The sequence below is a fragment of the Paraburkholderia sp. RL17-347-BIC-D genome, from assembly GCF_046027915.1.
Taxonomy (GTDB): Bacteria; Pseudomonadota; Gammaproteobacteria; order Burkholderiales; family Burkholderiaceae; genus Paraburkholderia.
Map to the genome: position 1 here is coordinate 1 of NZ_JARESS010000030.1, position 56,313 is coordinate 56,313.

The following is a 56,313-nucleotide window of genomic DNA, read 5'->3' on the forward strand; positions in this document are numbered from 1 at the left end:
TTTGATAGGCATGAATTGCGCCAGAAACGGCGCCAGGCCGACGACAAAATCGGCAGACCAGCAAGCGCGAGAAGCACCGAAAACCGCGCAACATTGAACAGCCCTCAAACAGCCGCGTGCTTAAGCATCACCCGTTCGACAACACCTAAATAGTGATCAAGATCCGGCGTCGCGCGATTCTCTTCCTTGGCGAGATCGTCCCACCTGCGCAGGCGCAATGCGTCTTCCGCATAGGGCTTTTGCAGAAACGCTTCAGCCTCCTCCTTGCTGAAAATGCCGCCCTGCAATTCCAGACTCCGCACCGAATCGGCGGAAAGCTGGCCGAAATACGTGTCGTCGATGGCGCATAGGCAGCGCTTGGCGTCGACGTGCAAACGAATCGGCTCCAACACCGCATTCGACAACACCGGCCGCAGAAACGGCAGCGCGAAATACTGATGCAGATCGTCGATGCCCCGCTCCGTCGGCGTCTCGCCTTGCAGATTGAGCAAGTGGCCGAGGTCATGCAGAAACGCCGCGGCAACCAGTTCCTCATCGGCACCAGCCTCTTCCGCCAATAAGCCGCTCTGCAACGCATGTTCAAGCTGCGTCACCGGCTCGCCGCTATAAGCCAGCTTGCCGTATTGCTCGAACAGCGAACGGATGTCCTTCACATTCAATGCCACGCTATTACTCCCACGGTAATGAAAAGGTCTTCAGATTGGTGAAGCTCTTCATGGCTTCCTGAACGCCTTCCTTATAGCCAAGCCCGGAGTCCTTGATGCCGCCGAACGGCGTCAACTCGATCCGGTAGCCCGGCACTTCCCACACGTTGACCGTGCCCACGCGCAATTCATTGATGAGGCGCGTGATCGCATCCTGCCGGTTCGTGCAGACGCCCGACGACAACCCGAACGGCGTGCCGTTGCTGATACGGATGGCGTCGTCGAGCGTGTCGAAGGTGATGATCGGCGACACCGGCCCGAAGGTTTCCTCGCGCACCAGCGTCATCGACGGATCGACGCCGTCCAGCACCGTCGGCGCATACAGTGCGCCCTTGCGCTGATTGCCCACAAGCAGACGCGCCCCGCTCGCCACCGCCTCATTCACGCGCGCCTCGAAAAGCTGCGCCGCGGCGACGTCGATCACGGTGCCCATCTGATTCGATGCATCGAACGGATCGCCGAAAGACCAGGCCCGCGTCTTCTCGACCACCAGATCGGCGAAATCCGCCGCCACGCTCTTTTGCACGAGCATCCGTTTGACCGCGGTGCAGCGCTGCCCGGAGTTCTTATACGAGCCCTGTACGGCAAGCGTCGCCGCGCGGTCCAGATCGGCGTCGTCGAGCACGATCAGCGGATCGTTGCCGCCCAGTTCCAGCACCACGCGCCGGTACGCCGCCTTGCCCGCAATGTATTTGCCGATCGCCACGCCGCCCGTGAACGTGACGAGTTCCGCCAACGGATGCGTGATCAGCTCATCGGCGATTTCGCGCGGATCGCCGGTCAGCACCTGCAGCATCGGCGCGGGCAAGCCGGCTTCGTACAGAACGTCGGCGAGATACAGCGCCGACAGCGGCACCTTCTCCGATGGCTTCAGCACCACCCGATTGTTCGTCGCAATGGCCGGCGCGATCTTGTGCGCGACCTGGTTCATCGGATGGTTGAACGGCGTAATCGCGACGATCACGCCCGCCAGCGGCTCGCGCTGCGAGAACACGCGCCGCTTCTTGCCGTGCGGCGTCAGATCGCAGGAGAAGCTCTGCCCGTCGTCACGCAACGCTTCGATCGACGCAAACTTGAACACATCGGCCACGCGGCCGATCTCATAGCGCGAGTCCTGCTTCGACAAACCCGACTCGAGCGAAATCAGGTCCGACGCCTCTTCGGTCCGCTCGCGCATGAGCGCCGCCGCGCGCTCGAGAATCTGCGAGCGTTCGTAACGCGTGAGTTGCGCCTGATAGGCCGCCGCGTATTCGAACGCAGCGCGCACGTCATCGACGCTCGCCAGCGGGACCGTGCCCACGCGCGTTCCCGTATACGGATCGAACACATCGAGCGTGCGCGAGCGCGTCACGCGCTCGCCTTTGAGCCGCAGCGCTTCCGCCCGAAAAGCCGGATGGTCCCGCAGCACGGCGTTCATGATGACGACACGCGATTCAAGGCGATGTCGAAGATATCGAAGTTGCGCAGCCTCTTGCCACCATCGCCGCCGCTGGACGGCAATGCTTCGACACGCCGGTTGAACAGCAGCGGCACTTCCTGTTCGGAAATCCCGCCATGCGAACGCAACGGCACGGTCAGTCCGGACAGATCATGTTCAGCGCGCCGCGTGCCGAGCACGACATGCTTCGTGCTGACCACGACGATATCGCCGACGCGGTCGTTCGGCAGCTCGAAGCGCTCGCACGCCGCCTGGTTGTCGAGCACGGTATCGATCCCCTGCAAGCCGCCGATCCGCTCGATCACCTGCGCAACGCTGACATCGCGCGGCAGATAGATGGTTGCGAACGAGCCGAGCGCGCCGTGATGCACCACATACGGATCCGTGATCGGCAGAATGACGCGCGCACGTCCGGCGCCGAGCCAGTCGTCGAGCACATCCTGCAGATAGATCACGTTCGGCTCGCCGGTCTGCGGATCGTGCTTGGCGTTCATGCCGTGGTCGGCGGTCAGGCCGATCACCCAGCCGAGCGCGTCGAGCTTCGCGAGGTAGCCGTCCATCATTGCGTAGAACGCGTTCGCGCCCTCGGTACCCGGCGCCCATTTGTGCTGGATGTAGTCGGTCGTCGACAGATACATGAGGTCGAGTTGCCGCGTCTGCGCGAGCCGCACGCCGGCGGCGAACACGAATTCGGACAGCCCGGCGCTATACACATCGGGCACCGGCAAGCCGACCAGATCGAGTACTTCGCCGATACCGTTTTCCTCGAGCGTCACCTTGTCGGCTTTTTCCGCCGAAAAACAGATGCCTTTCAACTGCCAGCCGAGCAGCCGGCGCAACTTGTCTTTCGCGGTGACCACGGCGACCGCGGCGCCGGCTTCGGCGGCAGCGGCGAGCAAGGTGCCCGCGCGCAGATACGCGGGGTCGTTCATCATCACTTCCGCGCCCTCGCCGCCGTTCGCGTCCGGATCCCAGAAGTAGTTGCCGCAGATGCCGTGCACCGAAGGCGGCACGCCGCACACGATCGACAGATTGTTCGGGTTGGTGAACGAAGGGATCACGCAGTCCCCCTTGAAGGCGCCACCGCCCTTGAGCATCTTGCCGATAAACGGCGCCACGCCCGCCGCGACCGCGGCTTCCAGATAATCGAATTCGCAGCCGTCGACGCACACCACCACCGTCGGTCGCGAGGGTAGCCGGTAGCTGCGACCGTTGACTTCGATCGTGCGTTCGCTGGTACTCGTGTCTGTATTCGCCATCGTTCCCTTCCATGCGTGCCGGGCACGCGCGTTGTAGTCAGTTCGTTGCAACCATCTCAATCGTTCGACGCCGTCGGCATGCGCACCACGCTCAACGGCCCCGCCGGTTCGCACGCCGCGTGAGCGCGCTGCATGCCGCCGTTCACGTGTGCATGCATCAGCGCCGCGGCATGCTCGGCGTCGCGCGAGGCCACCGCCGTCAGGATCGCGCGATGTTCGGCCAGCGAGCGCTCCATCGCATCGGCATGCACCACCAGCGCGGCACGTCGAAACAGGCTCAATTCGCACACCAGTCGGCGGTACGTCTCATACAGCTTCGAATTGCCCGATGCCGCCACCAGCGCGTCGTGAAACGCCACATTCGCGCGCGCATAGGCATCGTGATCCTGGGCGTCGAGCGCCGCGCGCATCGCGTCGAGCCAGTCGCGCAATCCCGCCAGCTTGCGGGCATCGATACTCGCCGCCAGCATCCGGCACGCCGCCTCTTCGAGCACCGCGCGCACCGCGTAGATCTCATCCGCTTCCGCCAGCGACACCGTCCGCACGAACACGCCGCGGTTCTTCTCGGTCCGCACCAGGCCGGCCTGCTCCAGCGCGCGAAACGCCTCGCGCACGGGCCCGCGCGACACCTGCAGACGCGTCGCCCAGTCGGCTTCGTTGAGCTTGTCGCCGGGCGCGAGCGCCCCCTCGACGATGTGCCGTTCGATTTCGTCGCGAACCAGCGTCGTCAGCGAATGCCTGCGCACAACCTCAATCGGATCGACAGAAGCAGTTTGCATATATTCGGTCATTTTGACAAATTTTGCCACATCGATATGTGCAGGCGCGCCGCCACGGCATGCCGGCACACGCATCAGAAGTTGCTCGTCAGTCCGTCCGGCGGCGCGGGACGCGCGCAGCGATCAGCAGAAGCGCAGCAAGCGAGACCAGCAGAAGAATCAGCGACAGCGCGGAGGCCGGCAGGTAATAGCCGCGTTCCACCTGACCGACGACCACGATCGGCACCGTCGCGAATCCCGGCGGATACACGGTCAGCGTGGCGCCGAGTTCGCCGAGCGAGAGCGCGAAGCCTAGCGCGAGACTCGCGCGGATCGCCGGCACCAGTTGCGGCAGCACGACACGGCGCAACACCATCGAAGGCGGCGCACCGAGGCTCGCCGCCGCTTCGCGCAGAATCGTCAGCTCCGGGCGCAACGCGGCGGCCGCGCAGCGGTAGCAGAACGGCAGCACTAGCGCCAGTTGCACGAACACGACGATCGCCGCCGAGCTCGACAGATCGAACGGCCGCTTGTGATACGCGATCAGCACCGCGAGCCCGAGCACCACGCTCGGCACGCCGTTCGGCATCATCGCGATGGTGTCGACGATGGCGCCGAGCCCGCGGCGGTCGCGCCCTTCGAGCGCCAGCGCGAGCCACAGGCCGAGGATCGTGCCGAGCACCGCGACGCCGATACCGATTTCGAGGCTCGTCGTAATGGCATCGAAGTCGCTCGAACCGAGACGCTCGAACCAGCGCGTGCTGAAGCCGTCGGGCAGGATCGTGCCGGACCAGTGCGCGGCCACGCTCGACAGTGCGACGACCACCACCGGCAACACGAACAGCCAGAAACACAGCAAGGCGGAAAAACCGAGAAACGCGCCGCCGAGCATGCGCACCACCAGACTGCGGCGCACCGGCCGCGCTTTCTTGTGCATGACCGGCAAAACGGTCGGGTCGAGTTCAACGGCCATGGCCCGCTCCTTTCACCTTGCGACGGTTGACCTGGCGGTACAACGCGTACAGCGACAAAGACATGATCAGCATCACGACCGCGCCGGCGGCGGCGGTCGGCAGATCGAGATCGACGGTAGCGGAACTGTAGATCGCCACCGGCAGCGTGATCAGATGCGCGCTGCCGAGCACGAGCAGAATGCCGAACTCGTTGAGCGTCAGCAGAAAGCACAGGATCGTGCCCGCGGCGATGCCCGGCCACGCGAGCGGCAGGATCACCTTGAACGCGACCATCCAGCCACTCGCGCCGAGACTGCGGGCGGCTTCGATCAGACGCATGTCGAGCGTGGCGAACGAGGCCAGCGTGGGACGCACGACAAACGGCGCGTAGAACACCACTTCCGCGAGAATCACACCGCCCACGCCGAACAGGAAATCGAGCGGCGGGTTCTGCAGATGAAAGAGCCGCTGCAAGCCGATGCTGACCGAGCCTTGCGAGCCGTACAGAAAGATCAGCGTGAAGGCGACCAGAAACGACGGGAACGCGACGAACAGTTCGAGAAACCGCGTGATCATCCGCGCGCCGGGAAACGGCTTGAAAAACAGGATCGACGCCAGCGCGACGCCGAGCAGCGACGCGAGCCCGGCACTGGCAAACAGGATCCACAGCGTCGTGCCGATCACGCCGCTCGTTTCCGGATTGCCGAAGAACGCAGAGTACGCATGCAGGCTCAAGCCGTGCGGTCCGGTCAGACTCAGCAGCACGAGGCGCACGAGCGGATAGATGACCAGCGGCCCGAGCACCACCACGGCGATGAACAGCAGATGCCATTGCGCGGCGCGTTCGCGGCGCTTCACCGCGGCCGCATGCGAGGCGGCGCTGGCGCTGCGGCGGGCGTCGGCAGCGGCGGCCGAGCCGAGCGGATTGGGCGTATCAGGGGTTGATAAGGACGACATCGTCAGCCTCGTAACGCAGGGAAATACGCGCGCCCTTCTCCGGCATCATGCCGTGGCCGCGCTGCATGGTGACGAGCACCGGCTCGTTGGGCATCGCGTCCAATACGACGGACACCGACAACACCGCGCCATACCATTCGACCGAAGCGATCGCGCCGTGCAACTGCCCTTCGCCGAGCGGCACGATCCGCAATGCCTCCGGACGCAGACAGGCCACGCGATCGCGCTCGTTGTGGCGTGCGTCGCCCATACTGAAGGCGACCTGCGGCGGCAGCAGATTGGCCGCGCCCAGATAACGCGCGACAAAGCCGTCGGCCGGCGTGTCGTACAACTGTTGCGGCGTGCCGAGTTGCGCGATGCGGCCTTCGCGCATCAGCAGCGTGCGGTCGGACAGCACCAGCGCGTCGTCCTGATCGTGCGTCACGCAGACGATCGTCAGATTCGGCAGGCGCTCATGCAGCGACTTGAGTTCGGAACGCACCGACGCGCGCAGATTGGCGTCGAGTGCGGAAAGCGGTTCGTCGAGCAGCAGCACATCGGGCTCGATCACGAGCGCGCGCGCAAGCGCCACGCGCTGCTGCATGCCGCCCGACAATTGCGCGGGCATCACGTGGCCGGCGTCGCCGAGTTGCACCAGCTTCAACGCGTCGGCGACGCGTCGCGCGACATCTTTGGACGGCGTGCGGCGCGCGCGCAACCCGAAGGCCACGTTCTCGAACACCGACAGATGGGGAAACAGCGCATAGCTCTGGAACAGCAGACCGAGATTGCGCTTGTGCGGCGGCACGTGAGTGAGATCGTGACCGGCCACGGTCAACGTGCCGGCCAGTCCGTCCGCTTCGATAAACCCGGCTATGAAACGCAACAACGTCGTCTTGCCGCAGCCGCTGCGGCCGAGCACGGTGAGCAATTCGCCGCGCTGGATGGTCAACGACAGATCGTCGAGCACTGTGCGCGAACCGAAGCGCACCGTCAGATGATCGATCTGCACGCCGCCCGGCGTAGTCGAATGCGCGGCATCGAGCGCGTCCGGTGAGGCGCCGGGCGCGCCTGGTTGAGCAAGACTGGCGGTATTCACCGGTTTCATCCTCCAACGGAATTAATGCTGACGCAGCGCCTCGGGGAGTCCCGCAGGCGCCGCCTGATTCTGCAACGTCACCCGGTTATATGACTGAGTGACGTCGATGATGCTACGAACGACGGCTTACTTCGGCTTGACCACTTCGAGCTGCTTGCCCGACGAACCGATCACGTCGTTCTTCCAACGCGCCGTCCAGTCGGCTTTCTTCGCCATCACCTGATTCCAGTCCACCGGAATCAGCTTCACGCCCGCGATAGCCTGCTTGACGGCTTCGCCGTTCTTGCCGGTGAGCGGCACGTCGGTGCGGCCCGGAATGCCGAAGATGTCCGGCACCTTCGCCTGCACTTCCTTCGACATCAGGTAGTCGATCAGCTTTTTGCCTTCAGCCTGGTTCGGGCCATTCTTGATCAGGCCGATTGCGTACGGCAGTTGGAACGTGGTCGGCTGGCCGCCTTCGTGTGCGAGGAAAATCGGCTTGAGCGACAGGCCGCCGTTGGCCGCGTCGTCCAGGTCCATTTGCAGGTCGCCGTTGGCGACCGCGATTTCGTTGCGCGAGAGCAGCACGTCGAGGTAGCCCGTGCCCTTGGTGTGGAACTTGGCGCTGTTTTCGAGCTTCTTCAGATAGTCGAACGCCTTGTCTTCACCCATCAGCGACGAGGTCAGAATGATCACGGCCATGCCGTCGCCCGCCGTGGCCGGGTTCGAGTAGGCGACCTTGCCGCTGAAGTCCGGGTGCAGCAGGTCGGCGAAGGTCTTCGGCTGGGTCTTGGTGACTTCCGGGTTGATCGCGAACGAGAAGTAGTTGTTCACGAAGGTCGCCCACGCGCCGTTCGACGCCTTGGCGATCGCCGGCACGTTCTTGTAGTTGGCGCTCTGATAAGCCTGCAGCAGGCCGCTCTGGTCAGCTTGCTGGATGAACGGCGGCAGCGTGACGAGCACGTCGGCCTTCGGCTGATCCTTTTCGATGGTGGCGCGGTTCACCACTTCGCCGCTACCCGCCGTGACGATGTTGACCTTCACGCCTTCCTTCTTTTCGAAGGCCGGCAGCACATCCTTATAGAGGTTCTCGAGGCCGTCGGCGGTGTACAGCACCACTGCGTCGGCCGCGTGCGCCTGCATGGCCGTGCCGCCGAATGCCGCCGCGGCGACCAGCGCCGGCAGCAGTTTGCGTACGAGGCCGGCCGTGGCGTGAAGGGAATTCGTCTTTGTCATGTCGCTTTCTCCGAAAGGCAAAAAACCAGACGGTCGGGAGATCCCGATACCTGTTGTGATTGAACGGCGGTAGCGCCGCGCCGCTTGCGTGTTGCCCGCATCAAGCTGTCGTGCAGCTTCATACGGATTGCAGATTGCCAACAACTTTGCTGCCCTCTTGTCGATTCTTTCCAGCCTGACTCACAGCCCAGCTACGACACCCGCGCTGCCGGCCATGCCTGAATGGGCACGGCAAGGATCACAGGTTTCCATGACAACGCCATGACGATTCTGCAGAGTTCCAAAAAATGACACAATTCGCCAATAATATCCAAATCAATCTTTTCGTCGCCCGGCCTGGGCGGCGTTCGTTCAGATGATGACGGAGGCTGGTGTGACCCCTGGTGTGATCCCTGATGTGATCCCTGATGTGATCCTTGGAAACGACCCAATCCTGTTGACCCCGGGGCCGCTCACCACCTCACCCCGGACGCGCGAAGCGATGCTGCGCGACTGGGGTTCGTGGGACGCCGCGTTCAACCGCATGACCCACAGCGTGTGCGCCGACCTCCTGAAGATCGTACATGGTGAAAATGACTATGTATGCGTACCGCTTCAAGGCAGTGGAACGTTCGCGGTCGAAGCGGCCCTCGGCACGCTGGTGCCGCGCCAGGGCTGTGTGCTCGTTCCGAACAACGGCGCGTATTGTGCCCGGCTGATCAAAATATTGCAGCGAATGGGCATCGCTTATATCGAATTGGCGTTGCGCGAGGACGAGCCGGTCGGCGCGGCCGCCATCGAAGACGCCTTCAATCTCGATTCGCGCATCAGCCACGTCGCGCAAGTGCATCTGGAAACGAGCGCCGGCCTGCTCAATCCGCTCGACGATATCGCCGCGGTATGTCAGCGGCACGGCAAGAGCCTGATCGTCGACGCCATGAGTTCGTTCGGCGCGTTGCCGATCGACCTGCGCCGTGGCGGCATCGACGCGCTGATCTCGGCGAGCGGCAAGTGCCTCGAAGGCGTGCCCGGCATGGGTTTCGTGATTGTGCGGCGCAGCGTGCTGGAGGACAGCGAAGGCCGTTCGCCCTCGCTTGCACTGGATCTGCACGATCAATATGTCTATATGCAGAAGACGACGCAGTGGCGCTTCACGCCGCCGACCCATGTGGTGGCCGCATTGCGCGAGGCACTCGACCAGTTCAACGCCGAAGGCGGCCAGCCCGCGCGCGGCGCGCGTTATACGCGCAACTGCGTGGCATTGGTCAGCGGAATGAAAGCGCTTGGCTTCGAGCCGTTTCTGAAGCCCGAGGTGCAGGCGCCGGTGATCGTCACCTTCCACGCGCCGCGCGATCCGGCGTGGCAATTCGCGGCGTTCTATGCCGCCGTGCGCGAAGCCGGCTACGTGCTGTATCCGGGCAAGCTGACGCAAGTGGAAACGTTTCGCGTGGGTTGCATCGGCGCGATCGATGCGAACGAACTTCACAACGCGGTAGCCGCGATCGGACGCACGCTCGAGCGGCTGGGCATCCGGGTGAAATAGTTGGGCAAGCCGGGGCGCGCTCAGGCGATCAGGATTTCCGGACCGTGCGCCGTGATCGCCTTGCCGAGCGCGCGCTCCGGAGCCAGCTCGGTCACCAGATAACGCGCCGACTCGATCCCGTTGATGCGCACCGGCGTCACGCGGCCGAACTTCGAATGATCGGCGACCACCACCACCATGTCCGCCGCGGCGATCATGCGGCTGCGTACCTCGGCGGCCATGCGGCTGTAGTCGGTCAGATAGCCGTCCGGCGAAATCCCACCCGCGCCGATGAAGGCGAAGTCCGCGTGGTACTGCGTCAGCTGATGGACGGTATCGAGCCCGAAGGTGGCGTCTTCGATATCGGACAGCTCGCCGCCCAGCAGCGTGATGCGGTTGTCGTTGCGGCGCCCGAGCAGCAGCGCGATCCGCCAGTCGTTCGTGTACACCGACAGACGATGCCGGTCGAGCAACGCCCGCGCCACCGCCTGCGTGGTGCTGCCCGAGTCGATGATCAGGGACGCGCCGTCCGGCACGAACTCGGCCGCGCGTTCGCCGATGGCGCGCTTGGCGCCGGCATTCGCGGCTTCGCGGGTATCGAGGTCGGGCTCGCGCCGGTCGCTCGACAGCGCGCCGCCGTGCGTCGTGACCAGCAGGCCGCGCCCGGCCAGCGCGTTCAGGTCACGACGAATGGTCTCGCGCGACACGTTCAGTTCGCGCACCAGCTCCGCGACCGAGAGCGCGCCGGTTTTGGCGACTTGCGCCAGGATGTATTGGTGACGTTGTTCTGCGAGCATCGATGAAAGGCCGGAAACCGGCACGCTTGGGTTTCGCCACGGTTGGAGAAGGCCGGCGTATTGTATTACGCATGGCGCGGCGATGCTCCTCCTGGCGCGCTTACCTGCTAATCTGAACGCCCTGGCCGTGCGCGAATATCCCTCGATAGAGGTGGACGCCGCGTGACCCGTCAACCGAACTGCCGATGCCGCCACTGTTTCGCCGTCTACTGTTGCTGTTCCACGCGCTGCGCTACGGCGCGCGCCTGATCTGGCTTGCCGCGCCCGCAGACCACAAACTGCACTGGATGATCGAGATGGTCGGTCGTTTGCATACGGCCGAACGTAGCAGCAAGAGCCTGAGCGGCGTGCTGCCGGCGCTCGGACCGTTGGCGGGCCGATTCGCGGAAACGCTCGTCGAACGGCCCGAACTTGCGACCGGCACCTTGCACGACGCCATCGACGCGATCGATCATATGGAAGCCCCACTGCCGCCGCACGAGTCCGAACAGGCACTTGCGCGCGCTTTCGGCAAGCCGCTCGCCACGCTCTTCAGCGCCGTGGATCTGGTGCCGGTGCGCGGCGGCTTCGCCGAACAGACGCATTTGGCACGGCTGCTCGCGCCGGTGAACGGCCATTACGAGGTAGCGATCAAGCTGGTGCGCGCCGACCAGTTGCAACAGATTGGCGACGAACTCGCGCTGCTGCGCTGGGTCGCGCGCTGGCTGGAGAAGTTCTCCGGCACCGCGCGCCGCCTGCAACTGCGCATGCTGGCGCAAACCTTCACCGACGACATCCTGCGCCGCTTCGACCTGCGCGCCGAAGCCGCCAATCTCAGCCAGACCGGCCATCATTTCGACGGCGACAAGCGCATCGTCGTGCCGGACGTGATCTGGGACCTGTGCAACCCCTACACGCTGACGACGCAGCGCGTCAGCACCTTGCCGGCGAGCGACTTGCCAGGCCTCCACGCGCATCACATCAAGCTCGCGCCGCTTGCCGCGCATATCGTCGAAGTCGTCACCGAGCAGGCGTTCGAGCACGGCTTCTTTCACGCCACGCTCGACGCCCGCCGCGTGCGCGTGAGTATCGAACCGGACACGCTGGGGCGCCTCGTGCTGGCGGAATTCTCGATCATGTCGAGTCTCTCGACCGACGAGCGCGAGTTCTTCGTGCACGGCGCGACCGCGCTGTTCGACCAGGACTACGGGCGGCTCGCCGAAATGCATCGCGATGCCGGGCACGTGCCGCACGACACGCGCGCCGAGGTGCTCGAAGCCGAACTGCGCACGCGCGCCGAAGCGCATTTCGCGGCCGAGCCGGAAGACCGTTCGGCGGGCTCGCTGTTTCATCATCTGCTGCACGCGGTGCATCCGTTCGAGGGCGCGGTGCCCGGACGGCTCGCGACCGCGCAGCGCTCGTTTCATCAAGCGGAAATGCTGGCGCGCGCGCTGCATCCGGGGGTCGACACATGGAGTATCACCCGCGGCGTGCTGGCGGATATCGCGCGGCGCGACATCGATCACCGCGGCTGGATCAAACGGATCGGGCGCGAGTTGCCGCATCTCGCGCACATGCTGCCGCGTGTGCCGCAACTGGCGGTTCGCTATCTGCAACACGAGCATGATCGCGCGCGCACGCCGCAGCAGAATGCGCAACTGATGGCGGAGATTGGCCGCGAATACCGGCGCACGCGTGTGCTGCTGTGGGCGTGTGCCGTGTGTGGCGGCGTGCTCGGCGCAGGAACGGTGCTGCTTATGTGGTGATGGCGTCGGCGCGCCCCGCAGACCGCAGTGCGGCGGAGCACTCCATCGATTGCAGCTTCGAACAAGACGCGCGTCGCGTATCCCGACAAGATGGCGTTTTTTCACGCAACCCTTTCCGATGCTCGCTTCTCTCATCGCCGCTGTTTTCGTCGTGTTGTGGTCGACCGGTTTCGTGGTCGCCCGCGCGATCACGCCGTACGCGGATCCCAACCTCTTCCTGCTCGCGCGCTTCGGCGGCACGGCGCTGATATTCGCGCTGGCGGCGCTGATTGCACGTGCCACGTGGCCGAGTGGCCGCGATTTGGGCAAACATCTGGTGGCGGGCGCGCTGCTGCAAGGCGTCTATCTCGGCGCCGGTTACTGGGCCGTTGCCCAGGGCCTGAGCGCCGGTGTAATGGCTTTGCTCGGCGCGCTGCAACCGCTTGCGACGGCCGCGGTCGCGGCGCCGCTGTTCGGCGAGCGGCTCTCGCGGCGCGGCTGGACCGGCATGGCGCTCGGCCTCGCCGGCGTCGTGCTGGTGCTCGAACCGAAGCTGACCGCGGCCACCGCGTCGACGCCGCACGGCAGCGCGCCCGCGTGGCTGGTCGTGCTGATCTCGATCGCCGCGATCGGCGCGATTACGGCGGGCACGTTGTTTCAGAAGACTTCGCTGGCCAAGGCCGATATTCGCAGCGCGAGCGCGGTGCAGAACTTCGGCGCCGCGCTCGTCGCGGCCGTGCTTGCGTTGGCGCTCGGTGAACATCGCTGGATTGCGTCGCCCGCGTTGTGGGGATCGCTCGCGTGGGGGATCGTGATGCTCTCCGGCGTCAGCGTCACATTGCTGGTGTGGATGGTCAGGCGCGGCGACGCGGCGCGCGCGACCGCGCTGATGTTTCTCGCTCCGCCGCTTGCCGCACTTCAGGGGTATGTGGGGTTCGGTGAGACGCTGGTGCCGTTGCAGATCGCCGGGTTTGTCGTTGCGTTGCTGGGGGTGTTGCTGGCGCGCTCGTGATGGATGGCGCGGTCGTGGTGACCCGCACGGCTTGATGAGCGGCGCGCTCGCGACGAACCACGCAAATTAGATTAACGACGCGCTCGCGATAAACGGCGCGCTCGCGCCAAGCAACCCGCTGGCGGCGAACCGCGCCGACGCGAATCAATCCGCCGTGTCCGCCCCGGCCGGTACTTTGGCGCGCGCTTTGCCGCCGGGCGCGGACGCCCACGCTGGGCGGCTCTTGCGCGCCGAATCCACCACGGCGATATAACGCCCGGCCCACGGCGTCACCTGTCGATCGCTTTTCAACAGCCACAGCGATTTACCCGACTCGACGAGCGCCTCATATTCGGCATCGAGAATGCCGTAGTGATCGATAAACGAATTGAGCGACGCGGGAATGCGCACGCAGCCCTTCGAATGACGAATGCCGAGCAGCGATTCCAGGCGGTCGGGGTCGGTGGCGTGCATCTGGAAGCGCATCTGCGACATGCCGCCCTTGCCCCAGCCGCGCTCGCCCTGGGCCCAGCCGAGGTCGTAGATCCGCATGTCACGCTTGCCGTAGCCGCGGATATGGTTTTCGTTCTGCGTGCCTTCCGAACGGAAATCCATATTGGCCGGCGTATGTTCGAACACACCGAGCGGCGTGATGAAGTGGTCGTACTCGCCCGGCCGCCCCGTCGAAACCGGCGACGCGCCGATCATCTGCCAGGTGTCGGCCGGCGCGGTGCGAAAATAGATGAAGAGCGCCTGCACGTTGGCGTTGCGATCGACCAGCACGACATACTCGCCCGACAGATCGCCGAGCATGTGCGCGCCGAGCGCGGCTTGCAGCCGATTGGCATAGGCTCGCTGATCCGCCGCAGGCACTTTCAACTTGCGCGTGACGTTCTGCGCGAACACGTCCCGCAGCACGAACGCGCGACGCGGATCGACCACGCCGGCGGCATCGGGCATCGCGACAGCCGACGCATTGACGGCGGCCGCTGGACGGTTCGCTGGCTTTGGCGCCGATGCAGCTACGGGTGCCGAGGCCGCAATCGCCGCACCGCATGACAACATGCAAAACGCGGCACTCAACGCACGCGTCAAACGGCGCAAGGAAGACATAGTGCGCGCGATGCTCCGCACGGAAAGTCGATCCAACATACACGACACGTCGCGCGGACGATTGACCGGCGCGAAAGTGAGACGGTCCAGTACAGGCTGGCCAGGCCGGTTGCGGTGGTTCATCGCGTGTTTGAGCAAACCTGATTATTATTGACTGCTCGCCGGCTCATGCGGCGCTCTCGGAACGAGGATGTTACTAAGCACATTGCGATCTGTCGATGAACATTGGACGATTCATTGATATCGCCTCAACAACCGGGCACCTTTGCCGATCAACGCGGCAAATCAAAAGCGGCGCCAAGGTAAATTGAACCCACGCCGGTAACGGTTCGACATTTGCGCGAGCGCGCAAGGAGCAAAGAAGAATCATGACGCAACAGGATCCAGTCGCACGCCAGGCAAGCATCTCTGAAGAAATGCACATCAGCGCCGAGTTCGACGCTGCACATGAAATCGAGCGCCGGGTCGCTTTTCTCGCGAACTATCTACGCAGCAGCGGCCTGAAAACGTATGTGCTCGGGATCAGCGGCGGCGTCGATTCGACGACTACCGGCCGGCTTGCGCAACTCGCGGTCGAACGGTTGCGCGCCGAACATTACGACGCGCACTTCGTTGCAATACGTCTGCCTTACGGTGAACAGAAAGACGAAGCCGACGCGCAACAGGCCTTGCGCTTTATTCGCGCGGACGAAAATCTCGCCATCGATATCAAGCCCGCGGCCGATGCCATGCTCGCCGCGCTGGATAAAAGCGGCGTGCTATACAAGGACGAATCGCAACAGGACTTCGTGCACGGCAATATCAAGGCGCGGCAGCGCATGATCGCGCAATACGCGGTGGCCGGTGCGCGGGCCGGCGTGGTCATCGGCACGGATCACGCGGCGGAGTCGGTGATGGGCTTCTTCACGAAGTTCGGCGACGGTGGCGCCGATGTGCTGCCGCTCGCCGGGCTCAACAAGCGTCGCGTGCGCGCCGTGGCCAAAGCGCTGGGCGCACCGGAAGCATTAGCGCACAAGGTGCCGACCGCGGACCTCGAAATGTTGCGTCCGCAACGGCCTGATGAGGATGCCTACGGCATTCCCTACGATGCCATCGATGATTTTCTGGAGCGCAAACCCGTGAGCGATGCCGCACGCGCGACCATCTTGCGTTTTTACGAAGTCACGCGTCACAAGCGGGCGTTGCCGTACACGCCGTTCGATTGGCCGGTGCAGGCAAGCGGAGATTGACGAAGATACGGGTGCGCAGATGATGCGTCGAGGTCGGCGCATCGGCGATGCGCGAGCTTAGGCGCGCTCGTGTCTCGCGCCGCATCCAGGGTGAATCGACAACAGCGTCAGGTTACTGAGCCGCCGGCGGTTCGTCGGTGAAGAGATCGGCGCTGGCCTCCAGCGTCTGGCCGCCCAACTGCTTGCCGTGAATTTGCCGCGCGATCACTTCGCCCACATAGGGCACCTCGGCGTCCAGCTCGACCGTGGCGTACGCGCTGGGCTTGCCGGCATCGACCACCTCGATGTTTTTCGCGTAATGCCCAAGTTCGTGCTTCAGAAATTCCCGCACTTCCTGCTCGCTGCACGATTCCGCGATATTGCGCACGATCAGGTTCATGCGGCCTACCCTCTGCGCGCGTTGCGGCCTGTGCCGCGATCCGCGGACTGCACGCGCACAGGGCGCAATGCGGCACGCTGTTTCGCCTGCGCGGCAGCGAACTGGCGGATCAATGCAGCGCCAGCGGCGCCCAAAGCGGCTAATGACAAATAGAAGGCGATCATTTAATTCTCCCCTGCGAATTTCGTCCTGTACTCAGGATAGCCACAATCGACAATAAAAGCGATGCAACACAGTGTCGTCAAAAAACGGACTTAAATATCTCCGTTAATGCACTGTACCTGAATAAGCGGCGTCAAAAATAGCAAAACAGCTGTTCATTTCCCGCTACAGGCCCGGCAAACGCGTCAAACGCGGACGCTGAACGCGAAAACCGGGCCGCGACATGCATCGCCACGGCATCCTGCGGGGGACCTGCGCAAAAGGCGGACTGGTCGTCGCGATCAGTCTGCCGTTTGCACGTTGGCCGAACTCACCCACCATGCGTTCTTGCCCTGCGGCAGCTGAACCAGCACCGCAGACGGATCGTCGACGCCATCGTCAGCGACTTCGCATACCGCGAGACCGTCGGGCAGGCGCTTCACCTCGCCGGCCGACTGAAACAGCGCAACACGTTGCGCACTCAACGGCCGCAGCTGGCGGTACACGTCGAAGCTGATGGCCGCGGGCACATCGCCGCGGATCTTCAGCGTGTCGGCCTGGCCGCAGCGTACAGGCTCCGCGGCGAACACGGCGGTGCTGCCGAACAGGCAGCCGATAGAAAGCGCCATGGCGGCAAAACGTGAATGGATCATGATGATTCTCCGAAAACTAGATGGGGCCACGGCCTGCGAGTTGCAAGCCGCGCGACTGAATAGATGCGAATGGACGAAGCAGGCCACAGACGAGGCAGCCGGCTTCATGGCGGGTTGTCGCGTCCGGCTCCGTGGCCGTTGTCGCCACCGGTGGCCACGTCGAGCCGGCTTATGTTGCAAGACGTTTGACCGAAGCCCGAATAAACTACCGACCAGTTGCCGACGATCGCGGCTTGCGCTTCGGCGAGGCTCAGTTTGCCTTCGCACACGCAGCGCTTGAGCATGACCGCCGCACGTGCCTTGCGGCGCTCGCCCTGGTGGCCCGCCCACGGCAGAAGATCGAGATTGGCGGGAGCGTCCGGCGAACCGCCGAGCACGATCGGCACACGCCGGTCGAGCGCGAAGGCAGCGCCGCTGTCCGCGTCGATGCCGCGCGCGGCGAGCATGCGGTCTTTGTGCGCCATCAGTGCGTCGAACGGCGGCGCAACCGTGTCCGCGTAACCAGGGCGGCAAATCGTGTCCCCCACCGATTGCTGCGTGACACGTTCGTCGAGCATGCCGACGTCTTGCGCGCGGGCGTCGCCCATGCGCAACGCGAGCAGCGCCGTAAAGCCGAGCGCGAGCGCAAAGCGCCTATTGCCGAGGGGACGCGCAACGCCACACCGGCGCGCGAGCGCTGGCGGAGCCGTGTCATACGTACTGCTGGTCGGGTCGCTGGAATGGTCGGCGCGACGCCTGTCTGCAATGCCTGCGTTCATTCTTCGGCGCGCCGGGAGCGGCACGCAATAGTTCAATTCGCAGACCAATTAAAACACATTCAATATGCTTAAGTAAAAAAGCCTGACTATGCGCGCCGCGCGCATAGGCCGCATTCGGCGGATTTCACAGGCTGCGGGAACCGGCGACGCCACCACTCGCGCGTCGCCAATCCCAATCCCCGCTGGCGCCCTCTGTCCACTGACCCCGCGACGCCAGGCATTCCACACGCGTCACGTCTGCAACGCGACGCGTCAATGCGCCGCTACTTCGGCACACGAGCCTGCAAAGCGCGGATACGGAGCAGCGCCTGCGTGTTGGACACCGTCGTGTCGTACATCTTCGCGAGATCGGCCTTCAGCGCGGTGCGCGACCCGCCGTCGAGATAGACCATATGCCCCGACGGATAAAAGCGCGCCGACAGGTTCTGCCGGACCTGCTGACTGAGCAGCGGCATCTGCTGCAGATCGAGCACGGTCTGATAAAACGGCGTCACGAAATCGAAGAAGCCGTTCGCCGACAGCACCTTCAGATCGGGATTGAGCGCCATCACCGCGGCCAGGTCGCCGGCGGTGTACAGAATGACGTTGCCCTTCGAATCGACGCCCTTCTGCGCGCCGGTCGGATCGATGTGATTGAAGTCCCAGTACTGGAAGGCCTGGTCGTTCAGATCCGTGAACGACGAGTTCGACGTGTACTTCAACTGCTCATTCAGATACACGTTCCACATCGTCGTGTAGACGCCGGTGACCGCGGTCATGGTCGGGTCGTTGCCGCCGGAATTCGGGTCGATCTTGCCGGCAATGCCCGTGCCGATCGCCGTAACGCGGCCGTCGTATTCGCCGAGCGCGAGACCCTTGGATTTCAGCAGCGTGGTCAGGAAGAGTGAATTGCCCCGGCTGTCGTACGACGCGATATCCAGACTCCACGCAAGCAAGGTTGTCTTGTCGATGCCGGTGTATTCGCTGAGCTTTTCGACCGTTGCCGTGTCGGTAGTCGGGAATTTACGCAGCGCGGCTAGATAGTCGGTGCGCGCGAACTGCGCCACTTCTTCGGCGAACGTGCCGAGATCGGTGGGCCGCGGCGCGATGCCGAGCTTCTTGTGATACCACGCGTCCGCGGCCGCCGTGGGCAGTGCGCCGACCGGATTGCCGGCCTGCGTGTAATCGAGAATCGACGATTGCAGCGTAATGCCGTTCAAATCCACGCCGTCTTCGTGCAAGCGGTACGCCAGCACGCAACTGCGCGCCGTGCCATACGACTCGCCGAACAGGTACTTCGGCGAATTCCAGCGGTTGTTCCTGGTCAGGAAGCGCTTGATGAACTGCTTGATCGAATCCGCGTCCTGGTCGACGCCCCAGAAGTCGCGGTTCTTCTTCGGCGCGATCGCCGCCGAGTAGCCGGTGCCGACCGGGTTGATGAAGACGAGGTCGCTCTTGTCGAGCAGGCTGTCCGGATTGTCTTCCATCGAATACGGCGCGGGCGGCGTGAAGCTCGGCATCGACGTCTTGATGCGGCGCGGCGCGAACGAGCCCAGCAGCACGAACACCGACGACGACCCAGGGCCGCCGTTATAGAAGAAAGTCACCGGCCGCGCTTCTTCCTTCTGGTTGTCCTGCGTGAACGCCACGTAGAACATCCGGGCTTCCGGCTGTGAACTGCTCGGGTCGACGATGACGAGGTGGCCCGCCGTCGCCGTGTAGTTGATCTTGTGCCCGCCGATCGTGACCGAGTGGTGCGTGATCGCGGCACTTTCATCGGTTGCCGTGACGGAATCGTCCGGCCCATTGCCGTAGGCGACCGGATCGAAGAACGGCTGGTCGCCGGCTTTGTGCGGCGCGCTGGCGGGCGCGGGCGTGCCCGCTGGTGCGCCAGAAGCATGGGAATTGTGCGACGGCTGCGGACTAACAGAAGCTGACTCGGTATTCGTCATGATCGCTCCATGGGTTCGTTCACGTCTTCGTTCACGTCTTTATGTCGCCCCAAAGGACTTCCTTCGGGGCGTGTCCTGCAGACTATAGTGCGGCCGCCACCTTCTGACCATTGGGACTGCCGAGCCCCGTGCACGCATCCCAGCCCGCGGATGCCGCGAAACTGCCGTTGTTGCCTTGCGTGATGTCGTTGCACGCGCCGCTCGCCTTGTACAGCTTGGGGTTGATGAAGCCGGCCGGCTGCCCCTTCGCCGCATTGATGCGCGCGATCAGCGCGGCCCACAGCGGCGCGACCGCGCTGGTGCCGCCGACCACCGTCTGCGTACCGTCGATCAATACACTGTAGCCGGTCACGGGCGATGCGTCGCCCGCCACGTCCGGCACGCCGCGCCCGCCGAGCGCCTTCTTACCGCCGCTCGACGAGGTGGCGGACAGACCCTTCTGCCACACGGGCACCGGGAAGGCCTGGCTCACGCCGCCGCCGGTCGCACCACCCTGCGCGCCGTCGTTCCACACCGCCTCGTGCGAGATCGAAGTGCCCGACGCAGTGAGGCTCGTGCCGCCGCAGGCCAGCACATACGGGCTCGACGCCGGGAAGTCGACCTGGTCGCCGCTGCCCGCGCCGTCGCTCGAACCGCTGTCGCCCGACGCCGCGCAGACCGTCACGCCGAGGGTCGCCGCCGACTGCAGCACGCTGTTGAAGGCTTGCAACGACTGGCTGGTCCAGTTCGACTCCGGGCCGCCCCAACTGATCGAAATCACCGATGGCTTGTTGGTCGTGTCGTGCACCGCGCGGCTCACCGCGTCAATGAAGCCGGCGTCGCTGTTCTGCGTGAAATACACCGCGATCGTCGCGCCCGGCGCGATCGCGCCGACGATTTCGATGTCGAGCGTGACTTCGCCGTCCGGCCCGTTCGGGTCGCCCGTCGGCTGGTTGCTGCCCTGGTCGACGCCGACCGATTTCACCTTGGGCGATGCGACGCCGAGGCTCGCGAAGTAGGATTTGAGATCGCTGGTGTTATAGCCGCCGCCCAGTTCGATGATGCCGACGCACTGACCGCCCCCGTCACCTTGCGGAAAGTGGTAGAGCGATGCAAGTTGCGGCGGCGTGAACGAAACCTGATGACCGCGGGCCGGCTGGAACGGCGGCCGGATGCGAAAGTGCGGACGCGCCTGCGGGCGGTCGTCGAGGCCGAGTACGGCTTGCACTACGCCGTGCAGATCGTCGGGCACGCTGATCGTGCCGGTGCGGCCGCGGAACTGGCCGGTCGAATGATGTTCGTAGTGTTCCAGCTTGACGGCGAACGCGTCCTGGAACTGGGCAATCGTGCCGCTCAGCAGCACCGTGCGCGCGGCCGGATCTTCACGCACCACCGTCAGGCCGTGTGCGGTGGCGAAGGCCTGGACCTTGGCGATGTCGTCGGGCGCGGCGCCGTAATCTTTGGCGAGCGTCTCACGCGACAGCGGCTTGACGCTGGGGTCGCCGGCTTCGATCTTGCTCATCAGCGCGTCGAACTGCGCCTGCTGCTGACGGCGCAACATGATGAATACTTCGATGCGCTCCGCCGGATCGCATTGCCCTACGACTTTCGAACCCTGTTCCACTGTGCGTTCGCTGCCAGGCAGCGGGTGCTTATTGACCATGGTGTCGATTCTCCGGTTAGCGTGGCGGCGCGCTCCACGGGGGGACGCAGCACGCCACGCGCCTGCACAACCTCATTGCCTAAGGCCGGCGGCAAGTTTGCTGATCAAGGACGTCAAACCGTCCGACCAATCCATTCAAACACAGTTCCGGCGCGCGCGGCAGTTGTCCGAATGGCTAACGTCGTGTCGCATCGATGCGCATCCTGCATCGCTCGCGCTATGATGCTGCAGCGGCAATCCAGCCGCTACGTTGCCTCGCGCGCCATCCGCGCGCACGATCAAAAGAATCAGAGGAAGCCCCATGTCAATTTCGATGTATCAAGCATCACTGCCCCTGTTGATCCGCGGCCTGACGAACCTGCAGGTCATTCTGGGCAAAGCCGAGGCGCACGCCGCCGCGAAGCAGATCGAGCCGTCGGTGTTCACCACCGGCAGGCTCGCGCCGGACATGCTGCCGCTGACGCGCCAGATCTATATCGCCAGCGACACCGCGAAGGGCTGCGCCGCGCGTCTGGCCGGCGTCGAAGCGCCGAAGTACGAAGATGTCGAACAGACTTTTGAAGAATTGATTGGCCGCCTTAAAAAGACGATCGATTATCTGAAGGAATTCAATGCGGAGCAGATCGACGGCTCGGAAGAACGCGCGATCACGCTGAAGATGCGCACGGGCCCGGTCGAGTTCACGGGCCAGTCGTATCTGCTCGGTTTCGTGCTGCCGAACTTCTATTTTCACGTCACGACGGCGTATGACATTCTGCGTCACAACGGCGTCGAACTCGGCAAGCTCGACTATCTCGGCGGCATCAAGTAAAGGGCGTGCCTGCGTGGCTTTGACGGTTGCGCAGATAAGGTAATGAGCGCTCACAGAAAGATGCATGTTGGGGTGCGCAAAGATCCACGCCCCGGCCAGCTCAAACGCGCGGCTGGAACGCGATGATCGCCATGCCGGCCAGCGTAAAGGCCACGCCGGCGGCGTCCCACAGCGTGGGCCGCACCTTGTCGACGCACCATAGCCAGGCAATCGCCACCGCCACATACACACCGCCGTAAGCCGCATATACGCGGCCTGCGGCGGTGCCGTGCAAGGTCAGCAGCCAGGCGAACAGCGCGAGGCTGAGCGCGCCCGGCACCAGCAGCCAGATCGAACCGCCCTCTTTCAACCACCGCCACGGCAAATAGCAACCGACGATTTCAGCAATGGCGGTCACGGCATAAAGCAGAAAAGTTTTCATTGAGAGTGAAAGCGAGTGATTGTGATGCCACGACTAAGCTGTGGCTCTCTATCGGCCTTATTAACACAATCACTTTGCGTGCGGGCATGGCGCATGCGAGAGTCCTCGCATTTACTTTAATTGCCATTCGCCATGAGCATCGCGTCACCCTGCATCGACATCTGCAAGTTCGACAGCAAAACCGGCTTCTGCATCGGCTGCCTGCGCACGCGCGACGAATGCAAAAGCTGGAAGAAGATGAAAGACAAGCATCGTAAGAAAATCATCGAGGACCGCTCGCGGCGCGAGCATAAGCTGAGCAAGTAGGCGGCCCCTCTTGCGCGGTTGGGCGCGTGGCGGTCCGATAACGCGCCACGTGATGCCCAGCCAGAGTCAGTCCAGCGAGAGCCGCAGCGCGAAGCCGATCAGCGCCGCCGAGAAGGTCCAGCGCTGCAGCGCTTGCGCGAGCGGATGGGCCCGCATCCAGCCGGCGATCCGCGCGGCGCCGATCGCGTACATCACGTCGAAACAGGCGCCGATAGCGAGCAGCACCAGACCGAGTTCGACCATCTGCAAGGCTACCGGCCCCGCCTCCGGGCGCACGAATTGCGGCAGCAACACCGAGCAGAACAGCAACGCTTTCGGGTTGAGCAGGTTGGTCAGCAGGCCTTTGACAAAGGCGGCCCGCAGCGGGCGTGACTCGATGCTCGCCGCAGCACCCGCAGGGGTCGCCGTTGTCGTGCCGTCAGGCAGCGCAAACACCGGCGAACGAAAAATCTGAATGCCCACCCATGCGAGATAAACCGCGCCGCCATAGCGCACCACGTCGTACAGCCAGGGCGCGCTGCGCAACAGCGCGGCCACCCCGCATGCCGAGAGCGTGACGTGCGTCGCGCGCGCGAGACCGAGGCCGCCGGCGGCCGCGAAACCACTGCGCACGCCGCGTCCGATACTGGTTTGCAGCACCAGCGCCATATCCGGTCCGGGCACGGCATAGACGACGAAAAGGGCTGCGATATACACGGCCAGCAAGTGTGCGGAAATCATGAAATTCTCCTGTTTTCAAGGCTCTATCTTGCTATCGCCGGCGGAGGGTTTGCTGGCGAATTACCAGCCTCTTGACTTTATGTTTGGAGGAATGCGCTAACATTACGGCTTATGCCTATGCTTTCCTCCAAACCGAAATCAGCACCTGAGCCATGACGACCGACCTCGATAAAACAGACCGCGCGATCCTTGCCGCGCTGCAGAAAGATGGCCGCATGTCGAACGCGCGGCTGGCCGAAACGGTCGGCCTGAGCGAAACGCCCTGCGCGCGCCGTCTCAAGCGCCTCGAAAACGACGGCTATATCGACCAGTACCGCGCGATGCTGTCACGCTCCGCGCTCGGCTTCGGCGTGGTGGCATTTGTCTACGTGCGGTTTGCCGTGCACGACCGCGCGGTGGCGACGCGCTTCGAGCGCGAGGTGCAGGCCATTGCGCGAATCCTCACGTGTCACAACGTGTCGGGCAGCGCCGATTACATCCTGCAGGTGGTGGCACGCGACCTCGACGACTACGGCACCTTTATGCGCGACGAGATGCGCAGCCTGCCTGGCGTGACATCGGTGGAATCGGCGCTATCGTTGCGCGAAATTAAGGCTAATGGCGGCTTGCCGCTGTCCTGAACGCGAACGTGGCATAGTCACCCCTTTGAAAACGGCGCGAGCCCACCAGACGAATACGGAGTTCTCATGGATCACGAACAGGCGCGAGCCGAAGAAACCGCGGCGATGCAGCGCGTATTGACCGCGACGCAGCGGGTGCAGTCGGCGTTCGTGTCGCTGCAATCGCAATTCCCGCCGGCCGGCAGCGGCAAGCCTTCGCAGTTCGCGCTGCAAACATTCGACGCCGCGCTGCAGGAGCTCGAAGACGCGCAAGCCGCGTTCGACGAACTGCTTGGCGATCTGCTCGACGGCAATCGTTAAGACGCCTCGAAGCGCGCTCTGCCCGTGTAGCGACGGCGAAGCGCGCCCGAAGTTCGGCTCCATCCACTGGGCACGCTCGCCTGTCACCGCGAGTCACGAACACGCGCTGCAACCGCATCATGCTTTTGCAAGCGCAGTCGCCAGATCAGGCCGAGCTGCACATGGAACCCGGCCCGCGATATCAGCCGCAACCTCTCTGCGCCAGCGACGAAAAACACACCATTCATTTGCCTTTCTTTTCTGTCTAAACTGAAAGACAAGACACCTCTGGCAACCACAACGTGGCCTAGCCCACGCCCCACAAAAGAATATTTGCTTCGTTTAACGAAGCATGTTGACTTCCGCTTGCCGGAGTGCCTAAAATTCGCCGTCTTCACAAACGGGGCCCATGCCTTGGACACCAGCAGTAGTCGACTTTCGAACAGCTTCACTGCCTGACCGGCCCGACGCCCGCGCTCTCTTTTCTTAGCCGCCGTCTTGCCAGCAGGCAGACGGTGCGCGCCGCAGTAACTCTCTCCGTGCACCTTGATTAGCGCCATCCGGCCGCGCCGTGCTTGCGCACGTGCGTCTCACCGAATGGCATTGCGTTGCGAGCCTCGGCTCGCAACAGCGTTCGCTCGCGCCGTTTCGATTCGCTCGAAACGGCGCGGCCGGGCGCGTGGACAAACACGTGCGTACTGAACGCCGATAAGGAGCCGCCATGGACAGTGACAGTTATCCCATATGCCGCTTAGGTGCCGCTCAGTCACGACCGGGCAGGCACGCAAAGCTTTATTTGCCTAAGGAAAGCAAGTAGACGTCCTTCGCCGCGCGCCCGATGCGCCGCGCTCCGTGTCTGCTGGCTTTCCGCAATCCGCGTCAAGCCATACGCCCGGAGAAATAACATGTACTTCGCCATCCTCGTACCGACCCTGCAGCAAACCCACACCCACAGCGACGCCGCTCTCGCACTGCACGGCATCAAGCCGCACTGGCTCGCCGCATCCTGGGAACGCCTCAAGGCGCTCGCGTCGCGCCGCGCTTCACAGCCCGCTCCACAGCCCGTTTCGCACACCGCTTCGTAACTACGCACGCCCAGCTCAGCGCGCCTTCGCGATCCGCCCGCGCCGCCGTCGTCCGACCGCGCACACCCAGCGAATCCCGAAGGCGCCCCGCTCAATCCAATCAAACCTACTCAGGCGGCTAGCATGTCCACTCCAATCAACGTCTCACCACCGCGCAGCGCCGTTCTCGACGACGCGCACCTCGGCGACATCAAAGGCGCGCTCGGCACCATCGCTCACCACGACACGGGTGCGCGCAACAGCTGGTGGGCCCGCGTGCGCACGCTGCTTGCGATTCTCGGGCCCGGCCTCATCGTGATGGTCGGCGATAACGATGCCGGCGCCTTCGGCACCTACACGCAAGCGGGACAGAACTACGGCACGACCCTGTTGTGGACCATGCTGCTGCTCGTGCCCGTGCTGTTCGTCAATCAGGAAATGGTGCTGCGTCTGGGCGCCGTGACCGGCGTCGGCCACGCACGGCTGATCTTCGAGCGTTTCGGCAAGTTCTGGGGCGCCTTCAGCGTCGTGGATCTGTTCATCCTGAACGCGCTCACGATCGTGACCGAGTTCATCGGCATTACGTTCGTGCTTCAGTTCTTCGGCATTTCGAAAGTGGCCGGCGTTTGCATCGCGGCGGCGGTAACGATGGCCGCGGTCAGCACGGGCAACTTCCGGCGCTTCGAACGCTTCGCCGTGGTGCTGTGTCTGATGAGCCTGTTGCTGGTGCCCGTGCTGGTGTCGATTCATCCGCCGGCCGGCCAGATGGCGCACGACTTTCTGATTCCGGGCTGGCCCGCCCACTCGAAACTAAGCGACGTGATGCTGCTCGTGATCGGCATTGTCGGCACCACCGTCGCGCCGTGGCAGTTGTTTTTCCAGCAGAGCTACATCGTCGACAAGCGCATCACGCCGCGCTTCATGAAGTACGAAAAAGCCGACCTGTGGATCGGTATCGTCTTCGTGATGATCGGCGCCGTGGCCATGATCTCGTTCTGCGCGGCGCTCTACGCGGGCAAACCGGAATCCGGCAATTTCACCGACGCGGGCGGCGTGATCGCCGACCTCGAAAGATATGCCGGCCGCACGCCCGCCGTGCTCTTCGCCGTGGCGCTGCTCGACGCATGCATCATCGGCGCGGCGGCGGTGTCGCTGTCCACCGCCTACGCGATCGGCGACGTCTTCAAGATTCGCCACTCGCTGCATCGCGGCGTGTCGGACGCGAAGGGCTTCTACCTCGTCTATTTCGGCATCGTGGCGGCCGCGGCGACGCTGGTGCTGATTCCGGGCAGCCCGCTCGGCCTTCTGACGGAAGCAGTGCAAACGCTCGCCGGCGTGCTGCTGCCGAGCGCGACCGTGTTTCTGCTGCTGTTGTGCAACGACCGCGCGGTTCTCGGACCGTGGGTCAACTCGAAGAAGCTCAACGTCTTTACAGGCGCAGTGGTCTGGGTGCTCGTCATGCTATCCATCATTCTCACGGCATCGGTGATGTATCCGGACATCACGGGCGACGCGATTCTTGAAGTGCTCGCAGGCGGCACATTGATGGCCGTAGCAGGCTATGCGGCCACCGTCGTGGTCCGCAAGCTGCGGCGGGAATCAGAAAACTCCGCGACTCACGAAAGCGAGTTCAGGCTGTCGAAGGAAACACGCGCAAACTGGCGCATGCCGCCCCTGGACGACCTGCCGGCGCCGCAATTGACGATGTCCAAGCGTGTCTGGATGGGCGTGTTGCGCGGCTATCTGATCGTGGCAGTCGCGCTGGTGATCGTGAAGGTCGTGCAGATGACACTGCTGCATTGAATCGATAGCGCCCAGCCCCCGCGCGCTTCGGCGAGCGGCGGCCAGAACGCCTCGTTCAATGCGTATCCGTTTCGATGACCGGCTCGCAGAGAATCGGAAAGTTGACCGAGTTCGCGATATAGCACTTCTCGTGCGCGACGTGATGCAGGTGCGCGGCGAGTTCGACATCGCCGCCCGCGCGAATCACGACATGCGGACGCAGAACGATCTGTAAAAAACTGCCTTGCTTCGGATCGTCGAGCATGGTGCCTTCGGCGTTGTCGCGATACGCGGTCACTGCGATGCCGGCATCCGCGCATAGATGCAGATACCAGAGTTTGTGGCAGGCGCTGGCCGAGGCGACCAGCAGATCTTCCGGATTCCAGCGCTCGGCGTCGCCGAGAAAGGCTGCATCCGATGAGCCTGGAATCTCGGGCTTGTTGCCCGCGGCAATCACATGATCGCGCCCGTAGTCACGATAACCGGAAGTGCCGCTTCCGCGATTGCCGGTCCACTGCACCGAGACCTTGTATTTGTGCTCCCCGTACGCCATGCCCATCTCCTTGCTGTCGAATCGGATCCGCTTGCCGAGGCGTGCATTTTATACGCGGCCATCACACGATGGACGCGCGCAGCTTGCTGACTAATTCCGCGCCGGCATGCCCTTGCCGGCGAGATTGGGCACGCGCGGGTCCGGATTCATGTTCAGGCTCGTGCCGTTTGCCCGCATGGTGTTGAGCGCGGGACCGGCCCCCGCGCCGCCCATCGTGCCGACGCCCGGTGTCGGACTGGTGCCGGCTCCCGTCCCCAGCCCCGCACCCGCCGCGGCGCCCATGTTATTGATCCCGCTGGACTGCACGCCATTCATGCCACCCGCGCCGGCATTGCCCGGCAGGCCGACCGACTGCCCATATGCCGCCGTGGCGACACCCATCACGAGTGCCGACGCCACGATACTGCCCTTTACGATCTTCATAGCCCACTCCGTTACATCGTCGAATTGCGCGGCCGCGGTGTCCGCATTGCCGGCCGCTCAAATAGTATGACGACGCCCGACCCGCTTCGTTCACCGCCGCCAGATCAGAACTCGGCGAACGATGCGCGATAATCGACGGCTTTCTTCACAGACTGCACCGATGACACAACCCGCCTTCGCCCCCTTTCAGGATCTGGCCCGAACTCTCCTGCCGCACGCTTACGACGACAACGGCGACGGTTCGCACGACACCTCGCATCTGCAACGCGTCTGGAAAAACGCTGCGGCCATTCAGGCGGAAGAAGGCGGCGATGCGCAGGTGCTGTTCGCCGCCACGTTGCTGCACGATTGCGTCGCGGTCGAAAAAAACTCGCCGCTGCGCGCGCAGGCGTCGCGCCTGTCGGCGGAAAAAGCGGCACGCGCGCTGGCCTCGCTCGGCTGGCCGCAAGCGCAAATCGAGGCCACGGCGCACGCAATCGAGGCACACAGTTTTTCAGCCGCCGTCACGCCGACCACGCTCGAAGCGAAAACGCTGCAGGACGCCGACCGGCTCGACGCGCTCGGCATGCTGGGTGTGGCGCGCTGCTTCTACGTCGCCGGACGGATGGGCCGCGCCTTGTACGATCCGGCTGATCCGCACGCAACGCGGCGTCCACTGGACGACACGCGCTACACGCTCGACCATTTCCACACCAAGCTGCTGAAACTCTCCGCGGGTTTTCAAACGACGACCGGCGCGCGTCTGGCGAGCCTGCGCCATGACCGCCTGCAACGTTTCCTCGACGAATTCAGCGACGAAATCTGAACGTGTAACCGGACGCGCGAAGTTGTACAAATCCTTACAAAGGAGCACGCGACCCGTGTCCACCGGGCGCACTTTCGCGGCGTTATTGCAAGCACCTACCCGCGGAGTCCGCCATGAACACGAACCTCACTACCAGCCAAGCGCAACGCAGCCGTATTCATCCGCTGGTTGCCGGCGCGGCTGTCGCCGTCATCCTGGCGAGCGCAACCGGCATCGCCGCGATGACCGGCCTGCTGCCGACTTCGCATGCCGTCACCGAACCGGCGCTGCCGGTCACGGCGGCGGCGCCGCAGATCGCCAGCGCGCCGATCGCGGCGCCGCAACCGGCTCCGGTTCAGCAGACTGCGCAGCAAGCCGCCCCTGCCCGGCCGCCGGTTCATCACCCGCGCCGCGCAAACCCGGTGGCCGCGCCGAACTACGCAAACAATCAGGGCTACCAGGCACCTTATGACGCCGCGGCACCGCGGCCGGTCGCCGCCGATCCGTACGCGGGCGAAGTCGTCGCCATCAATACGGTGCAGGCGCCCGAGCCGACCACGGGGCTCGGCGCGCTGGGCGGAGCGGTGGCGGGCGGGCTGGTCGGCAATCAGATCGGCGGCGGCCGCGGCAAGATTCTCACGACGATTGCGGGCGCGGTCGGCGGCGGACTCGCCGGTAACGGCATCGAGCACGCGGTGCGCAAGCAGACCACTTACGAAGTCCAGGTCCGCATGCAGGACGGCAGCTATCGCAACTTCAGCTACCCGACGCAACCGGCCGTGCAGATCGGCGAACGCGTTCACGTCTCCGGCGATTCGCTTAGCGCTTCGTGAACATGCGAGCGGTCCCCAAAAAGGAATAAGACGGCTCCCTCGCGCGTTATGATCAATCGTTACGCCAGAACGGCTGATCGCGCACGATGGAGCACGCCTACATCCACCTCCTGCATCTGTTAGCCGGTCATCCCGGCTGGACGCTGACGGTCGTCTTCCTGGCGGCCTTTCTGGAGTCTCTCGCCGTCATCGGCACTTTCGTTCCGGGCAGCACCGCGATGTTCCTCGCCGGCGCGCTGGTCGGCACCGGCTCGCTGAGCCTGGGTTGGGCACTGGTGTGGGCGATCGCGGGCGCCATCGCCGGCGACGGCATGAGCTTCTGGATCGGCAGCCGCTACAAGCACCGGATCGTCCAGTTCTGGCCGTTCCGCAAACATCCCGAGCTGCTTGAGGCAGGTCACCGCTTCTTCCGCAAACATGGCGCGAAGAGCGTCGTGCTGGCGCGTTTCATCGGCCCCTTGCGGGCGATCGTGCCAGTGGTGGCGGGCATGCTGGGCATGTCGCCGCTGCGCTTCTACGCAATGAACGTGCTGTCCGCGCTGATCTGGGCGCCCGCCCATATCCTGCCGGGCATGATATTCGGCGCCTCGGTGCTGCTGGCCGGCGCGGTATCGTTCCGGCTCGTCGTGATCATCGCGCTGCTGGTGGGGATCGTCTGGCTGAGCTTTCGCGCCGCGCGTTTTCTGCTCTCGCATGCCAATGCATGGTCGGGCGCGGCGGGCCGCCAGCTCGGGAGTTGGGCGTGCCGGCATCCGGGGCCGTTCGGCCGTTTCGCGCGCAGGATGCTCGACCCCAGCACACCCGACGCCAGCAGCATCCTGCTGACGTCGCTGGTCGTGCTCGTGTCGGGCGCGCTTTTTTTCGGCGTGCTCGACGACGTCATCAGCGGCGATCCGCTGACGCAAGTGGACCTCTCCGTCTATCACTTCCTGCAATCGGTACGCACGCCCTGGAGCGACACCGTGCTTGCGGGACTCTCGACGCTCGGCAGCAGCCTCACGCTCGCGGCGCTGGTCGTGACGGTCGCGGTGTGGATGCTGCTGGAGCGGCGCTGGCGCACCATCGGCTACTGGCTGGCGGCTGTGGTGTTTTCCCAATTGCTGATCTTCGCGCTGCAGTTCGCGATGCGCCGCGCGCCTCCCAATGAGCTGATGGTCGGCGCCTATGTGTTTCCGAGCAATCACGTCGCCGCGACCGTCATCGTGTACGGCTTCCTCGCGTTTCTGCTGGCGCGCCGGGTCGGCCGGCTGGAGGGCGTGCTGGTGGCGGCCGCGAGTGCGATCGTGGTGATCGTGGTCGCGCTCGCGGGACTGTACTTCGGCAGGTACTGGGTGTCGGATGCGATCGGCGGCGCCGCGCTCGCGTACATCTGGGTGGCGATCGTTGCGTTGACAGCGATGTGGCGGCACCCGGAAGCACCGCCCGAACGCGCGTTCATGCCCGTCGTGGTGCTGGCGGTCGTGCTGGTCAGCGTGGGCGTGCAGATCGGCTTCAACATGCCCACCCCGCCGCCGGATAGCGCGCTGCGTCCGTCGCCCGTGCTGGTCACGCAATCGGAATGGACACTGTCCCTGTGGAAGCGCCTGCCGTGCTACCGCTCGGATATGGGCGGCGACCGCAAGGAGCCGCTCACGCTGCAGTGGGTCTCGAATCTCGATTCGATCCGCGGACAGTTGCGCGCCCAAGGGTGGGTCGAGGGCACGGACGTCTCGGCGCACAGCCTGCTCTCGCTGGCCTCGCCCAACGTGGCCGCGGTGTCGCTGCCGGTCTTGCCGAAACTCAACAACGGCGTGCCGTCCTCGGTGGTCTTCATGCGTCCGGGCGACTCGCGCGACGAACGCGATGTGCTGCGTTTCTGGCCCAGCGGTTACGCGGTGGGCAACGGCACGTCCATCACGCCGCTATGGGTCGGGGCTTTCGCGCACGAACGGCTGTCCCGGCCGTCGTGGCCCATCAACATTCTGCGGGTCGACAGGGAGATGACCTCGTTCGATGCGCACGAGAAGTCGAGTGCGGGGCTGGGCGCGGCGCTCGTCGCCCGGGTCAATTGCCATGGCGTGCCGGTGTCCTTGCTCGCCTCGCCGATTGAGTGAGCGCGTTCGCTGCTCCCGCGAAGAAATCCTTCTGCACTCAATCAGTTATCTCGCTTGGCTAGGACTTGTCCACAGGGTTGCGAACATTTTCTGTGGATAAGGTCTGTGCACGCGGCGGACCTGGAACGATCCGCCGTCGGACCCATCGCCGGCGACGGATCAGGCTTGCGCCCGCTCATTGCCATCCGCCGTTCGGCAGGCGGCCGTGATATGGCGTGTCGCGGCAATGGCCCCACGGGCCCAGCCAGTAGCCGGGAGGGCAAGCGTAGGTCGAGACCGGCGGCGCTGCATAGATCACCGGACGCGGCGCGACATAGACCGGCGGCGCGTAATGGCAATGGCCCCAGGTACCGCGCCAGCCGTTCGGACCGCAGCCCTCGGCGGCGTGAGCGGTATTCACCGCAAGAGCGGACGCGGCCATGACGGCGACGGCCAATGCTGAACGAAGTGTTGACATGATGATTCTCCTTCACCCTGGTGGTTTTCGATAAGCGTCGTTTTCGTGTGCTGCAGGACGCATGATCGGCTTCGAGAGTTAGGTGAAAGTGAGCACTCGGACGACGCTCGTCCGCGGGTCGATCGGCGTCGACGTCGAGGTGATTTGCCCGGCGAACGAATGACATTGGCTGCCAATCATCTCCACTTGACTTGCGCTGAAAATTTAGGCAATATCTTTCCACTGTAAACATAACGGCATTTGGCTTCGCATGGCCGTCATGCGTAGTCCGCGTTACGCGAAACGCACGGCCGGCTGCCATCACGCGAACCTCCCCCAACTCTGGAGTCCACGATGAATCTCTTGCCGAGCTTTGCCCCGTTTCTAGCCTTTGCGGTGATCGAACGCCTTGCCGGCGCGCAGGCGGGACTGCTTGCCGGTGCGCTCGTCGCCGCCGCGCTGCTGGTGCGCGATCTCGTAAGTCCGGCCCGCCACGTCAAGCTGCTGGAAGCCTGCACCGTCCTGCTATTTGGGGCGCTGGCCATCTATGCGCTGACCAGTGACGTGCACTGGTCGATCGCCGCGGTACGGCTGCGTGTCGATGCAGGGCTTGCGCTGATCGTGCTGGCGTCGATCGCATTGCGGCGGCCATTCACGCTGCAATACGCACGCGAGACCGTCGATCGCGAGCAGTGGAACAGCGAGCGTTTCATCCACGTCAACTATGTGATCAGCGCCGCCTGGGCGCTCGCGTTCGGCATGCTGGTGCTCGCGGACATCGAGATGGTTTATGCGCCGGCGCTGCCCCATTCGGTGGGCGTGATGGCGACCGTGGCCGCGCTGGTCGCCGCGGTCAAGTTCACGTCGTGGTATCCGGAACAGCACGCGGCCGGGCAGGCATCGCGCTAGCAATGGCGTTTGGCGGCCCTGCGCTCCACCATCGCAGGGCTCGGAACATCGACTAATTTCACGCTAATTCACGAGGCTCACGATGACTCTATCCCGCACGGAAAGACCCCTTCGGCTCTCCGCAGATGCGGTTCGATCATCACGAGGATTAGCATCATGGACACGCAAACCGCCCTTTCCACCCAGTCCGACGACACCGCCAACGCAACCGCTGACGCAGCCGGCGCACCGCTGGAGCCGCCGCCATCGAACGAAGATCTGCTGCCGTTCTATCTGCTCGCCATGGCCGGCGCTTATTGACGACGACACAGCGAGCCGCCACACCGCGTTATGTGGCGTCTCGATCCGCCACCTGCGCCAGCAGGATTTCGGCACGCCACGAGTCCCGGCCTCTCATCGTTGCGCACGCAGCAAAGTCTTCGAATCGCCCTGCGTCCACGCTTGCGTCGGCACGCACAAACCCCCTCACTCGTTCGACCAGATCGGCACTGCGGATCATGCCGGCGCGCGTGCGTCGGTTATCATTCAATCGCTCGCCTGTCGTGGCCCGGCCACGCACCCCGCGAGCTGCGAGCCAGGCACAACCTGACTGCTGCCGACAGGACGATCATGAGAATTCTCCTCGTTGAAGACGATTTGCAGATTGGCCAAAGTCTGCTGCGTGCACTCAAGGACGCCGACTATAGCGTCGACTGGGTCAGGGACGGCATCGCCGGGCGCGACGCCATGGCCAACGCCGAATACACTGTCGTGCTGCTCGATCTGGGCTTGCCCGGCATGAGCGGCATCGAGCTGCTGAAGTCGTCGCGCGCGGCCGGCAACGCGGTCCCGGTGTTGATCCTGACCGCCCGCGACGATCTCGATTCGCGCGTACAGGGTCTCGATGTCGGCGCCGACGATTACCTGCTCAAGCCTTTCGACGTCCCCGAACTGCTCGCCCGCATCCGTGCAGTGATCCGCCGCAAGGCCGGCTACGCGTCGTCGCGTCTCGGCGACGAATCGCTCAGCCTCGATCTCGACAAACGCACGCTGACCTGCAACGGCACCACGACCGTACTCTCCGCACGCGAGTTCGCGCTAATGCTCGCGTTTCTCGAACGCCCCGGCACGATCCTGTCGCGCGAACAACTCGAAGACCGCTTGTACGGCTGGGGCAAAGAGGTCGAAAGCAACGCGGTGGATGTGCTGATTCATTCGGTGCGCAAGAAGTTCGGGCTCACCGTGATTCGCAACGTGCGAGGGCTCGGCTGGACCGTCATGCTCGGCGAAGCCGGCAAAGGACCGGCTTCATGACACGCCTGCGCAGTCTCATCGCGGCGACTTCGCTGCTGGCGTTATTCGGCGCCACGCAGGCCGCGCTCGTCGAAGCGAAAACCGTCCACTACGCGAACGAAAAGGCCTGCCCGGTCGTTGCCGATCGCCCGGATCACAAACCATCGATTCGTGAGCAGATCGCGCATACGGTGAACGGCGACATCGCGTACTACCGCTTCGGCCGCGGCACGCCGATCGTGCTGCAAACCGGCTTTCGCGCGACGATGGCCGAATGGGACGCCGCCTTTCTGACCGATCTCGCCAGGCGGCACGAAGTGATCGTCTTCGACAACCGCGGCATCGGCCGCTCCGAACCGGCGGCATCCAGCTTTTCCGCACGGGACATGACACTCGACGCCGCCGCGCTGATCGACACACTGCACCTCTCCGACGTCACCTTCGTCGGCTGGTCGATGGGCGGCGCCATTGCCCAGCAACTCGCGTTCGACCCGCCGCTCGCCGTGCGGCGCATCGTCCTCATGAGCGCGCCCGCGCCGGGGTCGCTCGGCGTGCCGGTGACGCCCGACGTCGAAGCCACCCTGTCCGGCAAGCCGGGCACCAGCTTCATGGACGTCATGCGGGTCCTGTTTCCGCCCACTGCGGTGGACGCAGCGCAACGGTGCTTCCGTAAGAATATGTTCCAGCCGGCCGGCTACCAGTCGCCGGCCATTTCGGCGACGGTGACCGAAGGCCAGTCCGCACTGCTGCATGACTGGGCCGGCGACCAGGCCGCCGCAGCAGCGCTGAAGAACGTGCGCCTCGCTACCCTGGTCCTCACGGGCGCCGACGATCAGGTCTTGCCGAAGCAGAACTCGGAAGCGCTCGCCAAGCAGATTCCGCATGCGCAACTGCTCGTCGTGCGTTCGGCGGGCCACGCGATGATGTATCAATACCCGCAGGCGCTCGCCGCCGCGATCAACGCGTTCATCGCAAGGTCGCGCCCGCCCAGCAGCGGCAAATAAATCGCGAAGCCTCGGCCAGCGCCGCGCGCGCTTCCGGCACGAACGGCACGAAGCACTGCCACGCGTGCGGCATTGCATGCCATTGTGCGAACTCCACTGCATTGCCTGCGCGTTGCAGTCTTGCCGCGAGCTCGCGCGCGTCGGTGCTCAACGCCTCGGCGTCACTGGTCTGCACGTGAATGGGCGGCAAGCCATGCAGCTTCGCGCGCGCGGGCGACGCCAGCGGCTCGAAGCGCCTGACGTTGCGCAGATACATGTCGGCGGCCGCTTCCATCGCGGTGCGGTTCATCGACAACGCGTTATGGCTCGCGCGCCAGATCGTCGTCAGGTCCGCCCAAGGCGAGAACAGCACGGCCCCGGCGGGCAGCGGCTCGCCCGCGTCGCGCAGCGCCACCAGCGCGGCGAGCGCGAGCCCGGCGCCCGCCGAGTCGCCGGCGAACACGATCGAACTCGGCGCGATGCGGCGCGCCAGCAGCGCCCGATAGGCGCGCAAGGTGTCCTCCAGCGCGGCGGGAAACGGATGTTCGGGCGCGAGGCTGTAGTCCAGCGCGAACACCGCCGATTGCGTCGAGTGGGCCAGTTCGACGGTCAACGCACGATGCGTCGCGGGGGAGCCGAAGTAGTACGCGCCGCCGTGCAGGTACAGCACCACTGTCTCTTCCGATTCCTGTGAAGCGCCTGGCGGACGAATCCATTCGCCCTTCAGTTCGGCATCGGCGTGACGGCGCACGCGCGGATAAAGGCATGCCGCGGCGAGCCGGCTAGGCAAAGTGTAGCGATGCGCGCGCAAACGCAGCGCCTGCACGTCGGGCGCCGGGCGGCGGCTCGAACTGAAGTGCAGCGCCATCACTAGCGGAATCGCGCGTCGCACCCAGGCGGCCTGCCAGCTTTCGGCACGCGGTCGCGTAAGCGTGTCGAGCGGCACGCCATCGGTCGAAGTGGTTTGGGATTGCTGGACGTTCATGATGATCTGATCGGAAAGAAACGGCCGCGGACGCCGTGGTCAGCGCGGCTCGCGCGATGCGAGCGGGGCTGTTCGTCGTGAATTCATCGCGGATTCGACGTGCATGTGCCCCGCTTGTCCAGGTAGTCGACGCGCTCAACGCGTCGCCATTTCGGCGGAGACCTGCATCTCGGCGCGAGCCTGCTGCATCAAGGCGATCGCCCGGCCTGCATGGCCGCCCATGTCGTAGCCGTTGGCGCGCTGTGCAGCGCGCATCCGCTCGATCGCCTGCTGCGCGTTGAAATCCGCGGCTTCGATGTTCGGATGACGGCTCATGTAGTAGCCGTAGCCGTAACCATCGTCGGCGACCGCACAGCCGGATACGAGTGAAAGCGCCAGCGCGGTAGCGGCGACAAAAGCCAGTTGACGTTGCTTCATGACTGATATTCCTCTTGATCGTTGATTGTTGGTTCGTGGTACTGCCGGTTCAGGCACGCGCCTCAACGGCGCCAGTAGCCATAGCCGTAACCCCACCCGCCGTAATAGCGCGGATACTGCGGATGCCCGTAGTACCCAATCACGACAGGCGCCGTGTACACCGGCGGAGGTGGCGGCGCTGCGTAGTAGACCGGCGGCGGCACGTAAGCCGGCACTACCGGCACCATCGGAAACGCCGGCGCGCCTACACCTACGCCCACGCCGACGAACACATGCGCTTCGGCGCAACTCACCAGGCCGACACCGAGCGCCGCAGCGACTACCAGATGGCGAATGACTTTCATTTTCTGTTCCCCTTGTCGATCGGTGCGAGTCGGTTGGCTGCATCGAATGACTGCATTGTGGTCACGCAGAATGAGGGGGAAATTAGCCGGGTGTCCGTTCGAAATTCGCACATTGCCAAGGCGTTAATCGCCGGTTTCGAGCGCTCATTTCCAGCTCATTCTTCGCGCCTAAGCTTCATTCCATCGACGGGCAACGCCGGCTCCCACAGCCGGACCGAAACGGCCTGTTGCAACACGGACTGGAGAAAATCATGTTTGCTGAACTTGCCAGGAAACTGAGCGCCTTGCTGATCACCACCGAGGACCACGAACGCGAGTCCTATCTGGCGTCGTCGGTCGATCTGGTCGATCTGGAACACCGCATCAACGTCGTGGAAACGCATGCGGATCCGGCGCGCTGGTATTCGTCCAGCACGCCGCACGAATGGAGGATTTGAAGCGCGTGTTCCCGCCCACGCTGGAATGCGTGGCTCGTGCAAACGTTGCCAATGCGGGTGGATCAACTAGCTCGTGCTCCGGCGTAACGCGCCGTTCACGCGGGCTATTTGCGCGCCGTCACCCAGTTGCCATGAAAACCGTTCCGCACGCGGTGCGGATTTCCATCGTTGCTGCGGCCGCGCGCCGAAAGCGCCGACGTCGACGGCCACACTCGCCCGTTCGGCAAGCCAGCGCTGCGTGCGTACCCAGCGGTTCCGGTACGTCACGCCGCCGTTCGCGAACTCGAAGCAATGGACCATCCCATGCCCCGCAAACCAGTGCTGCGCCGGATCGGGACGAAGCGGGTTCGGGCCGTTACGGACCAGCACGCCCGCCAGTCTGGAGGGCAACTCGCCGCGCACAGGCAGCGGGCCGCAGTCGACTTCGAAATCGATCGGCGCCGGGTTGGCGCGGTAGCCATTCATTTTCAAACGTTCATTCATACGCCCGCTTAAAATTTTCCAATGGAAAGATTTTGATTTCAGCGCCCCGTCTGGTCAACCCATCTTCTCATTAGAAACATCTGCCAGATCGAAGCGCTGCCATGCAAGACACGGCCGGGTGCTTGCCTGGCTTGCCGGCAGCGGCGCTCGGCCGACCCGTCAAGAACTCGAATGCACACGCAACCGTGTTCGACCTGATCGCGCGACGCCCCCCATTCTCGGCAATGCGAACCAACAGACGGGCACATCGCATCAGTTTTCTCTAGAGTTGAAGGGTCGACCATCCAACACGCCGGTCGGCTTTGTCGCGCTAACTGTTCAGCGTGAGATTCAATCAAAGGGAAAATCAAATGAGAACTTCTGTTCACCACGAAGTAATGGCCTATTCCGAAGAGCAAACCGGGGTTCGTCAACTTCAAACGGGCGCCCCCTTGGCACTTAAACACACCATCAGCCCGGACGAGATCCGGGACAACCTGCCTGCCGGCCAAGGCGGTGTCGGGTTTTTATTTCACGCTACCGACTGGGAGACACTTTCGTTTTCATTTCACAATGTGAAGCACCGAAACGCGTCTTTCGAAGAAGAGCTTTGGAACACCAAGCCTTTCATTGCCTCACCGATCTATTCGGGCTCCCAGATCATCGGGGCCAATATAGCCTGTCCGGTTCCGCTCGAGCTATGGCTCGGCAGCCCGCGCGGCATCAAGCGATTCCGCGAGACGCAATTTTTTCCGGCACTGGAGCTGGCAAGACAAGCGGGCCTGAACATGGTGGCAATGGGCGCCTCCACGCCATACGCCTGCAACTACGGCGCACTGCCGCGCGATACCAAGCCGCCGCATATCACCACGGGTCACGCCGCCACCGCGGCGATGCTGAAAGACTGGGCCATGCACTGCTGCAATGAACTCGACCTCGAGTTCGGCAAGACCAAGCTTGCTCTATTCGGTGCGGCCGGCCGGCTCGGCACGACGGTGGCCAAATACGCGCTCTACAAAGATGCACCGCGCGAGCTTGTTCTGATCGATCTGCCGGACAAGGTGAACCTGCTCACGGAGCAAGCCAAGGAGTTGATGGCGTCGGACCTGCTCGGCAAAACGCGGGTTTCCGTGCACACGTTCAGTCCGAACACCCCCTTGCCGGACTTCGACGGCGCCATTCTGGCGAGCAGCACCAGCGTGCCCTACCTCACCGCAGCCGATCTCAAGCGCGCGCAGTTCTGGATCGACGACTCGCACCCCCGGGCGGCGAGCGTCGAGGCTGAACTCGCGTCACGCGGTCATACGCTATATATTGAGTGCTTCGCCCGTGGCCCGGCCGGACTCAACACCACCTTCCCGTTCCGGCTGCCGACCACGCGCGATTGCTATACCTGTTTCGCCGAAGGCTACTCCGCCTGGCAGGAAGGCATTGCGTCCGACTTCATCATCGGCAGCCCGCCCGTGTGGTCCGTCTCCTACACGCACAGCCTGCTGAAGAAGTACGGCTTTGCGGTCGGCCCTTTCCATGGGAAAAACGGCTCGCCGATCGAACTGGATGCACAACTTCGCGGCAAGCGAGAATTGATGGGCTCGTAAACGTCATTGGAGGCCTGATGGTAATACCGCGCGAGAGCATGCGGGACGTGCTGGAACGAAGCCGGTTTGCAATACGATGGGGCGGCGCACTGGGCCTCCTGTGCCACCCCATCTACTACGTAGTCTGGACCTATGTCCTGCCGCAACCTTACGACAATCTCTCCCTTCGACTGAGTGCGGCGCTCGTCTGCATTCCGTTGATTTTCCAGGCGCATTGGCCGAAGCGGTTCAACCATTACCTGCTGATCTATTGGCATTGCTGCCTGATCTACGTACTGCCATTCGTTTGCACTTTTCTCGCGATCAGAAATGCATTCTCCACCATGTGGATGATGACCGAGGTCATGATGATCTTCATCATGGCGCTGTGCATCGACAATCCGCTTTTGCTGATGGGCTGCATCGGCATCGGCGTATTCTCCGGGGCGCTCGCCGCGGTGATCAGTTCGCCGGTTCCGATTGTCGTGACCGCCGCCGATCAATCGAATCTCGCCTTGCTGCCGGTCGTCGTTCTGTGCAGCATGGCCTTCAGCCATGCGATCAGCAAAGGGCGCATCTTCGTCGAAAAGAACCGTGCGTTGCAGGCCCTTGCCGGTTCGATCGCTCATGAAATGCGCAACCCTCTCAGCCAGTTGCGCTACGTGCTGGATCGCGTGGAAGAAGCCCTGCCCGCGACAATGGGCTCCAACCGGCCGCTGGCACTCACACACGACAGGCACGATAGCCACGACAGTGCCGAGAGCGCCGCGGGGCTTTATCGCCATCTCGCTCAAGGGCAGTTGTCGATCGAGCGTGGCCTGCGCATCATCGCCATGACGCTCGACGAAGTCAGCGCCAAACCCATTCGCCCGGATTACCTCACGTATCTGAGTGCGACGAGCACCACGCGTAAGGCGCTGGAAGAATACGGCTTCGGCGACGAGAAGGAGCGCGACAAGGTCAGGCTCGTGGTGCGGGAAGACTTCACCTTCAAGGTCGACGAAACCGTCTATCTGTTCACCCTGTTCAACCTGATCAAGAACGCGCTGCATCACATCGCTACGCACCCGGCGGCCACGCTCACGCTGACGATCGAGCAGCAGTCGGTCATGGTTCGCGACACCGGTCCCGGCATTGCGCCCGACATGCTGTCGCATCTGTTCGAGCCCTTCCGTACAGCGGGCAATTCGGACGGCACAGGACTCGGACTCGCCTATTGCCAGCGCGCGATGCGCGCCTTCGGCGGCAGCATCAGTTGCCGTTCGGAAGTCGGCAAATTCACGGAATTCACGCTGCAGTTTCCCGTCGTCCCGAAGAGCGAAATCGTGGACCACGAGCGGCAGATTTTCGAACGCGCCACGCCGGTCTTCAAAGACAAGCGCATTCTCATCGTGGACGACGACGCGGGTCAGCGCGCGCGAGCCTGCCGTGCGCTGTCGAAAGTGGGCGCATACCTGAGTGAAGCGGAAAACGGCGCGATCGCGTTGAGCGTGCTTCGGGAATCGGCCCCTTACGACCTCGTGTTGATGGACATCAACATGCCGGTTCTGGATGGCTACGCGACCGCCGAGAGAATTCGCGCCGGTCACGATTATCCGAGCTGGAATGTCCTGATCGCCGCCTATACGGCCGAGCCCGGCACGGTGGTGCGCGTGCTCGCCCGCCGAGCCGGCATGGACGAAATCATCAGCAAATCCTGCAGCGTGCTCGAATTGATCACGACGCTCCAGGCGCTTTTCGAAAACGGCAACCGGCACCACTTGAGCCAGAAATCCGACGCGTTCTCCGGCAAATCGATCCTGGTCGCGGACGACGACACCTACAGCCGGCTGGTGGCCAAAGCCTATCTGGAGCGATGCGGCGCGAGCGTCGTCGAGGCCGAGCATGGGCAGGCCGTGCTCGCGCATCTGCAGGCGGACGGCGTGATCGACGCGATCGTCATGGATATGAATATGCCGGGAATGGGCGGCCTGGAAACGACCGCATCGATTCGCGCCCGTGCCGATTCGTACGCCGCCCTGCCGATCATCGCATTGACCAGCCAGTCCGATATCAAGGCGGTCCAGACCTGTCTGGCAGTGGGCATGAACGAAGTCATGATCAAACCCGTGCAAGCCAGTTCTCTCTATGCGTGCCTTGCGAGACAGTTTGCACGGCAACGTGGCTCGAACGCGCCGACGGAAGCCGGTCTACCGCCGACGCCACCGGCCATGCCGGCGGGCAAGCTGCCGATCGTGAGCGAAAGCGAACTGCTCGACGAGAAACACCTCGAAGAACTGGCGTCGCTCGATCTGCTCGACGAATCGTTCCTCAAAGGCATCGAGCAGATTCGCCAGCTCGTGGCCCGGCTGGCGGCCAGTGTCGCGGCTGTCGACCTCGAATCGACGCACGGCGCGCTGCACCTCCTGCTGGGCGTCAGCGGCAATATCGGCGCAAGAGCGCTGCATCAGTTCGCGCGGCAAATCTATCCGCGCGTGGTGGAAGGCGAATGGCCGGTGGAAACCGACTGGCTCGCGCGCATCTGTATCTTGAGCGAGCGTTCAACCGATGCGTTGCAGACGTATTTCGCCACGGCCAAGGCACGCCGCGATCATCGGGATTTTCTGAGCGACTAGTGGTGATGCAAGCGGTGACACAAGCGGCCATCCAGGCCATTCGATTTCATCGCGAGGCCACCTGACTGTCGGACGGTTCTTCGTCGTCAGCGGTGTGCATGTGGCTATTGAAACTGGGAAAGCCCATGGTCACCGTGGTCCCCGCACCGACCGTGGATTCGATCCGCAGGCAGCCGCCGAACGATTGCATAATGCGGTTGCAGAAGATCATGCCCATGCCGTGGCCGCCGGCGCCGGCGTAAGTGGTGACCGGATCCTGCAGCAAACGTGCTTTGACCTCTGGCGCGATTCCCGGGCCATTGTCGCGAATGCGGATCTCCGGTTCAGGGAAAGCCACCACTTCGAGGCGCAACGAAGGCGCGCTGGTGCCGTCGAGCGCGCGCAGCGCGTTGGACAGCAGTGAAGACAGCACGAGCGCCACGCAATTGGGCATGGCGTGCACGACAAAATCCCCTTCCACGTCGACCTTCACCCAATCGCGCTGCGACGCGACAAACGGATAGGTGTCGAGCAGCGTGGCGATCAACCGCGTCGCTCTGACCGCGCGCGTGCCACCGCCCGAGGCGGACTTCTGGCCGCCGCTCTTGTGCACCGTCGCCCAGAAAGACGAGATCAGCGTCAGGCAATACTGGGCGTTGTTCAGCATCGACTTTGCCGCGAGGCCGATCTCCCGTTGACGCTCCGGGTCGTATTGCTCGGCCACGTCGTTCTCGACGGAGCGCGCGAACAGCGAGATCGTCGCCAACGGCGTATTCAGCTCGTGGGCGAGAAAAGCGAGCGTCTCGTCCATTGCCAGCAGCCGCTGTTGACGCGTTTCCCGCTCCGTATAGCGCGCGGTTGCCAGTTGCAGAACCTCGCGCACCATGTCCGTTCGCAGCGGCTTTTCGATAATGCGGAACACGTCGCCCGTATTGACCGTTTGCAGCAGCATGTCCTTGTCCGCATAGGCGGTCACGAGAATGCGCACGATTTGCGGATACTCCTGCGCCACCTGGCGCAACAGATCGTCGCCGTCGCGGCCCGGCATGCGGAAGTCCGTCACCAGCACCGCAATTTCCGAAGCGTGCTTGCCTAGCACCGTCATCGCCTCGTCGGCGCTTTGGGCGACATACACTTTGTAATCGGCACTCATCGCGCGCGCGAAGTGGTTGCGCGACATCTCGTCGTCGTCGACGAAGAGAATGGAAAACGGCGGCTGCATAGGGTCACTCATCGCATTCCCAGCGGATGGCGGCGGGTCGACATTGCACGGAGCCCACGTTGCGGATGATAAAAACGGCTTGCCGGTGACAAGCGCCGAACCGATTTGGAGTTTGGAAGTATAGGGTATCGCGTCAGACAAAAACCGGGGGAAACACCGCACGCCCTTACCCAATATGCATCGCCGCCGGTCAGACCGGCTCGCTGCTTGCGAAGGCACGCCGCTTGCGTGCTGCCGGAACCGGACTTCTCGACTGTCGGCTGCCCGTCGGGGTGGCACAGCATGGACGCCCGACTCCTTCCACCAAGGGGAAGCGGTGTCATGGAATTGACCAACGATGGCGATACCGGCCGGGCCGGGCGCGTGCGCAGGCGGCGGCAGTCCCGCGTGCTGTCGCGATACGCCGGGCGGCCCATCCGGCTGATCTGGCGCTACGTAGCCCGTCGCAAGCTGGCGCACGCCATCGTGCTGGCCAGCGTCGTGGCAGCGGTCGGCTGTGCACTCGCATCGCAATATGGGATCCGCAATCTGATCGACGCGTTGCCGGGCGGCCGCGCCCATCCGCAACAGGTGATTCACGCGTTTGCCGTGCTCGTCGCGCTGATCCTCGCCGACAATCTCTTCTGGCGCATTGCCGGATGGATCTCGGCGCGCACGTTCGTGGCGGTGACAGGCGACATCCGGCGCGAGATGTTCGACTATCTCACCGTGCACGCCCCGACCTTCTTCGCCGACAAGCAACCCGGCGTCCTGTCGAGCCGGATATCGGCGACGGCCAACGCGGTGTACGTGATCGAAAACACGGTGGCGTGGACGGCCTTTCCGCCGTGCCTGACCGTGGTCGGGGCGATCGTCATGGTCGGCGTGGTCAGCATTCCCATGAGCCTCACGCTGGTCGCGATTTCGGTCGGGCTGGCTTTCTGCCTGTTCCTGCTGGCGCGCAAAGGCACCGCCCGGCACGAGGCGTTCGCCGCGCAGGCTGCCTCGGTCGACGGCGAACTCGTGGACGTCATCGGCAATATGGGGCTGGTCCGCGCCTTCTGCGCCGTGGTGATGGAGCGGGGGCGCTTCGACGCGCTGCTCGCCGCCGAAGGCGATGCCCGCAAGCGCAGCCTGCTCTATCTCGAGAAACTGCGCCTGTTGCACGCGTTCGCCACCTGCATTCTGTCGACTTGCGTGCTCGGGTGGACCGTGTGGCTGTGGAGCGTCGGCCGTGCGACCACCGGCGACGTCGTTCTGGTCGGCTCACTCGGTTTCTCGATCCTGCACGGCTCGCGCGATATTGCCGTGGCGTTCGTCGACCTGACCCAGCATGTCGCCCGGCTTGGCGAAGCGTCGCAGACACTGCTGATCCCGCACGCCATGCCCGAGCCGACCAGGGCGGCGGCGCTCGAAGTCCGGCGCGCCACCGTGGACTTCGAAGACGTGACGTTCGCGTATCCGGGGCGCCGCCCGGTATTGAGCGGTCTGAACCTGCATATCGGCGCGGGCGAGCGCGTCGGTCTCGTCGGCCCCTCGGGGGCGGGAAAATCGACCATCCTCGCGCTCCTGCAGCACTTCTACGAGCCTGGCTCCGGGTACGTGCGGATTTCGGGCCAGGACATTGCGCATGTCACGTTGCAAAGCTTGCAAGGCGCCATCTCGGTCGTGCCGCAGGACGCTTCCCTGTTTCACCGCTCGCTGCTGGACAACATCCGCTACGGCTGTCCCGACGCGAGCGAGGCCGACGTGCGCCGCGCGTGCGAGGACGCCTATTGCCTCGATTTCATCAACGCGATGCCCGAAGGGCTCAACACCGTCGCGGGCGACCGCGGCACCAAACTCTCTGGCGGACAGCGCCAGCGCATCGCGATCGCCCGGGCCATTCTGAAAGACTCGCCCATCCTGCTGCTCGACGAAGCGACGTCGGCGCTCGATACCGCATCGGAGATCGCCATTCAGGCGGCGCTCGAACGGCTCATGAAGCATCGCACCGTCGTCGCGATCGCTCACCGGCTGTCGACGTTGCAGTCCTTCGACCGGATCGTGGTGCTCAACCGCGGCCGTGTCGTTCAGCAAGGCACGCCGGCCGAGCTGGCCGCCGTGCCGGGCATCTATCGCGACACGCTGGCGCGGCAGATCAGACGCACGCCCGCTCCGCGTCCCGATCTCATGTGATGCGGGACGCACGCGACGGCGCAAGGGACTCCGTTCACGCGCCGTCGCGGTCGCCACCACCGAACAGCCGGCGCACGAGTTCACGGCCCCGGCTCGTCAACCGCAGCGTCGACGTGCCGCCCACTATCACGCCCTCCTCGCGCCGGTCGATTTCGATCAGATCGTATCGGCTCAGGGCGAGCACGTCGGGATCGATCGCCTCCGGACGCCGCTCGGTGTCCGCGAGACGCAGCAGTGTCGCGAGTTCATGATGGCTCAGCATCGGTTACCTCGTCGGTTGAGACTGGACAATGCCGTGATGCTAGTTCGCGAGTCCGACATTCAGGCTACGGTTCTGTTGCGCCAAGTTACGTGGTTACATGTCGGCACGGCGCGCGTGCTTCGCTGGTGCCCGACGACGTCCCGCGTCGCCGCTACTTTTTTCCGTATGCTCGCGCTCGCGCCTGGACAGACGGTAAGGCGCCACGGCCTGGCCGACCGTAACAAATCGAAACGCCCGTCAAGGTACTGTCGTGAGAACTAGCTCCACAGTCGGATAGACTCTGCTAGTGATTGTCTGGATTCCTGTCGCCGGCGACGGCGATGCCCCATCCTGGGAGTTCGTATGACGCTCTTCGACAGCAATTGGCCGGGCCGTTCCTCGACGGCGGTCGCCGGGTGCCACGGATCCGGCGGGAGACCGTCATGAGCGAAGTGTCGTCAATCCCGGTCAAGCGTCCGCGGCGCGGCCGTATCGTGCTGGCGCTCGTGGTGCTCGCGCTGATCGCGCTGGTGGTGTTTCATCTGTTGCGCTCGAAGGCGCCCAAGCCCGGCGTGGCACCCCAGGTCGTGACGGTCGCCGCCGCCACCACGGGACCGATGCCGGAGACGCTGAGCGAACTGGGCACCGTGACGCCGGTCGCCACCGTGACCGTGCTGCCGCAACTGAGCGGCTACCTGACCGCCGTCGGCTATCGCGAAGGTCAGGACGTCGAGAAAGGGCAATTCCTCGCGCAGATCGACTCGCGCCAATACGAAATCAGCAAGCGGCAAGCCGAGGCGCAACTCGCCAAGGACAAAGCGGCGCTCGCCCAGGCGCGCGCCGATCTCGCGCGCTTTACGCAACTCAACGAACGCAAGTCGATCGCCGAGCAGACCTATGCGGATCAGCAGTTTCTCGTCCAGCAGGACGAAGCGGCGGTCAAAGCCGACGAAGCCAACGTCGCGCAATTCGTTCTCGACCTGCTCTACTGCCATATCACCGCGCCGGTGTCGGGGCGGGTCGGACTGCGCCTCGTCGATCCGGGCAACTACGTGACCGCGTCGAGCCAACCGGGCATTGCGGTGATCACGACGATGAAGCCGACCACCGTCGAATTCACCGTGCCGCAAACCGCGCTCGACAAGGTGTTGCAGCGCATCAACGCCGGCGCGCAGCTACCTGTCGCCGTATTCAGCAGCGACAATTCCCGGCAAATCGCCACTGGCACGCTGTACGCGATCAACAACCAGATGGCGACCGCGACCGGCACCGTCACGCTGCGCGCAACCGTCCCCAACGATGACGAGGCGCTCTTCCCCAACGAGTTCGTCAACGTCAAGCTGCTGGTCGATACGCTGCAAAACGCGGTGCTGGTGCCGACACCCGCGGTGCAGAGCGGCGCGCCCGGCGACTATGTGTATCTCGTCAACGCCGACAACACGGTATCGGTGCGCAAGGTTACGCTCGGACCGGGCGACGGCCAGCATACGGTGATCACCTCGGGGCTCGCCGCGGGCAACGTGGTCGTCACCGACGGCATGGACCGCTTGAGCGACGGCGTGAAGATCAAGGCGTCCGCGACGCGGCCGGCTTCGGGTGCCGCGGGCGCTTCGGCTGCGACGCCGGCGGCGCCCGGGTCCGCGTCCACCGCGCGGCGCACACGTCCGGCGTCCGCGCCCGACACGGCGTCCACGGCCTCATAACACGCCGCCCCGTCGATGAACTTCTCCCGCTTGTTCATCCTGAGACCCGTAGCGACGTCGCTGCTGATGGTCGCGCTCGTGCTCGTCGGGCTGGTCGCGGTGCGCTTCCTGCCGGTCTCGTCGCTGCCCGACGTCGACTATCCGACCATCCAGGTTCAGACCTTCTATCCGGGCGCGAGCCCGAACGTGATGGCGACCACCGTCACCGCGCCGCTCGAGGTCCAGCTCGGCGAGATTCCGGGCTTGCAGCAAATGGTGTCTTACAGTTCGGAAGGCGCGTCGGTCATCACACTGCAATTCGATCTCTCGCTGAACCTCGACATCGCCGAGCAGAACGTGCAGCAGGCGATCAACGCCGCCAACAGCTTCCTGCCCACCGGCCTGCCCGCGCCGCCGACCTATGCCAAGGTCAACCCGGCCGATCAGCCGATCCTCACGCTTGCGGTCACCTCGAAGTCGATGTCGCTGACGCAGTTGCAGGACACGGCCAACAATCGCCTCGCCACCAAGATTTCCGAGGTCCCCGGCGTCGGCCTCGTGACGACCGCAGGCGGCAACGTGCCGGCCGTGCGCGTCGAAGCGGACCCGCAAAAGCTCGCCGCCTACGGCCTCAATCTCGACGATCTGCGCACCCTGCTCGCGAACGTCAACGTCAGCCAGCCGAAAGGTAACTTCGACGGGCCAGAGCTCGACTACACGATCAACGCGAACGACCAGATCGTCGATCCACAGGATTATCTGGCCACCGTGATCGCGTATCAGAACGGCGCGCCCGTGTATCTGCGCGATGTCGCGCGCGTGAGCCAGGCCGCGCAGGACGTGGGACGCGGCGCGTGGTACGGCCGCACGCCGGCCATCGTGCTGAACGTGCAGCGTCAGCCGGGCGCGAACGTGATCGCCACCGTCAACCAGATCATGAAGCAGCTGCCGGCGCTCGAATCGACGCTGCCCGCCGGCCTGCAGGTCACGGTGGTGGCGAACACCACCGGCGTGATCCGCTCATCGGTCTCGGATGCCGCGTTCGAACTCGTGCTCGCCGTCGTGCTGGTCGTGCTGGTGATTTTCGTGTTCCTGCGCAACGTGCCCGCCACCATCATTCCGAGCATCTCCGTGCCGGTCTCGCTGATCGGCACGCTCGCCGTGATGTACCAGCTCAACTATTCGATCGACAACCTCTCGCTGATGGCGCTGATCATCGCGACGGGCTTCGTCGTCGACGACTCGATCGTGATGATCGAGAACATCGTGCGCTATCTGGAGGAAGGCAAGACGCCGCTCGAAGCCGCGCTCGAAGGCGCCGGGCAGATCGGCTTCACGATCTTGTCGCTGACCGTCTCGCTGATCGCCGTGCTGATTCCACTGCTGTTCATGGGCGGCGTGATCGGCCGGCTCTTCAGCGAATTCGCGATCACGCTCGCGGTGACGATCGTGATTTCGGCGGTGGTCTCGCTGACCGTCGTGCCGATGATGTGCGCGCGTCTGTTGCGCGCGCAGGCGCAACGCCATCCGAGCCGCTTCGAGCGGTTCAGCGAGGGCCTGTTCGACAAGACGCTCGCCGCGTATGAACGCGGCCTGCGCTGGGTGCTCGATCACCAGACGCTGACGCTGGTGGTCGCGCTCATTACCGTCGCGCTCACGGCGATCCTGTACATCGTGATTCCGAAAGGACTATTCCCGGTGCAGGACGTCGGCGTGATTCAGGGCATCAGCGTGGCCGACAACTCGGTTTCGTACACTGCCATGGTCCGGCGTCAAAGCGCGCTCGCCGACGCGATTCTGAAGGATCCCGACGTGGTGTCGCTGACCTCGTACGTCGGCATCGACGGCACCAATCCGACGCTGAACAACGGCCGGTTCCTGATCAATCTGCGCCCGCGCGACGACCGCTCGCTCACGGCCGAGGAAATCGGCCGCCGCATCCAGCAGGAAGTCGCCGACGTGCCCGGCATCCGCCTTTATCTACAACCCGAGCAGGATCTGACGCTCGACACGTCGATCTCGCGCAACCAGTACAACTTCGTGCTGCGCGGGCCGAACCAGCAGGCCTTCGATCAATACGTGCCCGCATTGATTGCGCGCATGAAGCAGATTCCCGCCATCACGGACGTCACGAGCGATCTGAACACCAACGGCCTGAGCGTGAACGTCGAAGTGAACCGGCAGCTTGCCGCGCGCTACGGCATCACGGCGGCCACGATCGACAACGCGCTGTACGACGCGCTCGGCCAGCGCATCGTCTCGACCATCTTCCAGCAGTCCGATCAGTACCGCGTGATTCTCGTGGCAAAGCCGGAGACGATACCCACCGTGCAATCGATCGGCAATCTGTACTTGCCGAGCCAGACCAGCAGCACCGGCCAGGTGCCACTGTCGGGCATCGCGAAGATCAGCATCACGCAATCGCCGCTTTTGATCAGCCACCTCGCGCAGTTCCCGGCGGTCACGATCTCGTTCAACCTCGCGCAGGACGCGTCGCTGAGCGCCGCCGTGGCGCAGATCCGCGACGCCGAGCACGCGGTGGACCTGCCGCCGTCGATCACGACATCGTTCCAGGGCGCGGCCCAGGCGTTCGAAGATTCGCTTTCCAGCGAGGTGTATCTGCTGATCGCCGCGCTGGTCGCGGTGTATATCGTGCTCGGCGTGCTGTACGAAAGCTACATCCACCCGGTGACGATTCTCTCGACGCTGCCGTCGGCCGGCATCGGCGCGCTGCTGGCGTTGATGATCGCGGGCAGCGATCTCGACGTGATCGGCATCATCGGCATCGTGCTCCTGATCGGCATCGTCAAGAAGAACGCGATCATGATGGTCGACTTCGCGCTCGAGGCGGAGCGCGTGCATGGCAAGCCTGCGCGTGAAGCGATCTTCGAAGCGTCGCTGCTGCGCTTCCGGCCGATCCTGATGACCACGCTCGCCGCCATGCTCGGCGCGCTGCCGATGCTGCTCGGCACCGGCACCGGCTCGGAACTGCGCCGGCCGCTCGGTCTCGCGATCATCGGCGGACTCACGCTCAGCCAGGTGCTGACGCTCTTCACCACGCCAGTGATCTATCTGTTCTTCGACCGCGCCGCGCAGCGCGTGAAGAACCGGCGCCGCGCCGCGAATGACGGCGCCGCCGCGCCGCCGGAGAATGCACCGTGAACATCTCGGCGCTCTTCATCCGGCGCCCGGTCGCGACCGCGCTGCTGGCGGTCGCGATCCTGATCTCGGGCGCGCTCGCGTATTTCCGCCTGCCGGTTGCGCCGTTGCCGAACATCGCCTTTCCGGTGATCGCGTTGCAGGCGAACATGGCGGGCGCTAGTCCGGAAATCATGGCCGCCACCGTCGCCGAGCCGCTGGAGCGGCGCCTCGCCACCATCGCCGATGTGAGCCAGCTGACCTCGATCAGTTACGTGGGCTCGTCGCTGATCATCGTCGTGTTCGGCCTGAACCGCGATATCAACGGCGCGGCGCGCGACGTGCAGGCCGCCATCCAGGCCGCGCGCGCCGATCTGCCGACCACGCTGCGCAGCAATCCGACGTATCGCCAGTACAACCCGGCCGGCGCGCCGATCATGGTGCTCGCGCTGACCTCCGACACGCTGACAAAGGCGCAGCTCTACGACTCCGCCGATTCGGTGATCCAGCAGCAGTTGTCGCAGATCGACGGCGTCGGGCAGATCACGCTCGGCGGCGGCGCCTTGCCCTCGGTGCGCGTCGAGCTGGAGCCGGGCAAGCTGAACAGTTACGGCATCGGCCTCGAAGACGTGCGCGCGGCGATCGGCGCGGCGAACGCGAACAGCGCGAAAGGGCATATCGACCAGGGCGAGCAGCGCTACGTGGTGACGTCGAACGATCAGATCAGCAAGGCCGCGCCGTATCGCGACGTGGTGATCGCCTATCGCGACGGCGCGCCCGTGTTGCTGCGCGACGTCGCCCAGGTGCGCGACTCGAACGAGAATATCCGCAATGCCGGGCTCTACAACGGCAAGTCGGCCGTGCTCGTGATCGTCTATCCGACGCCGGGCAGCAACGTGGTGCAGACGGTCGGGCAGATCCGCGCGCGCCTGCCGATCATTGAAGCCGCGTTGCCGAGCACGATTCACGTGAATGTCGCTATCGATCGCTCGGAATCGGTGCGCTCCTCGGTGGCCGATACCGAGCGCACGCTGTTCATCGCGGTGCTGCTGGTGGTGGGCGTGGTCTTCGTGTTCCTGCTGTCGCCGCGCGCCACGCTGATTCCGGCGGTCGCGCTGCCGCTTTCGATCGTCGGCACCTTCGGTCCGATGTATCTGCTCGGCTATAGCATCGACAACCTCTCGCTGATGGCGCTGACGATCGGCACCGGCTTCGTGGTCGACGACGCCGTGGTGGTGCTGGAGAACATCGTGCGTCATCTCGAAGCCGGTCTCGAACCGAAGGAAGCCGCGCTGCGCGGCAGCGCCGAAGTCGGCTTCACGGTGATCTCGATGAGTCTCTCGCTGATCGCCGTGTTTCTGCCGATCCTGCTGATGCCCGGCATTGTCGGGCTGCTGTTTCATGAGTTCGCCGTCACGCTCTCGATCGCGATTCTGCTGTCGCTGCTCATCTCGCTGACCATCACGCCGGTCATGTGCGCCTATCTGCTCAGCCGCGAGCGCGCAATGCATTCGCCATCGCGCTGGGCCCGCTGGGTCGAGGCGCAGTTCGAGCGCTTCAAACAGGCGTATTCCCGCTCGCTCTCGACGGCGCTCGACCACGCACTCGTGGTCGTCCTGCTGCTGATCGGCCTGCTCGTGCTCAACGTGTTCCTGGCCCGCTTCCTATCCGCGACGTTCTTCCCAAAACAGGACACTGGCATTCTGATCGGGCAGATCATCGCAGACCAGAGCGTCTCGTTCAACGCCATGGAAAAGAAGCTCGCGCAATTGCAGGCGATCGTGAAGCAGGATCCGGCGGTGGCGTCGGTCGCGGGCTTCACCGGCGGACGCGCGTTGAACACCGCTAACGTGTTCATCGAACTCAAACCGCTCGCGCAACGCCATCTGTCGGCGACGGAGGTGGTCAACCGCTTGCGGCCGAAACTCAACGCCGTCTCGGGCGCGCGACTCTTCCTGCAGGCGCAGCAGGATCTACAGATCGGCGGACGCCAGGCCGCTGCCGAATACCAGTACACGCTCACCAGCGACGATGCCAACGCGCTCTTCACGTGGGTGCCGAAACTCGTGACTGAACTCGGCAAATACCGTAGCAAGATGGAGGACGTGAACTCGGACCTGCAGCAAAACGGCTTGCAGACCTACGTGAACTTCAGCCGCGCGACCGCCACGCGTTACGGATTCCAGCCGAACCAGATCGACAACGTGCTGTACGACGCTTTCGGCCAGCGCACCGTGTCGACCATTTACAACCCGCTGAATCAGTACTTCGTCGTGATGGAAGTCGCGCCGGCCTACTGGCAGTATCCGCAAGCGCTCAATCAGATCTACCTCAGCACGGCCGCCGGCAACGCGAACGGCACACAGCAGACGCAGATGTCGCGTGCCACCGTCAGCGCCGTGCAACAGGCGGCGGCGGTCAGCAGCGCGTCGAGCACCAGCGCAAATACGAACTCGCTGAACGCCGACGCCGAAGCGAACCAGCAGACCAACAGCATCTCGAACAGCAAGGGCGGCAATTCCAGCGGCAGCGCGGACAGCACCGCGGCCGAAACCATGGTCCCGCTCTCCGCGATGATGACCTTCTCGAACAGCCACACCGCGACCCAGGTGAACCACCAGAGCGGCCTCGTGGCCGGCACCATCTCGTTCAATCTGCCGGCGGGCGGATCGCTCAGCGAGGCTGGCCAGCTCATCACGCAGGCCGAGCGCGACATCGGCATGCCCGCGTCGGTGCACGGCGCGTTCGCGGGCGCCGCGCAAGCGTATGCGCAGTCGATGGGCGCCGTGCCCTTGCTGATTCTCGCCGCGCTGGTGGTGGTCTATCTCGTGCTCGGCGTGCTGTATGAAAACACGGTGCACCCGCTCACGATTCTGTCGACGCTGCCGTCGGCGGGCATCGGCGCGACACTCGCCTTGCTGATCTTCGGCACGCCCTTTTCGGTGATCGCGATGATCGGCATCATTCTGCTGATCGGCATCGTCAAGAAAAACGGCATCATGATGGTCGATGTCGCGATCCAGTTACAGCGCCACGACGGCATGAACGCGCGCGATGCGATTCACGAGGCCGCGGTGGTGCGGCTGCGCCCGATCATGATGACGACCGCGGCCGCCGTGCTGGGCGCGGTGCCGCTTGCGATCGGCATCGGCCAGGGCGCGTCGCTGCGCCAGCCGCTCGGCGTGACGGTCATGGGCGGGCTGCTCGTGAGCCAGGTTTTCACGTTGTACACGACGCCGGTGATTTATCTGTACCTCGACCGGCTGCGCGCGCGACTCGCGAAATGGTCAGCGCGCCTGCCGTGGAATCGCCGCGGCGAAGCACCCGATACGAGCGCATGATGAAGACGATCTCCCCCACCCGACTGGCCGGCGCGATGCTGGCCTTATCGACTGTGTTGACAGGCGGCTGCATGGTCGGCCCCGACTATCATCGCCCGCCTGTCGCGACGCCCGCCACATGGAAGGAACTGCCCGGCTGGACCGAAGCGCAGCCCGCCGCCGACCGTCCGAAGGGCGACTGGTGGACGGGCTTCAACGACCCGCTCATCAACGAGTTCGAGCCGCTCGTGTCGGTATCGAATCAGACCGTGCGCCAGGACTATGCGAACTACCAGGAGGCGCTCGCCGAAGTGCGGCTTGCGCGCAGCGCCCTGTTCCCGACCATCGGCGTGACCGGATCGGTGACCCGCGCACGTTCGTCGACCGGCAACTTCAACAGCAGCGCACTGGCCGGCGCGGGCGCGAGCAGCTTCCAGCGCATCAACAACGCCGGCTCGCTCGAAGCCAACGCCAGTTGGGCGCCCGACCTGTGGGGCCTCGTGCGGCGCAACATCGAGGAAAGCGCCGCCACCGCGCAGGCCAGTCAGGCGACGCTCGCGAACGCCACGCTCTCCGAACAGATCGCGCTGGCGAACGCGGTCACCGACCTGCGCGTGACGGATGCGAATATCGACTTGCTCACTCACACCGTCGATGCGTTCGAGCAATCGTTGCGCGTCGTCGCCGAGCAGGACAAGGCCGGCACCGTGCCGCCTTCCGATCTGGTGACCGCGCAGACCCAACTGGAGTCGGCGCAATCGAGTCTGATTGCGCTGGGCGTCGCGCGGGCTCAAAACGTTCATGCGATCGCCGTGCTGGTCGGCAAGAATCCGGAAGAGCTGGACATCCCCCCGAACACCACGCTGCCGACGCTGCCGTCCATTCCCGTCAGCGTGCCGTCCACGCTGCTGGAGCGCCGGCCCGACATTGCCGCCGCCGAGCGTCAGATGGCGGCGCAGAATGCCGCGATCGGCGTGGCCGTCGCCGCGTATTACCCGACGATTTCGCTATCCGCGCTGGACGGGTTCACGCAGTCGCCGTTGGCCGGCCTGCTGCACATCAGCAACTATGTGTGGTCGTTGGGCGGGCAGGCGAGCGAAACGCTTTTCGACGGCGGCCAGCGCAGCGCGCAGGTCGACGCGGCAAAGGCGTCTTACGAAGCGGCCGTGGCCAATTATCGCGGCACCGTCCTGACGGCGTTCCAGGGTGTGGAGAACGACCTCGCCGGCTTGCGCATCCTCGCGCAGCAAGCCGAGGTGCTGGAGCGTGCCGTACGCGACGCGACGCGCGGCACCGAGATCGCGCGCAATGAATACCAGGCGGGGACGGTGGACTTCACGACGGTCGCGACGGCGCAGGCAACGCAGTTGAATCTTCAGCAGACCGCGTTGAACGTGCAGCAAACACGGTTGCTCGATGCGGCGTCGTTGTTCGGCGACCTGGGAGGCGGCTGGTCCGCCAGCGAATTGACTGATCCGCGGAAGACAGGGCAACAGAACGCGTCGCCCTAGGCCGCGCTAGTCGTTGTCTTTCGCCACCACCGCGCCGGTGATCTGATGCCGCGCCAGCGACGCCGTGACGAAGCCGGACGCTTTCATGTCCTCGACGAACTTCGACAGGTATGCGGCCGCGTCGTCGCCCTTTGCCTTGGGTACGCCCATCGCCTGACGGATCACCATGAAGCGCTGGTCCAGTATGCGCACTCCGCCAGTTTTGGAGGCGTCCTTTTCGAGCTGTTGCTTGACGCCGGCGGCCACGTCGAGATGCTGATCGAGGAACCCCTGCACGACCGCGGGCGAAGTCGGAATCCGCACGATTGTCGCGTGGTGTAGTTCGCGCGTCAGAAACAGATCGTAGGCGCTGCCTTTGCCGACCGCGACCGTTACGCCGGGTTGATCGACCTGCTCGTTGCTGGTGATCGGCGAGGCCGCCCGCACGAGATAAAAGCCTTCTATGAGCACATACGGTTTCGTGAAAGCGATTTCCTGTCCACGCTTCGGATCGACCGCGAAGAAACCGATGTCGACCTTGTCCTGATTGACGTTCTCGACCGAGGCGCCCGCCGACTTGACCGCGACCAGTTGCAGCGGCACGCCGAGCCGTCTGGCGAATTCGCTGGCGAGATCGACGGACACGCCGACCGGCTTGCCCGTCGCCGGATCGAGCGCGGCCAGCACGGGGTTGCCGAGATTGATCGACGCGCGCAACGTGCCGCTCGGCGCGAATA

53 protein-coding genes (1 of these 53 only partly in view) are annotated in these 56,313 nt (G+C 64.2%); 25 read left to right on the plus strand and 28 right to left on the minus strand.

What is annotated here, in order from left to right; translation table 11 throughout:
- Positions 1-104 precede the first annotated feature (104 nt).
- From P0D96_RS31210 to phnS, 8 genes are all read right to left on the minus strand, one after another.
- Positions 105-665: a phosphonate degradation HD-domain oxygenase gene (locus P0D96_RS31210; protein ID WP_408317289.1), complete on the minus strand. Its 561-nt coding sequence runs from the start codon at positions 663-665 to the stop codon at positions 105-107.
- Between the two features lie 4 nt (positions 666-669).
- On the minus strand, positions 670-2,121 hold the full coding sequence (phnY, locus tag P0D96_RS31215; RefSeq protein ID WP_408317291.1) for a phosphonoacetaldehyde dehydrogenase: 1,452 nt from the start codon (positions 2,119-2,121) through the stop codon (positions 670-672).
- Positions 2,118-3,401 (minus strand): phosphonoacetate hydrolase, encoded by a 1,284-nt coding sequence (gene phnA, locus P0D96_RS31220; RefSeq protein WP_408177221.1) that lies wholly within the window; start codon positions 3,399-3,401, stop codon positions 2,118-2,120. The genes phnY and phnA overlap by 4 nt, the downstream gene beginning before the upstream one ends.
- 56 nt (positions 3,402-3,457) lie before the next feature.
- The gene (locus tag P0D96_RS31225; protein WP_408317293.1) at positions 3,458-4,192 is read right to left on the minus strand and encodes a phosphonate utilization associated transcriptional regulator; all 735 of its coding nucleotides are present in this window, start codon (positions 4,190-4,192) and stop codon (positions 3,458-3,460) included.
- Between the two features lie 76 nt (positions 4,193-4,268).
- On the minus strand, positions 4,269-5,132 hold the full coding sequence (gene phnV / locus P0D96_RS31230) for a 2-aminoethylphosphonate ABC transport system, membrane component PhnV (protein ID WP_408177219.1): 864 nt from the start codon (positions 5,130-5,132) through the stop codon (positions 4,269-4,271).
- The gene (locus P0D96_RS31235; RefSeq protein ID WP_132382709.1) at positions 5,122-6,069 is read right to left on the minus strand and encodes a 2-aminoethylphosphonate ABC transporter permease subunit; all 948 of its coding nucleotides are present in this window, start codon (positions 6,067-6,069) and stop codon (positions 5,122-5,124) included. Before P0D96_RS31235 ends, phnV begins: the two co-directional genes overlap by 11 nt.
- Positions 6,047-7,147: a 2-aminoethylphosphonate ABC transport system ATP-binding subunit PhnT gene (phnT, locus tag P0D96_RS31240; RefSeq protein ID WP_408177218.1), complete on the minus strand. Its 1,101-nt coding sequence runs from the start codon at positions 7,145-7,147 to the stop codon at positions 6,047-6,049. Before phnT ends, P0D96_RS31235 begins: the two co-directional genes overlap by 23 nt.
- Positions 7,148-7,273: 126 nt before the next feature.
- Positions 7,274-8,362: a 2-aminoethylphosphonate ABC transporter substrate-binding protein gene (gene phnS, locus P0D96_RS31245; protein ID WP_132382705.1), complete on the minus strand. Its 1,089-nt coding sequence runs from the start codon at positions 8,360-8,362 to the stop codon at positions 7,274-7,276.
- A 355-nt stretch (positions 8,363-8,717) separates the two neighbouring features.
- Between phnS and P0D96_RS31250 the strand changes: the two genes are divergently transcribed.
- A complete protein-coding gene (locus tag P0D96_RS31250) occupies positions 8,718-9,884 on the plus strand; it encodes a 2-aminoethylphosphonate--pyruvate transaminase (RefSeq protein ID WP_408281501.1) in 1,167 nt (388 codons plus the stop codon).
- A 20-nt stretch (positions 9,885-9,904) separates the two neighbouring features.
- On the opposite strand, the gene P0D96_RS31255 is transcribed toward P0D96_RS31250, so the two are convergent.
- Entirely contained in the window at positions 9,905-10,660 is a 756-nt protein-coding gene (locus P0D96_RS31255; RefSeq protein WP_132382701.1) for a DeoR/GlpR family DNA-binding transcription regulator, read from the minus strand.
- 185 nt (positions 10,661-10,845) lie between these two features.
- On the opposite strand from P0D96_RS31255, the gene P0D96_RS31260 reads away from it, so the two are divergent.
- Positions 10,846-12,405: an ABC1 kinase family protein gene (locus P0D96_RS31260; RefSeq protein ID WP_408317295.1), complete on the plus strand. Its 1,560-nt coding sequence runs from the start codon at positions 10,846-10,848 to the stop codon at positions 12,403-12,405.
- Positions 12,406-12,523: 118 nt separating this feature from the next.
- Entirely contained in the window at positions 12,524-13,396 is an 873-nt protein-coding gene (locus tag P0D96_RS31265) for a DMT family transporter (protein WP_408177215.1), read from the plus strand.
- Positions 13,397-13,540: 144 nt separating this feature from the next.
- On the opposite strand, the gene P0D96_RS31270 is transcribed toward P0D96_RS31265, so the two are convergent.
- Entirely contained in the window at positions 13,541-14,488 is a 948-nt protein-coding gene (locus P0D96_RS31270; protein ID WP_408317298.1) for a L,D-transpeptidase, read from the minus strand.
- A 368-nt stretch (positions 14,489-14,856) separates the two neighbouring features.
- On the opposite strand from P0D96_RS31270, the gene nadE reads away from it, so the two are divergent.
- Complete coding sequence (nadE, locus tag P0D96_RS31275) at positions 14,857-15,717, plus strand: NAD(+) synthase (protein WP_408281511.1); 861 nt, start codon at positions 14,857-14,859, stop codon at positions 15,715-15,717.
- A gap of 112 nt (positions 15,718-15,829) precedes the next feature.
- Here nadE and P0D96_RS31280 read toward each other — a convergent pair whose 3' ends face one another.
- From P0D96_RS31280 to P0D96_RS31300, 5 genes are all read right to left on the minus strand, one after another.
- Positions 15,830-16,096 carry an RNA recognition motif domain-containing protein gene (locus P0D96_RS31280; RefSeq protein WP_106286333.1) on the minus strand — a complete coding sequence of 89 codons (267 nt, stop codon included), beginning with the start codon at positions 16,094-16,096 and terminating at the stop codon, positions 15,830-15,832.
- 443 nt (positions 16,097-16,539) lie between these two features.
- On the minus strand, positions 16,540-16,890 hold the full coding sequence (locus tag P0D96_RS31285) for a hypothetical protein (protein WP_132382691.1): 351 nt from the start codon (positions 16,888-16,890) through the stop codon (positions 16,540-16,542).
- A 104-nt stretch (positions 16,891-16,994) separates the two neighbouring features.
- The gene (locus P0D96_RS31290; RefSeq protein ID WP_408317300.1) at positions 16,995-17,648 is read right to left on the minus strand and encodes a hypothetical protein; all 654 of its coding nucleotides are present in this window, start codon (positions 17,646-17,648) and stop codon (positions 16,995-16,997) included.
- A gap of 263 nt (positions 17,649-17,911) precedes the next feature.
- Complete coding sequence (locus tag P0D96_RS31295) at positions 17,912-19,579, minus strand: S10 family peptidase (RefSeq protein WP_408317302.1); 1,668 nt, start codon at positions 19,577-19,579, stop codon at positions 17,912-17,914.
- A gap of 82 nt (positions 19,580-19,661) precedes the next feature.
- Entirely contained in the window at positions 19,662-21,221 is a 1,560-nt protein-coding gene (locus tag P0D96_RS31300; protein WP_408317304.1) for a S53 family peptidase, read from the minus strand.
- A 301-nt stretch (positions 21,222-21,522) separates the two neighbouring features.
- On the opposite strand from P0D96_RS31300, the gene P0D96_RS31305 reads away from it, so the two are divergent.
- On the plus strand, positions 21,523-22,032 hold the full coding sequence (locus P0D96_RS31305) for a DUF1993 domain-containing protein (RefSeq protein ID WP_408317306.1): 510 nt from the start codon (positions 21,523-21,525) through the stop codon (positions 22,030-22,032).
- A gap of 100 nt (positions 22,033-22,132) precedes the next feature.
- Here P0D96_RS31305 and P0D96_RS31310 read toward each other — a convergent pair whose 3' ends face one another.
- Positions 22,133-22,453 carry a YnfA family protein gene (locus tag P0D96_RS31310; protein WP_116121219.1) on the minus strand — a complete coding sequence of 107 codons (321 nt, stop codon included), beginning with the start codon at positions 22,451-22,453 and terminating at the stop codon, positions 22,133-22,135.
- A gap of 132 nt (positions 22,454-22,585) precedes the next feature.
- Here P0D96_RS31310 and P0D96_RS31315 point away from each other — a divergent pair, with 132 nt between their 5' ends.
- Positions 22,586-22,759 carry a DUF1289 domain-containing protein gene (locus tag P0D96_RS31315; protein WP_132382683.1) on the plus strand — a complete coding sequence of 58 codons (174 nt, stop codon included), beginning with the start codon at positions 22,586-22,588 and terminating at the stop codon, positions 22,757-22,759.
- A 66-nt stretch (positions 22,760-22,825) separates the two neighbouring features.
- Here P0D96_RS31315 and P0D96_RS31320 read toward each other — a convergent pair whose 3' ends face one another.
- Complete coding sequence (locus tag P0D96_RS31320) at positions 22,826-23,479, minus strand: LysE family translocator (RefSeq protein ID WP_408281518.1); 654 nt, start codon at positions 23,477-23,479, stop codon at positions 22,826-22,828.
- Between the two features lie 152 nt (positions 23,480-23,631).
- Between P0D96_RS31320 and P0D96_RS31325 the strand changes: the two genes are divergently transcribed.
- Together P0D96_RS31325 and P0D96_RS31330 are read left to right on the plus strand one after the other, a co-directional pair.
- On the plus strand, positions 23,632-24,099 hold the full coding sequence (locus tag P0D96_RS31325) for an Lrp/AsnC family transcriptional regulator (protein ID WP_408281521.1): 468 nt from the start codon (positions 23,632-23,634) through the stop codon (positions 24,097-24,099).
- Between the two features lie 66 nt (positions 24,100-24,165).
- Positions 24,166-24,399, plus strand: coding sequence for a hypothetical protein (locus P0D96_RS31330; protein ID WP_408281523.1), 234 nt, complete (start codon positions 24,166-24,168; stop codon positions 24,397-24,399).
- Between the two features lie 83 nt (positions 24,400-24,482).
- Here the strand turns inward: P0D96_RS31330 and P0D96_RS31335 are convergent, their stop codons facing one another.
- Positions 24,483-24,938: a hypothetical protein gene (locus P0D96_RS31335; RefSeq protein WP_408177204.1), complete on the minus strand. Its 456-nt coding sequence runs from the start codon at positions 24,936-24,938 to the stop codon at positions 24,483-24,485.
- Positions 24,939-25,283: 345 nt separating this feature from the next.
- Here P0D96_RS31335 and P0D96_RS31340 point away from each other — a divergent pair, with 345 nt between their 5' ends.
- Positions 25,284-25,463, plus strand: coding sequence for a hypothetical protein (locus P0D96_RS31340; protein ID WP_408177203.1), 180 nt, complete (start codon positions 25,284-25,286; stop codon positions 25,461-25,463).
- 123 nt (positions 25,464-25,586) lie between these two features.
- Entirely contained in the window at positions 25,587-27,245 is a 1,659-nt protein-coding gene (locus tag P0D96_RS31345) for an NRAMP family divalent metal transporter (protein ID WP_408317308.1), read from the plus strand.
- A 55-nt stretch (positions 27,246-27,300) separates the two neighbouring features.
- Here the strand turns inward: P0D96_RS31345 and P0D96_RS31350 are convergent, their stop codons facing one another.
- Together P0D96_RS31350 and P0D96_RS31355 are read right to left on the minus strand one after the other, a co-directional pair.
- Complete coding sequence (locus tag P0D96_RS31350) at positions 27,301-27,777, minus strand: OsmC family protein (RefSeq protein WP_408317310.1); 477 nt, start codon at positions 27,775-27,777, stop codon at positions 27,301-27,303.
- A 90-nt stretch (positions 27,778-27,867) separates the two neighbouring features.
- On the minus strand, positions 27,868-28,200 hold the full coding sequence (locus P0D96_RS31355; RefSeq protein ID WP_408177200.1) for a hypothetical protein: 333 nt from the start codon (positions 28,198-28,200) through the stop codon (positions 27,868-27,870).
- Positions 28,201-28,360: 160 nt separating this feature from the next.
- Here P0D96_RS31355 and P0D96_RS31360 point away from each other — a divergent pair, with 160 nt between their 5' ends.
- From P0D96_RS31360 to P0D96_RS31370, 3 genes are all read left to right on the plus strand, one after another.
- A complete protein-coding gene (locus P0D96_RS31360; RefSeq protein ID WP_408177199.1) occupies positions 28,361-29,005 on the plus strand; it encodes an HD domain-containing protein in 645 nt (214 codons plus the stop codon).
- 113 nt (positions 29,006-29,118) lie between these two features.
- Positions 29,119-29,817 (plus strand): glycine zipper 2TM domain-containing protein, encoded by a 699-nt coding sequence (locus tag P0D96_RS31365; RefSeq protein ID WP_408177198.1) that lies wholly within the window; start codon positions 29,119-29,121, stop codon positions 29,815-29,817.
- Between the two features lie 86 nt (positions 29,818-29,903).
- The gene (locus P0D96_RS31370) at positions 29,904-31,910 is read left to right on the plus strand and encodes a bifunctional DedA family/phosphatase PAP2 family protein (protein WP_408177197.1); all 2,007 of its coding nucleotides are present in this window, start codon (positions 29,904-29,906) and stop codon (positions 31,908-31,910) included.
- Between the two features lie 175 nt (positions 31,911-32,085).
- Here the strand turns inward: P0D96_RS31370 and P0D96_RS31375 are convergent, their stop codons facing one another.
- Positions 32,086-32,367, minus strand: a complete 282-nt coding sequence (locus P0D96_RS31375) for a GCG_CRPN prefix-to-repeats domain-containing protein (protein ID WP_408281538.1) — start codon at positions 32,365-32,367, stop codon at positions 32,086-32,088.
- Between the two features lie 333 nt (positions 32,368-32,700).
- On the opposite strand from P0D96_RS31375, the gene P0D96_RS31380 reads away from it, so the two are divergent.
- The 4 genes from P0D96_RS31380 (at position 32,701) to P0D96_RS31395 (ending at position 35,531) form a co-directional block, all read left to right on the plus strand.
- On the plus strand, positions 32,701-33,255 hold the full coding sequence (locus P0D96_RS31380) for a hypothetical protein (protein WP_408317313.1): 555 nt from the start codon (positions 32,701-32,703) through the stop codon (positions 33,253-33,255).
- 156 nt (positions 33,256-33,411) lie between these two features.
- On the plus strand, positions 33,412-33,555 hold the full coding sequence (locus tag P0D96_RS31385; protein WP_408317314.1) for a hypothetical protein: 144 nt from the start codon (positions 33,412-33,414) through the stop codon (positions 33,553-33,555).
- 309 nt (positions 33,556-33,864) lie between these two features.
- Complete coding sequence (locus P0D96_RS31390; protein ID WP_342960036.1) at positions 33,865-34,548, plus strand: response regulator transcription factor; 684 nt, start codon at positions 33,865-33,867, stop codon at positions 34,546-34,548.
- Positions 34,545-35,531 (plus strand): alpha/beta fold hydrolase, encoded by a 987-nt coding sequence (locus P0D96_RS31395; protein WP_408281545.1) that lies wholly within the window; start codon positions 34,545-34,547, stop codon positions 35,529-35,531. Before P0D96_RS31390 ends, P0D96_RS31395 begins: the two co-directional genes overlap by 4 nt.
- On the opposite strand, the gene P0D96_RS31400 is transcribed toward P0D96_RS31395, so the two are convergent.
- From P0D96_RS31400 to P0D96_RS31410, 3 genes are all read right to left on the minus strand, one after another.
- Positions 35,494-36,495 carry an alpha/beta hydrolase gene (locus P0D96_RS31400; protein ID WP_408317316.1) on the minus strand — a complete coding sequence of 334 codons (1,002 nt, stop codon included), beginning with the start codon at positions 36,493-36,495 and terminating at the stop codon, positions 35,494-35,496. The two genes, P0D96_RS31395 and P0D96_RS31400, sit on opposite strands and share 38 nt — an antisense overlap.
- 135 nt (positions 36,496-36,630) lie before the next feature.
- Positions 36,631-36,912, minus strand: a complete 282-nt coding sequence (locus P0D96_RS31405; RefSeq protein ID WP_408177192.1) for a hypothetical protein — start codon at positions 36,910-36,912, stop codon at positions 36,631-36,633.
- Between the two features lie 62 nt (positions 36,913-36,974).
- Entirely contained in the window at positions 36,975-37,256 is a 282-nt protein-coding gene (locus P0D96_RS31410; RefSeq protein WP_408317318.1) for a hypothetical protein, read from the minus strand.
- Between the two features lie 251 nt (positions 37,257-37,507).
- On the opposite strand from P0D96_RS31410, the gene P0D96_RS31415 reads away from it, so the two are divergent.
- Complete coding sequence (locus P0D96_RS31415; protein ID WP_132382649.1) at positions 37,508-37,693, plus strand: DUF3563 family protein; 186 nt, start codon at positions 37,508-37,510, stop codon at positions 37,691-37,693.
- A gap of 66 nt (positions 37,694-37,759) precedes the next feature.
- On the opposite strand, the gene P0D96_RS31420 is transcribed toward P0D96_RS31415, so the two are convergent.
- Positions 37,760-38,158, minus strand: a complete 399-nt coding sequence (locus P0D96_RS31420) for a carotenoid oxygenase family protein (protein WP_408317320.1) — start codon at positions 38,156-38,158, stop codon at positions 37,760-37,762.
- Positions 38,159-38,553: 395 nt separating this feature from the next.
- On the opposite strand from P0D96_RS31420, the gene P0D96_RS31425 reads away from it, so the two are divergent.
- Complete coding sequence (locus P0D96_RS31425; protein WP_408281559.1) at positions 38,554-39,753, plus strand: hypothetical protein; 1,200 nt, start codon at positions 38,554-38,556, stop codon at positions 39,751-39,753.
- A gap of 17 nt (positions 39,754-39,770) precedes the next feature.
- Entirely contained in the window at positions 39,771-42,347 is a 2,577-nt protein-coding gene (locus tag P0D96_RS31430) for an ATP-binding response regulator (protein ID WP_408317322.1), read from the plus strand.
- A 46-nt stretch (positions 42,348-42,393) separates the two neighbouring features.
- Here P0D96_RS31430 and P0D96_RS31435 read toward each other — a convergent pair whose 3' ends face one another.
- Positions 42,394-43,560: a hybrid sensor histidine kinase/response regulator gene (locus P0D96_RS31435; RefSeq protein ID WP_132382643.1), complete on the minus strand. Its 1,167-nt coding sequence runs from the start codon at positions 43,558-43,560 to the stop codon at positions 42,394-42,396.
- 309 nt (positions 43,561-43,869) lie between these two features.
- Here P0D96_RS31435 and P0D96_RS31440 point away from each other — a divergent pair, with 309 nt between their 5' ends.
- A complete protein-coding gene (locus P0D96_RS31440) occupies positions 43,870-45,705 on the plus strand; it encodes an ABC transporter ATP-binding protein (RefSeq protein WP_408317381.1) in 1,836 nt (611 codons plus the stop codon).
- Positions 45,706-45,739: 34 nt separating this feature from the next.
- Here P0D96_RS31440 and P0D96_RS31445 read toward each other — a convergent pair whose 3' ends face one another.
- Complete coding sequence (locus tag P0D96_RS31445; protein WP_132382639.1) at positions 45,740-45,967, minus strand: hypothetical protein; 228 nt, start codon at positions 45,965-45,967, stop codon at positions 45,740-45,742.
- 422 nt (positions 45,968-46,389) lie between these two features.
- Between P0D96_RS31445 and P0D96_RS31450 the strand changes: the two genes are divergently transcribed.
- From P0D96_RS31450 to P0D96_RS31465, 4 genes are read left to right on the plus strand one after another with little or no spacing between them, the layout of a single operon-like run.
- Positions 46,390-47,649: an efflux RND transporter periplasmic adaptor subunit gene (locus P0D96_RS31450; RefSeq protein WP_408317324.1), complete on the plus strand. Its 1,260-nt coding sequence runs from the start codon at positions 46,390-46,392 to the stop codon at positions 47,647-47,649.
- 15 nt (positions 47,650-47,664) lie between these two features.
- The gene (locus P0D96_RS31455) at positions 47,665-50,790 is read left to right on the plus strand and encodes an efflux RND transporter permease subunit (protein WP_408317326.1); all 3,126 of its coding nucleotides are present in this window, start codon (positions 47,665-47,667) and stop codon (positions 50,788-50,790) included.
- On the plus strand, positions 50,787-54,107 hold the full coding sequence (locus tag P0D96_RS31460) for an efflux RND transporter permease subunit (RefSeq protein WP_408317328.1): 3,321 nt from the start codon (positions 50,787-50,789) through the stop codon (positions 54,105-54,107). Before P0D96_RS31455 ends, P0D96_RS31460 begins: the two co-directional genes overlap by 4 nt.
- A complete protein-coding gene (locus P0D96_RS31465) occupies positions 54,104-55,597 on the plus strand; it encodes an efflux transporter outer membrane subunit (protein ID WP_408317330.1) in 1,494 nt (497 codons plus the stop codon). The genes P0D96_RS31460 and P0D96_RS31465 overlap by 4 nt, the downstream gene beginning before the upstream one ends.
- A gap of 6 nt (positions 55,598-55,603) precedes the next feature.
- Here the strand turns inward: P0D96_RS31465 and P0D96_RS31470 are convergent, their stop codons facing one another.
- Positions 55,604-56,313, minus strand: the 3' portion of a protein-coding gene (locus tag P0D96_RS31470) for an ABC transporter substrate-binding protein (protein WP_408317383.1). The gene runs 10 nt beyond the window's last position; 710 of the gene's 720 nt are visible here — the last part of the coding sequence; the start codon falls outside the window, past its right edge; it ends in the stop codon at positions 55,604-55,606.

Excerpts from the sequence above, each read along its gene's own strand:
- phnY (WP_408317291.1), bottom strand. The coding sequence starts at position 2,121 with ATGAACGCCGTGCTGCGGGACCATCCGGCTTTTCGGGCGGAAGCGCTG.
- phnA (WP_408177221.1), bottom strand. The coding sequence starts at position 3,401 with ATGGCGAATACAGACACGAGTACCAGCGAACGCACGATCGAAGTCAAC.
- P0D96_RS31225 (WP_408317293.1), bottom strand. The coding sequence starts at position 4,192 with ATGACCGAATATATGCAAACTGCTTCTGTCGATCCGATTGAGGTTGTG.
- phnV (WP_408177219.1), bottom strand. The coding sequence starts at position 5,132 with ATGGCCGTTGAACTCGACCCGACCGTTTTGCCGGTCATGCACAAGAAA.
- P0D96_RS31235 (WP_132382709.1), bottom strand. The coding sequence starts at position 6,069 with ATGTCGTCCTTATCAACCCCTGATACGCCCAATCCGCTCGGCTCGGCC.
- phnS (WP_132382705.1), bottom strand. The coding sequence starts at position 8,362 with ATGACAAAGACGAATTCCCTTCACGCCACGGCCGGCCTCGTACGCAAA.
- P0D96_RS31250 (WP_408281501.1), top strand. The coding sequence starts at position 8,718 with ATGATGACGGAGGCTGGTGTGACCCCTGGTGTGATCCCTGATGTGATC.
- P0D96_RS31255 (WP_132382701.1), bottom strand. The coding sequence starts at position 10,660 with ATGCTCGCAGAACAACGTCACCAATACATCCTGGCGCAAGTCGCCAAA.
- P0D96_RS31260 (WP_408317295.1), top strand. The coding sequence starts at position 10,846 with ATGCCGCCACTGTTTCGCCGTCTACTGTTGCTGTTCCACGCGCTGCGC.
- P0D96_RS31265 (WP_408177215.1), top strand. The coding sequence starts at position 12,524 with ATGCTCGCTTCTCTCATCGCCGCTGTTTTCGTCGTGTTGTGGTCGACC.
- P0D96_RS31270 (WP_408317298.1), bottom strand. The coding sequence starts at position 14,488 with ATGTCTTCCTTGCGCCGTTTGACGCGTGCGTTGAGTGCCGCGTTTTGC.
- nadE (WP_408281511.1), top strand. The coding sequence starts at position 14,857 with ATGACGCAACAGGATCCAGTCGCACGCCAGGCAAGCATCTCTGAAGAA.
- P0D96_RS31280 (WP_106286333.1), bottom strand. The coding sequence starts at position 16,096 with ATGAACCTGATCGTGCGCAATATCGCGGAATCGTGCAGCGAGCAGGAA.
- P0D96_RS31285 (WP_132382691.1), bottom strand. The coding sequence starts at position 16,890 with ATGATCCATTCACGTTTTGCCGCCATGGCGCTTTCTATCGGCTGCCTG.
- P0D96_RS31290 (WP_408317300.1), bottom strand. The coding sequence starts at position 17,648 with ATGAACGCAGGCATTGCAGACAGGCGTCGCGCCGACCATTCCAGCGAC.
- P0D96_RS31295 (WP_408317302.1), bottom strand. The coding sequence starts at position 19,579 with ATGACGAATACCGAGTCAGCTTCTGTTAGTCCGCAGCCGTCGCACAAT.
- P0D96_RS31300 (WP_408317304.1), bottom strand. The coding sequence starts at position 21,221 with ATGGTCAATAAGCACCCGCTGCCTGGCAGCGAACGCACAGTGGAACAG.
- P0D96_RS31305 (WP_408317306.1), top strand. The coding sequence starts at position 21,523 with ATGTCAATTTCGATGTATCAAGCATCACTGCCCCTGTTGATCCGCGGC.
- P0D96_RS31310 (WP_116121219.1), bottom strand. The coding sequence starts at position 22,453 with ATGAAAACTTTTCTGCTTTATGCCGTGACCGCCATTGCTGAAATCGTC.
- P0D96_RS31315 (WP_132382683.1), top strand. The coding sequence starts at position 22,586 with ATGAGCATCGCGTCACCCTGCATCGACATCTGCAAGTTCGACAGCAAA.
- P0D96_RS31320 (WP_408281518.1), bottom strand. The coding sequence starts at position 23,479 with ATGATTTCCGCACACTTGCTGGCCGTGTATATCGCAGCCCTTTTCGTC.
- P0D96_RS31325 (WP_408281521.1), top strand. The coding sequence starts at position 23,632 with ATGACGACCGACCTCGATAAAACAGACCGCGCGATCCTTGCCGCGCTG.
- P0D96_RS31330 (WP_408281523.1), top strand. The coding sequence starts at position 24,166 with ATGGATCACGAACAGGCGCGAGCCGAAGAAACCGCGGCGATGCAGCGC.
- P0D96_RS31335 (WP_408177204.1), bottom strand. The coding sequence starts at position 24,938 with ATGGCGCTAATCAAGGTGCACGGAGAGAGTTACTGCGGCGCGCACCGT.
- P0D96_RS31340 (WP_408177203.1), top strand. The coding sequence starts at position 25,284 with ATGTACTTCGCCATCCTCGTACCGACCCTGCAGCAAACCCACACCCAC.
- P0D96_RS31345 (WP_408317308.1), top strand. The coding sequence starts at position 25,587 with ATGTCCACTCCAATCAACGTCTCACCACCGCGCAGCGCCGTTCTCGAC.
- P0D96_RS31350 (WP_408317310.1), bottom strand. The coding sequence starts at position 27,777 with ATGGCGTACGGGGAGCACAAATACAAGGTCTCGGTGCAGTGGACCGGC.
- P0D96_RS31355 (WP_408177200.1), bottom strand. The coding sequence starts at position 28,200 with ATGAAGATCGTAAAGGGCAGTATCGTGGCGTCGGCACTCGTGATGGGT.
- P0D96_RS31360 (WP_408177199.1), top strand. The coding sequence starts at position 28,361 with ATGACACAACCCGCCTTCGCCCCCTTTCAGGATCTGGCCCGAACTCTC.
- P0D96_RS31365 (WP_408177198.1), top strand. The coding sequence starts at position 29,119 with ATGAACACGAACCTCACTACCAGCCAAGCGCAACGCAGCCGTATTCAT.
- P0D96_RS31370 (WP_408177197.1), top strand. The coding sequence starts at position 29,904 with ATGGAGCACGCCTACATCCACCTCCTGCATCTGTTAGCCGGTCATCCC.
- P0D96_RS31375 (WP_408281538.1), bottom strand. The coding sequence starts at position 32,367 with ATGTCAACACTTCGTTCAGCATTGGCCGTCGCCGTCATGGCCGCGTCC.
- P0D96_RS31380 (WP_408317313.1), top strand. The coding sequence starts at position 32,701 with ATGAATCTCTTGCCGAGCTTTGCCCCGTTTCTAGCCTTTGCGGTGATC.
- P0D96_RS31385 (WP_408317314.1), top strand. The coding sequence starts at position 33,412 with ATGGACACGCAAACCGCCCTTTCCACCCAGTCCGACGACACCGCCAAC.
- P0D96_RS31390 (WP_342960036.1), top strand. The coding sequence starts at position 33,865 with ATGAGAATTCTCCTCGTTGAAGACGATTTGCAGATTGGCCAAAGTCTG.
- P0D96_RS31395 (WP_408281545.1), top strand. The coding sequence starts at position 34,545 with ATGACACGCCTGCGCAGTCTCATCGCGGCGACTTCGCTGCTGGCGTTA.
- P0D96_RS31400 (WP_408317316.1), bottom strand. The coding sequence starts at position 36,495 with ATGAACGTCCAGCAATCCCAAACCACTTCGACCGATGGCGTGCCGCTC.
- P0D96_RS31405 (WP_408177192.1), bottom strand. The coding sequence starts at position 36,912 with ATGAAGCAACGTCAACTGGCTTTTGTCGCCGCTACCGCGCTGGCGCTT.
- P0D96_RS31410 (WP_408317318.1), bottom strand. The coding sequence starts at position 37,256 with ATGAAAGTCATTCGCCATCTGGTAGTCGCTGCGGCGCTCGGTGTCGGC.
- P0D96_RS31415 (WP_132382649.1), top strand. The coding sequence starts at position 37,508 with ATGTTTGCTGAACTTGCCAGGAAACTGAGCGCCTTGCTGATCACCACC.
- P0D96_RS31420 (WP_408317320.1), bottom strand. The coding sequence starts at position 38,158 with ATGAATGGCTACCGCGCCAACCCGGCGCCGATCGATTTCGAAGTCGAC.
- P0D96_RS31425 (WP_408281559.1), top strand. The coding sequence starts at position 38,554 with ATGGCCTATTCCGAAGAGCAAACCGGGGTTCGTCAACTTCAAACGGGC.
- P0D96_RS31430 (WP_408317322.1), top strand. The coding sequence starts at position 39,771 with ATGGTAATACCGCGCGAGAGCATGCGGGACGTGCTGGAACGAAGCCGG.
- P0D96_RS31435 (WP_132382643.1), bottom strand. The coding sequence starts at position 43,560 with ATGAGTGACCCTATGCAGCCGCCGTTTTCCATTCTCTTCGTCGACGAC.
- P0D96_RS31440 (WP_408317381.1), top strand. The coding sequence starts at position 43,870 with ATGGAATTGACCAACGATGGCGATACCGGCCGGGCCGGGCGCGTGCGC.
- P0D96_RS31445 (WP_132382639.1), bottom strand. The coding sequence starts at position 45,967 with ATGCTGAGCCATCATGAACTCGCGACACTGCTGCGTCTCGCGGACACC.
- P0D96_RS31450 (WP_408317324.1), top strand. The coding sequence starts at position 46,390 with ATGAGCGAAGTGTCGTCAATCCCGGTCAAGCGTCCGCGGCGCGGCCGT.
- P0D96_RS31455 (WP_408317326.1), top strand. The coding sequence starts at position 47,665 with ATGAACTTCTCCCGCTTGTTCATCCTGAGACCCGTAGCGACGTCGCTG.
- P0D96_RS31465 (WP_408317330.1), top strand. The coding sequence starts at position 54,104 with ATGATGAAGACGATCTCCCCCACCCGACTGGCCGGCGCGATGCTGGCC.